The organism is Salmonella sp. SAL03688 (genome assembly GCF_046551895.1).
Taxonomy (GTDB): Bacteria; Pseudomonadota; Gammaproteobacteria; order Enterobacterales; family Enterobacteriaceae; genus Salmonella; species Salmonella enterica.
The window spans coordinates 1-56606 of record NZ_JBGDVI010000016.1; the positions used below are offsets into that span (position 1 = coordinate 1).

Here is a 56606-nt window from a genome sequence, read left to right on the forward strand (position 1 = left end):
CCCAAACCAAGGGGGGATGAGAACCACCGACCGGGGTTCGACACAAAAACGCCGGGAGCGTTTTTGAACAGAGCTTGCTCTGGCCCCGAAGGGGCGAGGCCCAGGGATGGGCTGAGTAGCGGCGCAGCCAGTTGGACAGACCGGGCGCGCAGCGAACGGGCTGCCCCGAAGGGGCGAGCGCAGCGAGTCAATCCCCCCTCACCGCCATATTTGATACAAAATCAATCGCTTACAATGTAAAGTTGGTTTTGTCCTGTATAAAATGCTGCATAAAGAAGCTCGTGTAAACGAGCTTTTTTTGAGTCTAAACTTCTTGTTTTTACTGTGATTTTCCTGATGAAAGGTTTGTTTTTGGACCTTTGGTTTCTATAGGGAAGTTGCTGTAGATTCTATAAAAATCGCCCCACTCCCCTACCTAAAACGCTTTAGAAAAGTTTGCATAAGTATCTCTCGGTAGTAAAAAGCACCGAGTTCCTCTGTCTGATGCTGCTGTTCCTCTGTTGAAGGATTTACTCTACTTTAAGGGCAATAACTTTGTGTTCCCTGCCCCTCGTTAAGGACAACTTTCGGATACTGCTTTGCTGGCAGTGTTAAAGCGAATGGAGTATACCAACTTAACGCAGCATGGCTTCCGTTCTACTTTCCGTGAGTGGGCTGGTGAAACAACGGGCTACCCACGTGAGGTTATTGAACATGCGTTGGCGCACCAGTTGGCAGATAAGGCTGAAGCAGCGTATCAGCGTGGGACGTTATGGCCTAAACGGGTGGCGTTGATGGATGATTGGACGGGGTATAGCACTGCCAACAGCTAAGCTACCTGTACGAAAGCATTATCGTTGATAACAACGTAGAAAGTGTGATGCTAATAGCATTCGCTTTCGAAAATGTGATAAGCAATAATTTCATAATGAACTATTTCTTATACAATTATTATCATGGTTTGCAAATTACATAAACCACTCAAGGAGAGGTTATGCCCGGACTGATAGGCTACTGGAAGCAACTTCCAACCAAAGATGAATATATTAAAAAACACAATATGAGTAAAATATCTTGCTACAGTTGTGGTCACGAGAAATTCAGCGATGTTGGTTTGATACAGGTATGGGATAATCACAGAAGAATTCTTTGTGCTAAGTGTAAGACTACTCTTTTCAGAGAAGAGGATTAGTTTTTTGGCATTGGTAACAGCGGCTTCAGCATCCCTTTTCACACAGCGGGGCGGGCTTTTTTTCGCATTTGACCCGTCGATTACCGGATGATGGCGCAATTTACAAGCGCCTTATCCGCCTACCGCGAGCACAACGCCATCAGGCTAACTATTAGCCGGCATAAAAAAACCGGGCGCTAAGGCCCGGTTTGTACGGCAGTGAAACGAAGATTAATGCGCGGCTTCCGGCTTGTGCTTTTGCGCACTCTGGAAGCCATACGTCAACGCATTTTTCTCTTTATCCAGCGCGACGGTGACCTGTCCGCCGTCAACCAGCGATCCAAACAGCAACTCATTGGCCAGCGGTTTTTTCAGGTTGTCCTGAATCACACGCGCCATTGGTCGTGCGCCCATCGCCCGGTCATAGCCCTTTTCCGCCAGCCAGTCGCGCGCTTCCTGACTGACTTCAAGGGAGACGCCTTTCTGATCCAACTGAGCCTGCAACTCGACGATAAACTTATCGACAACCTGATGAATCACCTCGCCAGACAGATGATCGAACCAAATAATGTTGTCGAGACGGTTACGGAACTCCGGCGTAAACACTTTCTTGATCTCGCCCATCGCATCGGTACTGTTGTCCTGATGAATAAGACCAATAGATTTACGTTCGGTTTCTCGCACGCCGGCGTTGGTGGTCATCACCAGCACCACATTGCGGAAATCCGCCTTACGGCCGTTGTTATCGGTCAGCGTACCGTTATCCATCACCTGCAGCAGCAGGTTAAAGACATCCGGGTGCGCTTTTTCGATCTCATCCAGCAACAGCACCGCATGAGGATGCTTAATCACCGCATCCGTCAGCAGCCCGCCCTGGTCGAAACCGACGTATCCCGGAGGTGCGCCGATCAAACGGCTCACCGTATGACGCTCCATATATTCAGACATATCGAAGCGCAACAGCTCAATACCCAGCGCTTTTGAAAGCTGTACCGTAACTTCAGTTTTCCCTACGCCAGTTGGCCCGGCGAACAAGAATGAGCCGACAGGTTTATGCTCATGGCCCAGACCCGCACGACTCATCTTAATAGCTTCGGTCAGCGCCTCAATCGCGTTATCCTGGCCGAAGACCAGCATTTTCAGACGATCGCCCAGGTTCTTCAGCGTATCGCGATCGCTCTGCGAGACGCTCTTTTCAGGAATTCGCGCAATTCGCGCCACTACGGACTCAATATCCGCCACGTTGACCGTTTTCTTACGTTTGCTCACCGGCATCAGACGCGCCCGAGCGCCCGCTTCGTCAATCACGTCAATGGCTTTATCCGGCAGATGGCGGTCATTGATATATTTTACCGCCAGCTCGACCGCCGCACGCACCGCTTTCGCGGTATAACGCACGTCGTGGTGCGCTTCGTACTTAGGTTTCAAGCCGTTGATAATTTGCACCGTCTCTTCCACCGAAGGCTCGGTAATATCAATTTTCTGGAAACGGCGCGCTAATGCCCGGTCTTTCTCAAAAATATTGCTGAATTCCTGATAGGTCGTTGAGCCGATCACCCGGATCTTGCCGCTGGAAAGCAGCGGTTTAATCAGATTTGCCGCATCCACCTGTCCGCCCGACGCCGCGCCAGCGCCGATAATGGTATGGATTTCATCGATAAACAGGATGCTGTTGGTATCCTGCTCAAGCTGTTTCAGCAACGCCTTAAACCGTTTTTCAAAATCGCCGCGGTATTTGGTGCCCGCCAGCAGCGAACCGATATCCAGCGAGTAAATGGTGCAATCGGCCATCACTTCCGGCACATCGCCCTGCACGATACGCCAGGCCAGCCCTTCGGCAATCGCCGTTTTGCCGACGCCGGATTCCCCTACCAGCAACGGGTTATTTTTACGGCGACGACACAAGACCTGGATCGCGCGTTCCAGTTCTTTTTCACGACCAATCAGCGGATCGATGCCGCCCACGCGAGCAAGTTGGTTAAGATTCGTCGTGAAGTTTTCCATACGTTCCTCCCCGCCAGCTTGTTCGTCGCCAGTTGGCTGATTGCCGAGATCGGAAGATTGGCTCGGTTCGTCTTTTCGCGTCCCGTGAGAAATAAAGTTCACGATATCCAGACGGCTCACTTCATGCTTGCGCAGCAGATAAGCCGCCTGTGATTCCTGTTCGCTAAAGATAGCCACCAGCACATTCGCGCCAGTCACTTCACTACGCCCGGAAGACTGAACGTGGAAGACGGCACGTTGCAGGACACGCTGGAAACTTAACGTCGGCTGCGTATCACGCTCTTCTTCACTGGCAGGCAGTACGGGTGTGGTTTGTTCAATGAAGGCTTCGAGTTCCTGACGGAGCGCCACCAGATCCACGGAGCATGCTTCCAGCGCTTCGCGAGCCGATGGGTTGCTGAGCAGCGCCAGCAACAGATGCTCGACGGTCATAAACTCATGACGGTGCTCGCGCGCTCTGGCGAAAGCCATGTTTAAACTGAGTTCCAGTTCTTGATTGAGCATAGGCACCTCCCCCAATTTTTATACCTGCATTCAGGCTTTTTCCAGCGTACACAGCAACGGATGCTCGTTCTCCCTTGCATACTTGTTCACCATCGCCACTTTGGTTTCCGCCACCTCGGCGGTAAACACGCCGCAGATAGCTTTGCCTTGATAGTGAACTGCAAGCATCAATTGCGTTGCACGTTCTACATCATAAGAAAAGAATTTTTGTAACACGTCAATAACAAACTCCATCGGAGTGTAGTCATCATTGACTAATATCACTTTATACATAGATGGCGGTTTTAGCGCGTCGCGCACGCTATCTTCCACCAACTGGTCAAAATCCAGCCAATCGTTCGTCTTACCCATTGTCAGTCGTCATTATCGGTTACGGTTGTCGGCAGGAAAATCTGCCGCTGACCAGAGTCTATGCACACAATCAATCTACCTCAATTGATAGATAACTAACATCTATCAGTACCATCCGCGACATCTGTCACATTCCCGGCAATAGCGTTAACTGCTTCAAATTTTTGATTCATTTTTACCCGATCCCCCCTGCCTGATGCTTGACGCCTCGCCTGATTTCTCTAAATTGTAATGTCGAGAGTTGGTGAGGTTTTGAACAGCCCCCACTCCGTCACCGGTTCATTCCATCTTACTTATATAAGATTTACGAAGGATGTCGAAGCATGGAAACGGGTACTGTAAAGTGGTTCAACAATGCCAAAGGGTTTGGTTTCATCTGCCCTGAAGGCGGCGGCGAGGATATTTTCGCCCATTATTCCACCATTCAAATGGATGGTTACAGAACGCTTAAAGCCGGACAGTCTGTCCGGTTTGATGTCCACCAGGGGCCAAAAGGCAATCACGCCAGCGTCATCGTGCCCATCGAAGCAGAGGCCGTTGCATAGCTCCTCTGTCTCATTGTGTACATCCAGGAGGCAAAATGCCAGCCCGATCGGCTGGCATTTTTATTTAACGCCAGTGCCTGATAGCAACACCGTTGCATCTTATCAGGCCGACAAATGACGTCAGCAAGATTACTCCCTTGCCAGCGCCTCCACCGGGTCCAGTCGCGCCGCGTTTCTCGCCGGTAGCCAGCCAAACAGTATCCCGGTAAACGTCGAACATAAAAACGCGCTCGCCAGAGCAGTCAGTGAAAAACCGATCTCCCAGCCGGGCAGGAAAAGCTGTAGCATAAATGCGATGAACATCGACAAGCTAATCCCCAGCGCTCCACCAACCAGGCAAACCAGCACCGCTTCAATAAGAAACTGCTGTAGCACATCGCTGGCGCGCGCGCCTACCGCCATACGGATGCCGATTTCACGCGTTCGCTCGGTGACGGAAACCAGCATAATATTCATGACGCCGATGCCGCCGACAACCAGCGAAATGACGGCCACCAGCGTCAGAAATAACTGAAGAGTATAGGTGGTTTTTTCAGCCGTTTTCAGGACGCTGTCCATATTCCAGGTGAAGAAGTCTTTTTTACCGTGGCGTAAGGTGAGCAGGCGGGTAAGCTGCTGTTCAGCCTGATCGCTATCAACGCCATCTTTCACACGAACGGTGATCGAGTTAAGCCATGACTGACCCATTATGCGATCTGACATCGTGCTATAGGGCAACCAAACTTGCAACAGATTGCTATTGCCGTACATGGACGGTTTCTCTTCCGCTACGCCAATAACAATAACCGGCATATTACCCACCAGCACCACTTCCCCTACGACATTCGCTTTATTTGGAAATAGCTGGCGTCGCGTGTTGGCATCCAGCACCACCACCTGCGCGCGATCCTGTTGCTGTACAGCATTGAAGGTGTTCCCCTCCCTAAAGGACATGCCGTAAACGTTAAAATAATCGCCACTGACGCCATTAGCATTTACGGCAATATCAATATTGCCATAGCGAAGACGTAAGCTCTTTGAAACGCTGGGCGTCGCAGAGTTAACCCACGGCTGTTTCTGAATAGCGACCAGATCGTCATATTTCAGCGCCTGTCGATACTGCGGGTTGTCGTCGCCGAAATCTTTGCCTGGATGAATATCAATCGTATTAGTGCCCATAGCGCGGATATCCGCCAGTACCATCTGTTTTGCGGCGTCGCCGACCACCACAATCGACACCACCGACGCAATACCGATAATAATTCCCAGCATGGTCAGTAAAGTACGCATTTTGTTAGCGGCCATCGCTAACCACGCCATCGACAGCGCTTCGCGAAAGCTGCTGGCAAATTGCCGCCAGCCGGGAGCCGTATTAACTACGGCAGCGTCAACGCCCTGTTCGCGTTTCTTTTCCTGCGCGGGCGGATTATGGACAATCTTGCCATCGTGAATTTCAATAATCCGCTCCGCCTGGGCGGCAATCAGCGGATCGTGCGTCACAATGATCACCGTATGTCCGCGATCGCGCAGTTGGCGCAAAATCGCCATCACCTCTTCGCCGGAATGACTATCCAGCGCGCCGGTCGGCTCATCCGCCAGAATCACCTGTCCGCCGTTCATCAGCGCGCGGGCAATACTGACACGCTGCTGCTGTCCGCCAGAAAGCTGTGAAGGTGGGTAATCGACGCGATCGCTTAATCCCAGCCGCAAAAGCAACTCTCTGGCGCGCGCCTGGCGTTTTTTGCGTTCAATGCCGGCGTAGACGGCGGGGATTTCAACATTTTGCGCTGCCGTTAAATGCGACAACAGATGGTAGCGCTGAAAGATAAAGCCAAAATGCTCACGCCGCAGCTGCGCCAGCGCGTCCGGGTCCAGCGTCGAGACGTCCCGCCCCGCCACCCGATAAGTGCCGCTGGTCGGTTTATCCAGGCACCCGAGGATATTCATCAGCGTTGATTTTCCAGAACCGGAAACGCCGACGATCGCCACCATCTCCCCGGCGTGGATTTGCAGGGAGATATCTTTCAACACCGCCACCTGCTCTTCTCCGGAGGGGTAGCTGCGACTCACATTGCGCAGTTCAAGCAATGCCGTCATGGCGTCGCTCCTGGCCTGCTCTCGCCGATGATCACCTCATCGCCTGCTTCCAGACCTTTAACCACTTCCACGTCTGTATCGTTACGCTCGCCAATGATCACTTCGCGCTCACGTTTTTCGCCGTTACGCAACAGCGCCACTTTATAACGATTGCCGCCCACCGGTTCGCCAAGCGCGGCGAGAGGAATAATCAACACATTTTTGACATCCATGAGTTGAATATAAACCTGTGCGGTCATATCAAGACGCAAGATTCTTTTGGGATTCGGCACTTCAAACCGGGCGTAATAAAAAATAGCATCGTTGATCTTTTCCGGCGTCGGCAGAATATCTTTTAAAACGCCTTCATAGCGCGTTTGCGGATCGCCTGCAATGGTGAACCATGCTTTCTGCCCCGCCCGAAGATGGATCACGTCCGCTTCCGAGACCTGCGCTTTTACCAGCATAGTGCTCATATCCGCCAGCGTCAGAATATTGGGCGCCTGCTGAGCTGCAATCACCGTTTGTCCTTGCAGGGTAGTGATTTGCGTCACTTCCCCCGCCATGGGAGCAACAATACGGGTATATTCCAGGTTGGTTTTCGCGGTGTCCAACGAGGCCCGATTACGTTTGATCTGGGCATCTATGGTGCCAATACGCGCCTGTTTAACCGCCATCTCCGTCGCCGCGGTATCCAGATCCTGTTGCGATACCGCCTGAGTCTTAGCTAACTGCTGCTGGCGCGCCAGCGTAACCCGCGCCAGCTTTAACTCAGCGGCTGCCTGCTGACGCTCTGCGTTCAGCTCCATCAGGGTGGCCTCGACCTCTTTTATCTGGTTCTCCGCCTGATCCGGATCAATCACGCCGAGTAGCTGATCTTTTTTAACGTTATCGCCAATGGAGACCAGCAGCGTTTTCAACTGGCCGCTCACCTGCGCGCCGACATCCACTTTACGCAACGCGTCCAGTTTTCCAGTCGCCAGTACACTCTGTTCAAGATCGCCTGGCCGCACGATTAATGTCTGATAAGTTGGCAGCGGCGCATTTAGCATTCGCCAGCCAGCCATCCCCCCCACTAAAAGAATTAAAATAATGACCAGATAACGCTTTTTAAATTTCTTTCCCTTAGCACGCATAGAAACCCTGACGGCAAAATTTCAACCAGAAAGTAAACCGTATCTAAACAAACCTGACACAATAAAGATAGCGTCGGCTGTATTGACGATTGGTTAATGTTTCCTGTGGTTCAATCTCGACAATCTTATGTCGCGGATTACGATCATGACACAGCTTACAGATAATACCTGGTACACTTCAGATTACATCTCTCCTTTACAATTATTTATTCGTCTGACGCGCGGGCAATTACAGCCAGGAAAATTCTGGCGTAAAGCCAGCTTTCGTCGCAAGTTTTTAATCCGCTCATTAGTCATGCCGCGTGCGACCAGCCAATTACTGACTAATCTCACCCAATGGCCGGAGTTAAATACGTTACTTGCTCGTCAGCCGCGTTTGCCTATTCGGCTACATCGTCCTTATATGGCTGTAAATATTAAACGCGATTTCGCCTTAGACGCTCTGTGTTTTCATTATCAACAGATGCGCCAACTTTTATCGCGGGAACAACAAGTTAGCTATTTAAGTCAGTATGGCCTGAATCTTGCTAAATTTGAAACTAAAACCGGCGAGTTGTTTCAACTTGATTTAGTCAGTCTGGTCTCACTGGATAAAGAAGGTGAAAGCACTATTGTTGTTCGCGACGCACAGTTACGTATTCTGGCAGAGATCACATTTACCCTGTGTCGCTTTAACCAACAACGCACACTATTTATCGGCGGATTACAGGGCGCGGCAAACGACGTCCCTCACGAAATTATCCAGCAGGCGACCAAAGCCTGCCATGGTCTTTTTCCCAAACGCATCGTGATGGAGGCTCTCTGTCAGTTTGCGCAAGTCTTTCAGGCAGAAAAGATTATAGCTGTGAGTAACGATGCGCACGTTTACCGTAGCTGGCGATACATGGATAAAAAGACGCAAATGCATGCCGACTATGACGCGTTTTGGGAATCGTTAGGCGGTGAAAGAATTAAAGGGAATTACTATACGCTACCGCTGGCGATCGCCCGAAAAAGCGAAGCGGAGATCGCCAGTAAAAAACGGGCCGAGTATCGCCGCCGCTATGCGTTACTCGATAGCGTCGTCGAACAGGTTCCGGCCACATTCAAACGTTAATCCGCCCGGCCCCGCGCCAGCCAAACCACGCGCGAGAACATCTTTCTGAACAGCGGCGGCACGGCGTCAATTCCCCGCCGCCCGGCTTCCATCGCGACTTCAATCGCCAAATCCGGCTTTGACGAGCGGTGGATAGCTTTAGTGATAATTTTCCGGGTATTCATCGGCACATTAGGCGGAAGCTGCGCAACCCGGTGAAAAACATCGGCAAAGCCCTGACGATACATAAAATGTTCCATATCCAGCGCAGGCAGCGCCGTGAGATGTTCGCGTTCTTCTTCCCGATCGTTATTAAGCAGACTGCGGACCGTCGCGGCATATTTTTTCCCCGCTTCGTCGCCATCCACCAGGACATGCCACTCGATTCCCATACGGCGGGCGAACTTCACCAGCGGTTTCAGGCCAGACTGAGCAAACTCAATGACTTTAATGCCCTCCGCATCAAAATGATGACCACACTGACGCGCCAGCTCATTAATAACCCAGGTTTCCGTCTCGCCTTCCACCAGTAGCCAACAACGCGCAAACAGCGACGATGCGCGATTAAAGCGGATATGAAAGGCGATGCGCCGTCCATCTTCCGCGCTTAACCCGCCCGGGCCCAGACGCCAGGCGGCGACGCGGGAAGATTCGCGCACCAGCCGTACGACATGCTCCACCGGCGTTAGCGAGAGCAATTCGCCTGAGTTGGTTGTCGCTATCCGCTGTAGCGGTAACAGATTGAGCAATTGCCAGGCGACTGAAAGCATAATGGGATGTAAACGGGTTTCCGGATCTTCCACCAGCAGTAATGGTCGCGCGTCTTTATGTAACCGCAGCGTCCCTTTCGCCTGTAACAGCGTGGAGAAAAGCCCCAGCAGGATCACCCGATGCGACCGGCTGCCCGGTTTGTCGATCATCCGATTAATAATATCCAGATAGCGCCAGCTACGCTGCTCATTTTGCGAACGCCGTCGCATGAGTCGGTGACGCGCCTGTCCTGCGCCCTGCTCTGAGAAATAGTGTTCAAGCAGTTGCACCATCGCGGACAGTCCCTGACGAATCTGCCCGTCGGTTAAATTTTGCGGCCGGGTCGCCAGCTCACGCGCCAGAAAATCCAGCTGTCGGGCCGTGACTTCAACATCCGGCACATTGGGCACCGTACCGTTGCGAATACGTCGCATAAAGCGCGCATCGCGCAAACGTAGCACTGGCATCAGACGAACCAGGTGGCGCACCTGATCGTTAATATTTTCCACCGGCAATGGCTGCCCATCGCTATTGAGAAAACTGCGCAGCGTCATCACGCTACCATCGGCGCCGCATTCGCCCTCTAGCCGATAAAAAATACGGTGAAAATCATCCTCGCAAGGCGACCAGCATGCTTCCAGCGCTCGATAACGACGTACCCGATGCCGCCCTGGCTGCGTTTCGCGAAAAGTCAGAATAATATGCAGGTGATGCTCGCGTCCTTTTATGTCGCCAGGCGGGAACCAGAAATCCTCACGGACAAAATGGTAAAGATCGAGTTCCGGCGACAATAACAGAGTCAGCGCATCCAGCAGGCTGGATTTTCCCCAGGCGTTCTCCCCAATCAGCACGTTGTTTTGCTCCAGCATCAACGACAGTCGGTTGATACCGCGAAATCCTACTATTTCAACGCGTTCGAGAATCATGCTTCCTCCAGAAAAACGTCATCACTCCATAAAATTCACCGCAGTATAACGGCAAATGCGTCCGCCTGGCGTGATATTCCCCCCCTTTGCCTGGGGCAAATGTCTGATAAATGTACGGCTGACGGTGTCGCTTTACTGATAGTCTGGAATTCGGTAGTGTCATGTACGCTATTCAAACAATAAAAAAGGGCCCGGCTGTTCATGTTTTCAGGACTTTTAATCATTCTGGTTCCACTGATTGTGGGCTATCTCATTCCACTGCGACATAAAGCCGCATTACAACTCATTAACCGGCTACTGAGCTGGATCGTGTATCTTATTCTCTTTTTTATGGGAATAAGCCTGGCGTTTTTGGATAACCTCGCCAGTAATCTGGTGGCGATTTTTCATTATTCCGCCGTCAGTATTACGATTATTTTATTGTGTAATATCGCCGCCTTATTGTGGCTGGAACGTATCCTCCCGTGGCGTCACCATCATCAGCAGGAAAAACTGCCTTCGCGTATTGCCATGGCGCTGGAGTCGCTACAACTGTGCGGCGTAGTGGTATTGGGGTTTGTTATCGGCCTGAGCGGACTCTCTGTTTTACAGCACGCCACCGAAGCCAGTGAATATACGCTGATCTTTTTATTGTTCCTGGTGGGGATTCAGCTACGAAATAGCGGCATGACCTTAAAGCAAATTGTGCTTAACCGCCGGGGAATGATGGTCGCGGTCGTTGTCGTGGCAAGCTCATTACTGGGCGGCGTGATTAATGCGTTTATCCTGGACTTACCGCTAAAAACCGCCCTGGCGATGGCGTCAGGTTTCGGCTGGTACTCTCTTTCCGGTATTTTGCTGACGGAGTCGTTTGGACCGGTTATCGGCAGCGCGGCATTTTTTAACGATCTGGCCCGCGAGCTCTTAGCCATTATGCTTATTCCCGGTCTGGTTCGCCGCAGCCGTTCAACGGCGTTGGGCCTGTGCGGAGCGACTTCAATGGACTTTACGTTGCCGGTATTACAGCGCTCCGGCGGCGTAGAGATTGTTCCGGCGGCTATCGTACATGGCTTTATCCTCAGCCTGCTGGTCCCCCTCTTAATGGCGTTCTTCTCGGCCTGATACCTCTTTGGTGGTAGGCATCTGCCGCCAAAATTGCGCTAAATCAATCTCCTTGCACATTATGGCAGAAATCCCTTTTATCCCTTTGTTCACAGGCATAACCTTAAACATGTATATTAAATATAACTTTAAAAGGTGTGACCATGTTTTGTGTGCAATGTGAACAAACCATCCGTACACCAGCCGGAAACGGCTGCTCCTACGCGCAGGGAATGTGCGGTAAAACAGCTGAAACGTCCGATCTGCAGGATCTGCTGATTGCGGCTTTGCAAGGTTTGTCTGCCTGGGCAGTGAAGGCCCGTGAATATGGCATCATTAATCACGACGTTGATAACTTTGCGCCGCGCGCGTTTTTCTCCACGCTGACCAACGTTAACTTCGACTCTCCACGTATCGTCGGCTACGCCCGTGAAGCGATTGCCTTGCGTGAAGCGTTGAAAGCGCAGTGCCTGAGCGTGGATGCCAATGCGCATTGCGACAATCCGATGGCCGATCTGCAACTGGTCAGCGACGATCTGGGCGACCTGCAACGTCAGGCGGCGGAATTTACCCCGAATAAAGACAAAGCCGCCATTGGCGAGAACATCCTCGGCCTGCGTCTGCTGTGCCTGTACGGTCTGAAAGGCGCGGCGGCGTATATGGAACACGCGCACGTTCTCGGTCAATACGACAACGACATTTACGCGCAGTACCACAAAATCATGGCCTGGCTGGGCACCTGGCCTGCTGACATGAACGCGCTGCTGGAGTGCGCAATGGAAATCGGCCAGATGAACTTCAAAGTGATGAGCATTCTGGATGCCGGTGAAACCACCAAATACGGTCACCCAACGCCGACTCAGGTCAACGTCAAAGCGACTGAAGGCAAGTGCATTCTGATCTCCGGTCACGATCTGAAAGATCTCTACAACCTGCTGGAGCAGACCGAAGGCACCGGCGTTAACGTCTACACTCACGGTGAAATGCTGCCCGCACATGGCTATCCGGAACTGCGTAAATTCAAGCATCTGGTCGGTAACTACGGCAGCGGCTGGCAGAATCAGCAGGTCGAGTTCGCCCGCTTCCCTGGCCCAATCGTGATGACTTCTAACTGCATTATCGACCCGACCGTGGGCAGCTATGACGACCGTATCTGGACCCGTAGCATCGTCGGCTGGCCGGGCGTTAGCCATCTTGAAGGCGATGACTTCGGGCCGGTCATTGCCCAGGCGCAGCAAATGGCGGGCTTCCCGTATAGCGAAATTCCGCATCTCATCACCGTCGGTTTTGGCCGTCAGACCCTGCTCGGCGCTGCCGATACGCTCATCGATCTGGTCAGTCGTGAAAAACTGCGCCACATCTTCCTGGTCGGCGGCTGTGACGGCGCGCGCGGCGAGCGTAACTACTTTACCGATTTCGCCACCAGCGTACCGGATGACTGCCTGATCCTGACCCTGGCCTGCGGTAAATACCGTTTCAACAAACTGGAGTTCGGCGACATCGAAGGGCTGCCGCGTCTGGTCGATGCCGGTCAGTGTAACGATGCTTACTCCGCGATTATCCTGGCGGTGACGCTGGCGGAAAAACTGGGCTGCGGCGTCAACGATCTGCCGCTGTCGCTGGTGCTCTCCTGGTTTGAGCAGAAAGCGATCGTGATTCTGCTGACGCTGCTGTCATTAGGCGTGAAAAATATTGTCACCGGGCCGACCGCACCGGGCTTCTTCACGCCGGATCTGCTGGCTATCCTCAACGAGAAGTTCGGTCTGCGTTCCGTGACCACCGTTGAAGAAGACATGAAGCAATTGCTGAGCGCGTAAGGAGGTCAATGATGACGATGCCAACCTCACAATGTCCCTGGCGAATGCAGGTGCATCACATCCGTCAGGAGACGCCGGACGTATGGACAATTGCGCTATTATGCCATGACTACTACCCTTACCGCGCCGGGCAGTATGCGCTGGTGAGCGTGCGTAATTCAGCGGAAACGCTGCGCGCCTACACCCTTTCGTCTACGCCGGGCGTCAGTGAATATATCACGCTGACCGTTCGTCGGATTGAAGATGGCACGGGTTCACAGTGGTTGACCCATGACATCAAGCGCGGCGATTACATCTGGCTGTCTGATGCAATGGGCGATTTTACCTGTGACGATAAAACAGAAGATAAGTTTCTGCTGCTCGCCGCCGGTTGTGGCGTAACGCCAATCATGTCGATGCGTCGCTGGCTGGCAAAATACCGCCCGCAGGCCGATGTGCAGGTCATCTTTAACGTCCGTTCGCCGGATGATGTGATTTTTGCCGACGAGTGGCGACAGTATCCGGTCACGCTAGTGGCGGAAAATCATGCCACGGAAGGTTTTGTCGCGGGCCGTCTGACCACGGAATTGTTACAGCGCGTACCGGATTTGGCATCGCGCACCATCATGACCTGCGGCCCGGCGCCCTATATGGATTTCGTCGAACAGGGAGTGAAAGCGCTTGGCGTAACGCGCTTCTTTAAAGAGAAGTTCTTCACGCCGGTGGCGGAAACGGCAACCAGCGGCCTGAAATTCACCAAGCTACAGCCAGCGCAGGAATTTTATGCCCCGATCGGTACGACGCTGTTGGAGGCGCTGGAGAGTAATAAAGTACCGGTTGCCGCTGCCTGTCGGGCAGGTGTTTGCGGCTGCTGTAAAACCAAAGTCGTTTCCGGCGACTATACGGTGAGTAGCACCATGACGCTGAGCGAGGCGGAGATTGCCGAAGGTTACGTACTGGCCTGCTCCTGCCATCCGCAGGGCGATCTTGTTCTCGCATAATCGGTAAACGTTCCATCATAGGCCCGGTAAGCGTCAGCGCTACCGGGCGATTTGCCGCTCGCTTCATCCTTTCGCCCCTCTCTTCGCCAAAGAAAAACGTCATCGTCATCTTCAACTAAACTTGTAACCGTTATCACATTTAAGGAGATGGAGAACCATGAAACAAACCGTTGCTGCTTTTATCGCCAAAACGCTGGAACAGGCTGGCGTAAAACAAATCTGGGGCGTCACTGGCGATTCCCTGAACGGCCTGAGCGATAGTCTTAATCGTATGGGAACCATTGAATGGATGCCAACCCGCCATGAAGAGGTCGCCGCTTTCGCCGCCGGCGCACAAGCGCAGCTTACCGGCGAGCTGGCAGTGTGCGCCGGTTCATGTGGACCGGGCAACCTGCACCTGATCAATGGCCTGTTTGATTGCCACCGTAACCACGTCCCTGTTCTGGCGATCGCCGCCCATATTCCGTCCAGTGAAATCGGCAGCGGTTATTTCCAGGAGACCCACCCGCAGGAGTTGTTCCGTGAATGCAGCCACTATTGCGAGTTGGTTTCCAGCCCGGAGCAGATCCCGCAGGTACTCGCCATCGCTATGCGCAAAGCGGTGTTAAATCGCGGCGTCTCCGTGGTCGTACTGCCGGGTGACGTGGCGCTGAAACCCGCGCCTGAAAACGCCGTCACCCATTGGTACCATGCCCCGCTCCCCGTCGTCACGCCGGCGGAGGAAGAGCTGAAAAAACTGGCGCAACTGCTGCGCTACTCCAGCAATATCGCATTGATGTGCGGTAGCGGCTGCGCGGGCGCGCATGAGGAGTTGGTCGCGTTGGCGGCAAAACTAAAAGCGCCAATCGTTCATGCCCTGCGCGGCAAAGAGCACGTTGAGTACGATAACCCTTATGATGTGGGAATGACCGGCCTGATTGGCTTCTCTTCTGGCTTCCACACCATGATGAACGCCGATACGCTGATCCTGCTCGGCACCCAGTTCCCCTACCGCGCCTTTTATCCGAGCGATGCCAAAATCATTCAGATTGACATCAACCCGGGCAGTATTGGCGCGCACAGCAAAGTCGACATGGCGCTGGTGGGCGATATTAAAGCCACGCTTCGCGCCCTGCTGCCGCTGGTGGAAGAAAAAAGCAATCGTAAATTCCTCGATAAAGCTCTGGAGCACTATCGGGACGCCCGTAAGGGACTTGATGACTTAGCCAAACTCAGCGACAAAGCCATCCATCCACAATATCTGGCGCAACAAATTAGCCATTTCGCCGCTGACGACGCTATTTTTACCTGCGATGTCGGCACGCCGACCGTCTGGGCGGCCCGCTATCTAAAAATGAACGGCAAGCGCCGCCTGCTGGGTTCGTTTAACCACGGGTCAATGGCCAACGCCATGCCACAGGCGCTCGGCGCTCAGGCCACCGCGCCGGGTCGGCAGGTTATCGCGATGTGCGGTGATGGCGGCTTCAGTATGCTGATGGGCGATTTTCTCTCGGTGGTACAGATGAAGCTGCCGATAAAAATCGTCGTCTTTAATAACAGCGTGCTGGGCTTTGTGGCGATGGAAATGAAAGCCGGCGGCTACCTTACCGACGGTACCGAACTGCACGACACCAATTTCGCGCGTATCGCCGAAGCCTGCGGTATTACCGGTATTCGCGTGGAAAAAGCCGCAGACGTGGACGGAGCGCTACAGCGCGCGTTTTCCATCGACGGCCCGGTACTGGTTGACGTGGTCGTGGCAAAAGAAGAGCTGGCGATCCCGCCGCAGATCAAACTGGAACAAGCGAAAGGCTTTAGCCTGTACATGCTGCGCGCCATTATTAGCGGCCGCGGCGATGAAGTGATCGAACTGGCGAAAACAAACTGGCTAAGGTAAAACAGTGCACATCACCTTTTAAAATCCAGGGATGTGCCATGATTGATTTACGCAGTGATACCGTTACCCGACCGGGCCGCGCCATGCTCGAGGCGATGATGACCGCCCCGGTCGGGGACGACGTATACGGCGATGACCCTACTGTTAACGCCCTTCAGCGCTACGCCGCCGACCTTTCCGGTAAAGAAGCGGCGCTTTTTTTACCCACCGGCACCCAGGCCAATCTGGTCGCGCTGCTTAGCCATTGTGAACGCGGCGAAGAGTATATCGTTGGCCAGGGCGCGCATAATTATCTCTATGAAGCTGGCGGCGCTGCGGTGCTCGGCAGCATTCAGCCGCAGCCCATCGACGCCGCCGCGGACGGTACGCTGCCGCTGGAGAACGTGGCGGCGAAGATTAAAGCGGATGACATCCACTTCGCGCGCACGCGCTTGCTCAGTCTGGAAAATACACATAACGGGAAAGTGCTGCCGCGCGCGTATCTGAAAGACGCCTGGACATTTACCCGCGAACGTGGACTGGCGCTGCACGTTGACGGCGCCCGAATTTTTAACGCGGTGGTTGCCTACGGCTGTGAGTTAAAAGAAATTACGCAGTATTGCGACTCTTTTACCATCTGCCTGTCAAAAGGTCTCGGAACGCCGGTCGGTTCGCTGCTGGTAGGCAACCGCGATTACATTAAACGCGCGACGCGCTGGCGTAAAATGGTCGGCGGCGGAATGCGTCAGGCCGGGATTCTGGCAGCGGCCGGACTGTATGCGCTGAAGCATAACGTGGCGCGTCTGCAAGAGGATCATGACAACGCCGCCTGGTTGGCGCAGCAGCTTCGCGAAGCGGGCGCGGAGGTCATGCGCCACGAAACGAATATGCTGTTTGTTCGCGTTGGCGAAGCACAGGCCGCCGCGCTTGGCGACTATTTACGGGAACGGAATATCCTGATTAACGCCGCGCCGATTGTGCGTCTGGTGACGCATCTGGATGTCTCTCGCGAACAGCTTGCCGACGTCGTCGCCCACTGGCGCGCCTTTTTAGCCCGCTAAGGAGAGCAACGTGGCGCAACGCATTCTGGTTCTCGGCGCCAGCGGCTATATCGGCCAGCACCTGGTCTTTGCGCTAAGTCAGCAAGGGCATCAGGTGCGGGCGGCGGCGCGGCGCGTGGAACGTCTGGAAAAACAGCGCCTCGCCAACGTCAGTTGTCATAAGGTCGATCTGCACTGGCCGGAAAATTTACCTGCGCTGCTTCGCGACGTTGATACCGTTTACTATCTGGTACACGGCATGGGCGAAGGCGGCGATTTTATCGCCCATGAACGTCAGGCGGCGCTCAACGTGCGCGATGCGCTGCGCCAGACGCCGGTTAAACAACTTATTTTCCTCAGTTCACTGCAGGCACCGACGCATGAGCAATCCGATCACCTGCGCGCCCGCCAGCTTACGGCTGACACGCTGCGCGACGCAGGCGTGCCGGTGACGGAATTACGCGCCGGGATCATCGTCGGCGCAGGCTCCGCCGCCTTCGAAGTCATGCGTGACATGGTTTACAACCTGCCAATACTCACGCCGCCGCGCTGGGTGCGTTCGCGCACCACGCCCATCGCTCTGGAAAATTTACTCTACTACCTGGTCGGCTTGCTGGACCACCCTGCGCACAAGCATCGTATTCTGGAAGCCGCCGGGCCGCAGGTATTAAGCTATCAGCAGCAGTTTGAACGTTTTATGGCCGTCAGCGGTAAACGGCGTCCGCTGATCCCGGTGCCTTTTCCGACCCGCTGGATTTCGGTCTGGTTTTTAAACGTCATTACCTCCGTGCCGCCGACTACCGCAAAAGCCTTAATCCAGGGGTTAAGGCACGATTTGCTGGCCGATGACGCCGCGTTAAAAAAGTTGATCCCCCAAACGCTTATCACCTTTGACGACGCCGTTCGCCGCACGCTGAAAGAAGAAGAAAAACTGGTGAACTCCAGCGACTGGGGCTACGACACGCTGGCCTTCGCCCGCTGGCGTCCCGAATACGGCTATTTTCCAAAGCAGGCGGGCTTTACCGCGCAGACCCCGGCCAGCCTATCGGCGCTATGGCAGGTCGTAAATCGGCTGGGTGGCAAAGAGGGCTATTTTTTCGGCAATATTTTGTGGCAGACGCGCGCCGCGATGGACCGTCTGGTGGGGCATAAACTGGCGAAAGGCCGCCCGTCGCATACTTTGCTCAAGCCTGGCGATACGGTAGATAGCTGGAAAGTGATCATTGTCGAACCAGAAAAACAGCTCACACTCTTGTTTGGCATGAAAGCTCCGGGCCTGGGGCGGCTTAGCTTCACGCTGCACGATAAAGGCCGCTACCGCGAAATTGACGTGCGCGCCTGGTGGCATCCACACGGAATGCCGGGCCTGATTTACTGGCTACTGATGATCCCGGCGCACCTGTTTATTTTCCGGGGAATGGCAAGGCGTATTGCCCGACTTGCAGAACAAATCACAGAAAAATGAGAAAAAGTTGCTGTATTCTTTCGTGTTTCCCATTGCATACCGACGTAATTCACGGAAGAATGCGCACGATGGTTTATTAAACACAGTGGATTGATATGAAGGTACTGGTTACCGGCGCCACCAGCGGCTTAGGTCGAAACGCGGTTGAATTTTTGCGCAATAAAGGCATCAGCGTCAGAGCGACGGGTCGCAATGAAGCGATGGGCAAGCTGCTTGAAAAAATGGGCGCGGAATTCGTCCATGCGGATTTAACCGAACTGGTCTCCTCGCAGGCTAAAGTGATGCTCGCCGGGATCGACACGTTGTGGCACTGCTCCAGCTTTACCTCGCCCTGGGGAACCCAACAAGCTTTCGATCTGGCGAATGTTCGCGCCACCCGCCGCCTGGGAGAATGGGCGGTCGCCTGGGGCGTGCGCAATTTTATTCATATCTCCTCTCCCTCACTCTATTTTGATTACCACCATCACCGTGATATCAAAGAGGATTTCCGTCCGCATCGGTTTGCCAATGAGTTCGCCCGCAGTAAAGCCGCCGGCGAAGAGGTGATTAATCTGCTGGCGCAGGCCAATCCGCAAACACGTTTTACGGTGTTACGTCCGCAAAGCCTGTTTGGCCCGCACGATAAAGTATTTATCCCACGTCTGGCGCATATGATGCACCATTACGGTAGCGTCTTATTACCGCACGGGGGCAGCGCGCTGGTCGATATGACCTACTATGAAAATGCGATCCACGCCATGTGGCTGGCCAGCCAGCCGGGCTGCGATCATCTGCCTTCTGGCCGCGCTTATAACATCACTAACGGCGAAAACCGCACCTTACGCAGCATCGTACAAAAGTTAATTGATGAACTGACTATCGACTGCCGCATTCGCTCTGTGCCTTACCCGATGCTGGATATGATCGCCCGCAGTATGGAGCGCTTCGGCAAAAAATCCGCCAAAGAGCCCCCGCTAACGCATTACGGCGTGTCAAAACTGAATTTTGATTTTACGCTCGATACGACTCGCGCGCAGGACGAGCTGGGCTACCAGCCCATCGTCACGCTGGACGAAGGCATTGAGCGCACCGCCGCCTGGCTGCGCGATCACGGAAATTTACCGCGTTAATCCTGGCCGTACTTCTCCAGTAATGCTTCGGCAATCGCCTGCGTTTCGGCATCTGCGATACCGCTCCATTGCGCCGGACGGAAGTGCATCTGGAACGCCATAATCACCCGCTGCTGCTCGCGCGCCGTCATATCGGCTTTGACTTCATAGCCATAACGCGAGAGTAACGCAAGCACCGTTGCGGTATCGACTGGCGTATACGGCGCGCGTCCAGCCAGATAAAACGCCACACGCTGGGCGTCAGGCCAGGCGCCAATCCCCTGCGCCGCCAGCTCGCGCCACGGGAAGCGCGGGCCGGGATCGTCTTTACGCTGCGGCGCGATATCCGCATGGGCCACCACATTCTGCGGTTTGATGTCATAGCGCGCGATAATGTCCTTCGCTAACGGAATCAATGCCTGAATTTGCGCGGATTCAAACGGCGCGAAAGATTTCACCCCGCCGGACATTCGCCAGCCGCGATTTTCCAGCTCAATGCCAATAGACGTATCATTGAGACGCGTGGCGCCTCGCCAGAAACTGACGCCCGCATGCCAGGCCTGATCCTGTTCCGGCACCAGTTGCCAGATGCGCGGTTTACCGCCATATAATGGCGGGGTTGCGGGAATCAGGTAATGCGAACTGACGTTGCGACCCGTTAACGTCGCCAGCGAAACGTCAAAGTTTTCCGCCGTATAGTGAATCACCAGGACTTTAATGCGCGGATAGGCCGCCTGCGCCCGATGTCGGGTATCAAGCTGATATCCCTCTTTATCGATAATTCCTTTTTCGCTCGCGCAGCCTGTTAACAGCAACGCGAGACCCACCAGCCACAGTAGCGCTCTCATCGGCGCGTTTTCACCGCCGTTCCGCTGACGCTGACCATCAGCATACTGCCATCCTTGCCGACAGTTTCGTAATCAATATCGATGCCTACCACCGCATCGGCGCCCAACGCTTTAGCCTGCTCGCCAAGTTCCTGGAAAGCGATTTCACGCGCTTTACGCAGCTCTTTCTCATACGCGCCGGAACGTCCGCCGACGATATCCCGAATGCCGGCGAAAAAATCGCGGAAAATATTGGCGCCTAAAATGGCTTCGCCCGTCACCACACCGCAATACTCCACGATGCTTTGTCCTTCCAGCGTTGGGGTTGTTGAAAACTGCATAGTGAATCTCCCGGGTTAGCTAAGCACACGATCTCAAACGCATTATCAAGCTGATACGCTATCATTGAAAGGATATAATTGATTATCGTAGATCGGTTTTTGCTCGATCGCCTATAAGGAAATCATCATGCGCTATTCTAAACTCTCTTTGCTCATCCCGTGCGCGCTTCTGCTTAGCGCCTGTACGACCGTCACTCCCGCCTACAAAGATAATGGCCCGCGTATCGGCGCGTGTGTGGAAGGCGGCCCGGACAGCGTGGCTCAACAATTTTACGACTACCGTATTCAACACCACAGCAATGATATCGCCGCGCTTCGCCCCTACTTGAGTGATAACCTGGCGAAATTGTTGACCGACGCCAGCCGCGATACGGAGCACCGCCAGTTGATGAGCGGCGATCTGTTCTCCAGCCGCGCTACGCTGCCGGATAGCGCCAACGTCGCCAGCGCATCAACCATTCCGAACCGAGATGCGCGCAACATTCCTCTGCGGGTAGCGTTAAAACAGGGCGATCAAAGCTGGCAGGATGAAGTGCTTATGATTCACGAAGGCTCATGCTGGGTGATTGACGACGTTCGCTATCTGGGCGGAGATGTCCATGCCCCTGCCGGTACGCTGCGCCAGTCGATAGAAAACCGTTAACAGACAGTATTCCCTCGCTTTTGCACCCATAACCCCGTAAATTGTCTGGCATTCTGCCCGGGATGCCGACAATTCTTCTTACCTACTATTCCTCCTGCTATTTTGTGCTATGTTTAGGGAAGAATGTGGGATATATTTAACTTTTAACGCATAAATATTGCATAACTATTCTGCGAAAGGTACTATCTGCGGCTTCAATAGCTATCAGACTGCCTGTATACGAGTGTCAATGAGTATTCAATTAAACGGCATTAATTGCTTTTACGGCGCGCATCAGGCGCTGTTCGATATCACGCTGGATTGCCCCGAAGGCGAAACGCTGGTGTTGCTTGGCCCAAGCGGGGCGGGTAAAAGTTCGCTGCTGCGTGTACTCAATCTGCTTGAGATGCCGCGTTCCGGCACTCTGACTATCGCCGGGAACCATTTTGACTTTACGAAAACGCCGTCCGATAAGGCGATTCGTGAGCTACGTCAAAATGTCGGAATGGTCTTTCAGCAATATAATCTTTGGCCGCATCTCACCGTTGCGCAGAATCTGATTGAAGCGCCCTGCCGCGTACTGGGTCTGACAAAAGATCAGGCGCTGGCGCGCGCAGAAAAGCTGCTGGAGCGTCTACGTCTGAAGCCCTATAGCGATCGTTATCCGTTGCACCTTTCCGGCGGTCAGCAGCAGCGCGTCGCGATTGCCCGCGCGCTGATGATGGAGCCGCAGGTGCTGCTGTTTGATGAACCGACCGCCGCGCTGGACCCGGAAATTACCGCTCAAATCGTCAGCATTATTCATGAGCTGGCGGAAACGAACATTACTCAGGTGATCGTTACGCATGAAGTCGAAGTGGCGCGTAAGACCGCCAGTCGTGTGATTTATATGGAAAATGGTCACATCGTCGAGCACGGTGATGCGGGTTGCTTTGCCCACCCTCAGACCGAAGCGTTCAAAAACTATCTCTCTCACTAAGATTCGGGACAATGACAATGAAAAAAGTTCTGATTGCCGCGCTAATTGCAGGCTTTAGCCTTTCCGCTACAGCAGCCCAGACCATTCGTTTTGCGACCGAAGCGTCCTATCCGCCGTTCGAATCGATGGATGCTAATAACAAGATTGTCGGCTTTGACGTCGACCTGGCCAACGCGCTATGTAAAGAGATCGACGCCTCCTGTACCTTTACCAATCAGGCGTTCGACAGCCTGATCCCCAGCCTGAAATTCCGCCGCTTCGACGCTGTAATGGCGGGAATGGATATCACGCCGGAACGTGAAAAGCAGGTGCTGTTTACCACGCCATATTACGACAACTCCGCGCTGTTCGTGGGTCAGCAGGGCAAATACACCAGCGTCGATCAACTGAAAGGCAAGAAAGTCGGCGTACAGAACGGTACGACGCACCAGAAATTCATCATGGATAAGCATCCGGAAATCACCACCGTACCGTATGACAGCTATCAGAACGCGAAGCTGGATCTACAAAATGGCCGTATCGACGCTGTTTTCGGCGACACGGCGGTAGTGACCGAATGGCTGAAAGCCAATCCTAAGCTGGCGCCGGTCGGCGATAAAGTCACCGATAAAGATTATTTCGGCACCGGCCTGGGTATCGCGGTACGTCAGGGCAACACCGAGCTGCAGCAGAAATTCAATACTGCGCTGGAAAAAGTGAAGAAAGATGGGACTTACGAGACCATCTATAACAAATGGTTCCAGAAGTAATCTTTGATGAACGAATTTTTTCCTTTAGCAAGCGCCGCCGGGATGACCGTCGGCCTTGCCGTCTGTGCGCTGATCATTGGCCTCGCGTTAGCCATGTTCTTTGCCGTCTGGGAGTCCGTAAAATGGCGCCCGATTGCCTGGATAGGCTCCGCGCTAGTCACTATTTTGCGCGGCCTGCCGGAAATTCTGGTGGTGCTGTTTATCTATTTCGGCTCCTCGCAACTCCTGCTTACGCTGTCTGACGGGTTTACCCTCCATCTCGGCTTTACGCAGATCCCGGTGCAAATGGAGATTGAGAACTTTGACGTCAGTCCGTTCCTGTGCGGCGTGATTGCGTTGTCCCTGCTGTATGCGGCCTATGCGTCGCAGACGCTACGCGGCGCGCTGAAAGCCGTTCCGTCTGGTCAGTGGGAGTCGGGTCAGGCACTGGGATTATCAAAGACGGCGATTTTTTTCCGTCTGGTGATGCCGCAGATGTGGCGTCACGCCCTGCCAGGGCTGGGTAATCAGTGGCTGGTGTTGCTAAAAGATACGGCTCTGGTCAGCCTTATCAGCGTTAACGATCTGATGTTGCAGACCAAAAGTATTGCCACACGCACCCAGGAACCGTTTAACTGGTACATTATTGCGGCGGCTATTTACCTGGTCATTACGCTGATCAGTCAGTACATTCTCAAACGCATAGACCTGCGCGCGACACGTTTTGAGCGGAGGCCGGACTAATGCTTGAGTACTTACCTGAACTGCTAAAAGGGCTACACACCAGCCTGACGCTGACCGTGGCTTCTATTGCCGTCGCTTTGGTGCTGGCGTTAGTTTTTACCATTATCCTGACGCTAAAAACGCCGTTCGTGGTGTGGCTGGTGCGCGGCTATATCACGTTGTTTACCGGTACGCCGTTGTTGGTGCAAATTTTCCTAATCTACTACGGACCCGGTCAATTCCCGACCCTGCAAGAGTATCCACTACTCTGGCATCTACTGTCTGAACCGTGGCTGTGCGCACTGATCGCGTTGTCGCTAAACAGCGCCGCTTATACCACGCAGCTATTTTATGGCGCGATTCGCGCGATTCCGGAAGGTCAGTGGCAGTCCTGTGGCGCGCTGGGGATGAGTAAGAAAGATACTCTGGCGATTTTGTTGCCCTATGCGTTTAAACGCGCCCTCTCCTCCTATTCTAATGAGGTGGTACTGGTCTTCAAAAGTACCTCGCTGGCCTATACCATCACCTTGATGGAAGTCATGGGGTACAGTCAGTTGCTCTATGGTCGTACCTACGATGTGGTGGTATTTGGCGCGGCAGGCGTAATTTACCTGGTCGTCAACGGTCTATTGACGCTGATGATGCGTTTGATTGAGCGTAAAGCTCTGGCGTTTGAGCGGCGCAATTAACCAGGCAGGATAAGGCATTCTCGCCGCCGTTCGACAATGATCAGATGGCGCTGCGCTTATCAAACCTACGATGCATAATTTTGAATAAATCCGACGGACAAGTGGTTAACCTGTCCGTCTTTTTTTATCCATTTTAAAATATTTACTCATTTTTATTGCATACAAATTCAATTGATGGCATTGTAAATCTATGCCGCAGACACGGCGCATAATCATAAGATTACGGGAGTGACATCATGAAAAAGTTAGTTCTGGCTGCATTACTCGCCTCTTTCGCCACTGGCAGCATCGCCGCTGAAAAAATCAATTTCGGGGTTTCCGCCACCTATCCCCCGTTTGAATCCCTGGATGCGAGTAATAAAATTGTGGGCTTCGATATCGATCTGGCAACCGCATTATGCAAGCAAATGCAGGCAGAATGTACTTTTACCAATCATGCTTTCGATAGTCTTATCCCGGCGCTGAAATTCAGAAAATATGATGCCGTCATTTCCGGAATGGACATTACCCCGGAGCGCAGTAAGCAGGTCGCCTTTAGCAATCCCTATTATGCAAACTCCGCGCTGGTGATTGCCAAAAAAGACACCTATAAAACCTTTACCGATCTAAAAGGTAAGCGTATCGGTATGGAAAATGGCACCACGCATCAAAAATATCTCCAGGATAAACATCCGGAGGTCAAAACCGTGGCCTACGACAGCTACCAGAATGCGATTATCGACCTGAAAAATGGCCGTATTGACGGCGTCTTTGGCGATACCGCAGTGGTCAATGAGTGGCTGAAAACGAATCCGCAACTGGGTCCGGCAACAGAGAAAGTGACCGATCCGCAATACTTCGGTACCGGACTTGGCATCGCGGTGCGCCCGGACAATAAGGCGTTGCTGGAAAAACTGAATAATGCGCTGGCCGCCATTAAAGCGGACGGCACTTATCAGAAAATCAGCGATCAGTGGTTCCCGCAGTAAAACGTATGTGATTAGCCCACCGTGTTGCGAAATGGCAGTATAAATACCTTATTCAGCCCACGGGCCGCCATCGGAAACTATCCTGGCCTGATAAGCGCAGCGCCATTGAGCATTCTACAGTTTGTCATCAGTCTCAAAGGCCTGCATCAACAGGCGATTCGGACTAATACTTGCCGGGTGACGCTAACGCGTACCCGGCTTACAACATTGTTACGTTTTTAGATAACATCCAGACCCAGACGGCGATACTGCTCCGCCGGAGCATCATTTTCTTTCATCAAACGGATAAGTAAGTTGATCATCCTTGCTTCGATGGCCTCATCATGAATAGGATGTTGCTGCTGCGGATCGTCTCTGAGATCAAACAAGAGATGACCAAAGCTATTCACACCTTTATATTTTTCCCTGGCCGGAATACGTAATACCTGAAGCCCTTTAGTAAAGTTAAACGGAGGTGCCAGAGATAATTTTCCCAGTTCATCCACATCATAACGCGCATTCATCTTGATCGGCATTAACGTGTAGTTCGCAATGTCATGCTCACGCCCCGGCTGCGCGGCCCGCATATAAACATAGCGTCCGTCGGTAACATTAACATGTCCGCTAAACACGCCAAACAGCGCGCCTTCCCTGACGGGTTCATCACTGGCAATGACTTTCGCCAGCGGTTGGCCCTGCATATCTGCGGGAATAGGTTGCTGAAAATAATTCAGTAGCGTTGGCGCCCAGTCAATCATCTGCACCAGCGACTGCCGTCGCGCTCCGCATACCGCGCTGCGCGGGTCCCAGATAAACAGCGGGTTATTCGCCACCTCGTTATAATAGGGCATTTGATTTTTAGCCCACCAACCGTGCTCCCCCAGCAAGAAGCCGTGATCGGTACCGACAATCAGCATCGTATCGCGCCAGAGATCGTGTTCATCCATCAGATCAAGGATACGTCCCAGATTGCGGTCGCACATGGAAACCAGGGCCCGATAACGACAGCGAATATGCGCTATCGCCTCCTCGCTTTCACTGACTTTGCCGCGCGGCCAGTCATAATGCGGGCCTTGCCACTCATCGTCATAGAGCGATAAATATTCCTCGGTGGTATAAAACGGCTCATGCGGATCAAACGTCTCAACCTGCAATAACCAGTTATCTTCGGCATGATTTTTATGGATAAAATCGCCCCCGGCGTCAAAAACTTTCGTCTGGGGAAAATCGGCTTCCTGCTGGATGTATTCGCGGTTCGCCCAGTCATGACGCCATAGCCCGGAAACGCCGCCTCCGGTTTGTTTTTGTGGAACGCGCAGTACTTCCGGAATGGGCGGCTCGCCAACACTTGCCTTCCAGTGATCGCCCTCCTGACCGCGTACTACGTCCCAGGAGCTATAGCGGTTATGGTAGTTACCGCCGCCGTCTTCCCAGTAATGCAGATGATCGCTGATAAGATGGGTGTAGATCCCCGCTTTTTTCAATAATTCCGGCATGGAATCATCAAAGGGTTCCAGCGGCCCCCACTCACGATGCAGAAAGTTATAGCGCCCGGTGTGCAGTTCCCGACGCGCTGGCATACAGGGCATACTGCCGACATAACTATTGTCAAAGGTGGCGGCATGTGCCGCCAGGCGTTGAAAGTTAGGCGCTTTCGTTAGCAAATCACCATAGGGCGGCAAATAGTTTTTATTCAGACTGTCAAACAGCAGAATAATCGCTTTCATGACTCACCCTCATTTGTTGAGCAGGTGCGGAAAATTTTTCTCTACCACATCGTAAATCTGTTTACCTATTGATTCGCCATCCATGATATTTTCAATGGGAATGAGATATTGTCCGTGTTTAGGATCGAGGCTAACAACATCAAGCAATTTTTTCGAAATCGCATAAATATCTGCCCAGTCGGTAAATCCACCGACCTCTCCCGCTGCCGTATGCTCCATATCAAAAGAGAAGTCATATTTTGCTAACGCTTTTTTAACCACAGTCTGTAACATTACGCTACTGCCTACACCATAACCGCATACGAATAAAATATTTACAGAATCTTTCATAATAAAATCCTTTATATAAACCGAATCAATTAAATGGAATAAGGACCAAGATGGAACGTTGAAGCAATAAATTTCAGTAATTCACAAATTGCAGGCCACAGAGTCGCCCAGTCAAATATTCCCGTCCAGCCCACGCCTTCTTTTGCCAGCCCGGTTAAAGGAATGGCCCATACCGTACCGAAAGTCTGAATAATCCCTAACAGGAAAGTACAAATAATAACGGAACGATATCCCCCCATTCGGTTGGCTAATACGCCGATGGGACCGCCGGAAAAGAAGAGCGGAACAAAACCAGGCAATACCATAATAGGGCTATGGATGAGCAGCAGAATGCCCATGGAAAAAATCGTGCCGAAGGTACAAAAGACGAATCCCAGCGTAGCCGCGTTCGGCGAAAAAGGTAATAAAGCAGCAACATCCACAGCCGGTATAGCGTTAGGAATAAAGCGATCCTGCCATCCTTTAAACGAACCGTTAATTTCGCCTACCATCATCCGCACGCCCTGCAGCAAGATGACCATATACATAGAGAATTGCAGGCCCAGATTGATGATATAGATATACCAGGGTTTGCCTTTCGCCATTAACTGTACGTTATCGATCCCTGTCGCCAATAGAAAACCGCCAACGAAGAGCGTCATCACAATGGCGATTGCCGTCACGTTGTGGTTAAAAATGGCTAACCAACCGGGAAGTTTCAGGTTTTCGGCGTCATGCTTTTCCGGATCGCCGAATTTATGCGCGAATTTCGAGAAAAACCACAGTCCCAGCATCTGGTTATGCGCAATGGTAAAACCGGCGTTATTGGTCACTTTGGCGATGGGTTTAACAATAAGCGTAGTTGAAAACGCCCAAAAGACCCCGGTCAATACCCCGGCAATCACAATGGATTGTACCCAACCGAACCCCAGCCAGAAGACGATTAACCACAGTACTGCCTGTGAATGAGAGACCCCGGTATTACCGGTAAGAAATATACCTTTTGCGCCGGTATAACGGCCAAATAAAACTAATAACAGGTTAGTAAAAAACGCCAGTACAAAAACGTATCCTACATAGCCGAAATTATCGCCCAGCGCTATTTGCGTCGCGGCTTTCATGGCATATGAATCCATTAAGTATCCATGCACGCCATAAGCCTTGCTGACTGCCTCTGCAACCGGTTTAAAAGTGGCTGAAAATTGAAAGCCGCCAAATAACACCATCATCAAACCGACCATCGCGCTGATCATACCGGTGATAATTTTTATAGGCGTCTTTTTATCCAGCGCATAGCCAACACCGACTAATATCCCAATTAATATTGCCGGTTCAGTTAAAAACGTTTGAATAACATCTATAAATTTGGCAAACATCGTCTGAACGCCCTCCATAAGCGTGCCTATTCGTTGTCATGATTGACCCCTTTACTGACGTTACGTATTGCTTCGCTGATGCTATTGAAAGTTACCCGATAAACCACCTTGTCTAATTTTGCCTTACACGCACTGTAATAATCAAAATTAGTCATTAAAAGATTTAAAGTGATTATTTGTGATTTGATTTGCAAAAATAGAGTAATATATAACCATGATCGATCGGAGTTTTTTATCGATCGATCATGGTTATTATTATTTATGGATAATTAGATAGTTAATATAGATATTTTGTATGTCTGGCTTTTGGCGCTACAGCCTGCAAAGCAGTGTTAACACTTCATAATGCGCGGTATGCGGGAACATATCGAAAAGCTGAACACGTTGAATACGGTAGTTCGGCAGATGACGAATATCCTGCGCCATCGTCTGCGCGTTACAGCTCGAATAAATGATAAAACGCGGCGCCATTTGTGCAAGGTAATCGCACAACGGCTTGCCAATGCCGCGGCGGGGAGGATTCACCAATACCAGGTCGGGCGTTTCGCCTTGGGCGGTGGCGAATTGAGTGGAATCCAGCGCCTGGAAATGAAGGCGGGTCAATCCCAGCTCGGCAGCGGATTGCTTCGCGCAGGCAATCGCCTCCGGCGCGATCTCAATACCGGTTAATTGCATCTGCGGCGTCGCGCAGTGCAGGCCGAATCCGCCCACTCCGCAAAAAAGATCCCACATATGGCGTACCGGCAGTTGCCCTACCCAGTCACGCGCCGTCGCATATAATCGGCTGGCGATCGTAGGGTTGGTCTGAAAGAAACTTTGCGGACGAATCCACAGCGGCACATCGTTAAAACGTTCCGCCAGCGCCTGCTGATCCGTCAGGTAGATTTCCGTCTCCCCTTCCATAATCGCCATATGTACCGGCTGGATATTTGCGGTGATCACTCTGAGCTGCGGCAGTTGCGCACGCAGCCACGGTAACGCCGCGCGCAGTTGCGTAAGTTTGGTTTCTGAACGCAACACGAAGCGTAGCATCATACCGCCATCGAACTGACTTTCCGTCAGCAACAGGTATTTCAGTTCGCCGCGTTTTCGCGCCACGTTATAAGGCGTGAGTCCGGCACGGGCAATAAAAGGTTTTAGCGCGCTGAATACGGGGGCAAAGGAGGCGGGATACAGCGGGCAGCCGCAAAGATCGACCGGCGTACCGTCGCGATGCAGCATCCCGAAGAGCGGTTTTTCTACACTACCGCTCACGACCATTTTCGCTTTGTTGCGGAAATGCTGTTCCGGGCCTCCAGTCGGCGCGCACCACTGTTCAACAGGCAGCCCGGCGAGTAAACGATGTAAATCGGCTGTTTTTGCGGAAAGTTGTTCGTTAACCGACTGCGTAATCCATTGACAGGAACGGCAGCGACCCGCGTCATAGAGTGCGCACTGCATACCAAAAAACCTTCATATTATCCGGGGCGACGATTATACACATTATTGCAGCCGGAAGAACCGACGGCTGGGAGCGGGAATAAACAGCAGAAACAGAATTAAAAGATCGGGGAGTTTTTGCATGACCAGGGAATGCAGGATATCACGCTTCGATTCTCCCGCGATGCTAAACAACTCCGGATACCCGTAGCCTAACGACGCCGCCCACAGATATCCGCTCACAATAATTTGTGTCGCCAGGTACACCCAGCGCGCCCAGCTACGGCCTTTCACCAGCGAAAACGCACAATAAATTTCAACAAAGACCAGCACTAAGCTGGCCAGAAAGACAAGGGTTAAGCTCCACGTCTGCACGCTGCGATGAATAAACTCGCCCATCCCGCGTATGCCGAGGGTATTCATAATCATCAGCACATCGAGACCGCGAATCAAAATAATCGCCATAGCCGCAACCTGCACCAGCGTAGGCACATTTAAACGGGCATGTGATGAGGTTGATTGCTTTATAAATCCCAATGAATGTCTTCCCTGAAAATGATGCCGCGACCCGCGCGGCAACGCATTGCCATAGTGGAAGATTTTAGTGGCTTCAGCCGCGTCTTGCACGCTGGATATCGCGAATCCGCTGTTTTTCCGCTCGCGCCATCAGGTACCAGGCAATAAATCCGACGATTCCTACCACGCCGAGGATTAACGTCGCCAGCGCGTTGATTTCCGGGTTCACGCCCATGCGCACGCTGGAGAAAACCAGCATCGGTAGCGTGGTGGCGCCGGGACCGGAAACGAAGCTGGCAATCACCAGATCGTCAAGGGAAAGCGTAAAGGCCAACAGCCAGCCCGAGATCACCGCGGGCATGATCATCGGTAACGTAATGACAAAAAAGACCTTCAACGGCGCCGCGCCAAGATCCATCGCCGCCTCTTCAATCGAACGATCCAGTTCGCGTAATCGCGAAGCGATCACCACTGCCACGTAGGCGGTACAGAACGTGACGTGCGCCAACCAGATGGTCAGCATCCCGCGATCGGAGGGCCAGCCGATAGCATGACCGAGCGCGACAAACAGCAACAGCAGCGACAGCCCGGTAATCACATCCGGCATCACCAGCGGCGCGGTGATCATAAACGCAAAGCCGTTTGCGCCGCGAAATCGTCCAAATCGCACCATCACCACCGCGGCGATAGTACCGAGCACCGCCGCCATCGTCGCCGCGCAGGCGGCAATTGTCAGGCTTAGTCCCACTGCGCTCATCATGGCGGTATCCCGAAAGAGCTCGCCATACCAGCGCGTCGACCATCCCGCCCACACCGTCACCAGCTTCGAACTGTTAAACGAGTAAATCACCAACATTAACATCGGCGCATAGAGAAAAGTAAACCCCAGCACCAGAATCAGAATGCGCCAGGGCGAGCGAACGACCGGTAAGTTATTCATCCATGCTCCCCCACACTTTTTTGCTGATGTTTATGGAACCACATGATCGGCACGATCAGCAGCAGCAACATAATAATGGCGACCGCAGAAGCCACCGGCCAGTCGCGGTTATTGAAAAACTCCTGCCACAGGACGCGACCAATCATGATACTGTCCGGCCCGCCAAGCAGTTCCGGGATCACAAACTCGCCCACCGCCGGGATAAAAACCAGCATCGAGCCGGCGATGATTCCGCCTTTGGTGAGCGGGACAATGATGCTAAAAAATGTTTTCAGCGGTCGGGCGCCGAGATCCAGCGACGCTTCCACCAGCGAATAATCAATACGCGTTAATGCGGTATAAATGGGCAGAACCATAAACGGCAGATACGCATAAACAATGCCGATATAGACGGCCAGGTTAGTGTGCAGGATCGTCAGCGGCTGATCGATAACCCCTAGCCACAGCAACACATTGTTCAGCACACCGTTGTTTTTCAAAATGCCCATCCAGGCATAGACGCGTATTAAAAAAGACGTCCACGAGGGCAGGATCACCAACAGCAGCAGGATATTGCGCGTGGAGGGCTTGCTGTGCGCCACCGCCCACGCCAGCGGGTAGCCCAGCAGCAGGCAGCAGATTGTGGAAATACCGGCAATTTGTAACGATTGCAGATAGGCTTCGAAATAAAGCGGATCGTCGGTCAGTTGCAAAAAATTACCGAGATTGAGCGTAATCGACAACTGACCGTCAGCCCATTCCAGCAGATCGGTATACGGCGGGATCGCCCGCGCCATTTCCGCCAGGCTTATCTTAAAGACGATAAGAAACGGCAATAAAAACAGCAGAATGAGCCAGATATAAGGCAAAGCAATAACCAGCTTACGCCCATGTTTCATTTGCATTCGCGCCAACCATAGCGCCGCGCCGCCAGGTTTACTAATGCGTGCCGGAGGTTCAAGTGTGCTCATGTTTCCCCCTTATACTGTCAGGACCACGCAGCTATCCGCTTCCCAGCACAAACGCACTTCATCGCCCCAGGTCGGTAACCCTTTCCGGTAACGGTGCGCATTCTGCAGTTGAGCGCTGATCATCTGCCCGCTTTTTAGCCGCACATGATAAATAGACAGATCGCCGAGATACGCAATATGCGCCACTTCGCCGACGGCGAAATTATAGCCATCGGCAGGCGGCGACTCACACAGCATGATTTTTTCCGGACGTAGCGCCACATATACCGGCACATTATCAACGACAGAGGCATCTGCATCGACTTTTAACGGATGAACCAAACCAGGTGCGTCAATGACCAGACCGTCCTCTTCACGCGCTTTCAGTAAGCCCTCAAAAACATTTACCGATCCGATAAATTCGGCGCTGTAGCGGGTCGTCGGATGCTCGTAAATCTCCTCCGGTTCGCCAATTTGCACAAATTTTCCACGGTTCATGATGGCAATGCGCCCCGCCATCGTCATCGCTTCTTCCTGATCGTGCGTCACCATGACGCAGGTCACGCCGACGCGCTCAAGGATATCCACCACTTCAAGCTGCATCCGGTCGCGTAATTTTTTATCCAGCGCGCCCATCGGTTCATCCAACAAGAGCAGCTTAGGACGTTTCGCCAGGCTGCGCGCCAGGGCCACGCGCTGACGCTGACCGCCGGAAAGCTGATGCGGCTTACGTTTCGCAAACTCCTGCATGTGCACCAGACCCAGCATCTCATTGACGCGGCTGGTAATCTCCGCCTTTGGCAGTTTGTCCTGCTTCAGACCAAAAGCGATGTTCTGCTCTACCGTCATATGCGGAAACAACGCATAGGACTGAAACATCATATTAATCGGACGCTGATACGGCGGAACATGCGCCAGATCGACGCCGTCGAGCATAATTTGCCCGCTGCTCGGAGGTTCAAAACCTGCCAGCATCCGTAGCAGAGTCGATTTTCCACAACCTGACGCGCCCAGCAGGGCAAAAATCTCGCCTTTATAGATAGTCAGACTGACATCATCGACAGCATGTTGCCCGTCGAATGACTTCGTCAGGTTGCGAATTTCCAGAAGCGGCGTCAGCGCTTTACGGGTTTTCACCTGCGGGCGGTGGGGGACATCATTCACAAGGCGCTCTCCGGCATAACACAATCAAACGATACAAACGGTGGAATGCCCGATAGCGCACGCTTATCAGGCCATACCGTTAATAAATTACTTACCGCTTTTCACCTTCGTCCATGCGCGGGTGCGGACGCGATCAATCTTCGGCTCCTGCACTTTCAGGGTAAACAACTTGGCCCGCACATCCGCCGGCGGATAAATTCCCGGGTTATCGCGCACCTGCTGGCTGACCAGCGCCGTCGCCTCTTTATTCGCATTGGCGTAGAAAACGTGATCGGAAATATGGGCAATCACATCAGGGCGCAGCAGATAATTAAGGAACTGGTAGGCCTCGTCTTTATTTTTGGCGTCAGCCGGCATGGCAAACACATCAAAAAACGCCATTGCCCCCTCTTTGGGGATCGAGAAAGAGATATTGACGCCATTTTTCGCCTCTTTCGCCCGGTTAGCGGCCTGCCAGACATCGCCCGCCCAGCCGATGGCTACACAGGTATCGCCATTAGCCAGATCGTTAATGTATTGCGAGGAGTGGAAATAGCGAATGTTTGGCCGTAGCTTCAACAACAGATCGGTTGCCGGGCCGGTGTAGTCATCCGCTTTGCTGCTATTCGGATCTTTACCCAGATAGTTCAGCACGGTGGCAAAAATTTCTTCAGGCGCATCAAGGAAAGAGACGCCGCAGCTTTTTAGCTTCTCCAGATTTTCCGGCTTGAGGACTAAATCCCAGCTATTCACTGGCGCATCATCCCCCAGCACCGCTTTCACTTTATCAACGTTATAGCCAATGCCCGTCGTGGCCCACATATAGGGCATGGCGTATTTGTTGTCAGGATCGTGCTTCGCTACCAGTTTCAACAGTTCAGGATCGAGGTTTTTCCAGCCGGGAAGTTTGCTTTTATCCAGCGGCTGAAAAACGCCCGCGGTGAGCTGGCGCTCAAGAAAACTGGCCGATGGCACCACCAGATCGAACCCGGTGCTGCCTGCCATTAACTTGCCTTCCAGCACTTCGTTAGAGTCAAAGACATCATAGATAACGTTAATCCCGGTCTCTTTTTCAAAGTTCGCCACCGTGTCCGGCGCGATATAATCTGACCAGTTATAAATGTGCAGCGTTTTTTGTTCGGCAGCGAGCGTGCCGACAGAGACGACCATCAGAGCACCCGCAACCAGACCCGATAGCCATTTTTTCTTTAAGGCGGTCATCATCGCTTTCCTTCTGAAATCCGTTAACAAATGAACCCATTAGGCGTGGTTTAAAACATGCCTGAAATGTGCATACCTTTTCATTTGATACAAATGAAGAAGAGAGGTCGCCCTCCCTGCCATCAAGCTCGCTATAGAAGCTTCGCAAGAATAACTTTAGCTAAGGTTTGAGGCTATAGCCCAGATTAAAAAACGCCTTTTATCAATTTTTTATGCAGGTTTTGTCTATGTGATAAAGCGAAATGGTCAGAAAGGAGGTGAATAATTCTTTAAATAAAGGTTAATAGCAGCATAAAAAAGTGTAAACAGCAGCCGCGCTGGCAGCGACTGCCTGATTATCGGAAGGGATTAGTGAAGAAAATGGTCAACTGCGCTGGTTTTTTGCGCGTCTTCTTCCGCGTTAAACAGAAGCTGATGCGCCCCGGCCTCAAGGATCACCATAGAAATCTGCTCTTCACTTTGGCGAACAAACCATTCGAACTGTTCGTAGGTGACGCCTTGCATAACGGATAAAGACTGGCACACAACCAGTTTTGGCAGATTATCATCCTGCATATCGAGAAAGGCTTTTACCGTCAACGAACTGGCGTTGATAGCAGAGAGATCGGCCGCCAGCGGCAGCAACGCGGAAGGCCTGACCTCCGCCATCGCGGAAAAAAGAACGGTGTTGTCCACCAAATCGATTTTAGCATCGTAGACGCCGTCAAAATTCTGCATATGCGGCAAATGCAGCGCCTGGCAGGTATCACATTCGAAGAAATTCATGCCCAGGTCGTCGAGCCATTGACGCAACGTATCCAGAGTGGGAACGACCAGTGATATCATAATAATGTGCTACCTCTTACGATGACGATGAAAAAATTACCGGCACAGCTTACGCAAAAAGCGTGCTTCGTACTACGGCGGAATCCACGATTGCGATTAGCCGCCGATTTTAAGGCAAAATTCAGGCGTAGCGTGACGTTCTATCCACTGAATCATTCGCCCCGCGATATCCACGCCCGTAGTCTTTTCGATACCTTCCAGTCCCGGCGAGGCATTCACCTCCATCACCAGCGGCCCGCGCGCGGCGCGTAAAATATCGACACCCGCCACATCCAGCCCCAGCGTCTGTGCGGCTTTGATGGCGATATCCCGTTCACGGGGCGTGATCGTCGCGATGCTGGCCACCCCGCCACGATGAAGATTGGAGCGAAAATCACCGGCTTTCGCGCACCGCTCAATCGCCGCCACAACCTCATTGCCGACGACCAGACAACGAATATCGCATCCTTTAGCTTCGGCAATGTATTCCTGAACCAGGATATGGGCATTCAGCCCCCGAAACGCATCAATAACGCTTTCAGCAGCCTGACGCGTCTCCGCCAATACCACGCCGATCCCTTGCGTGCCTTCTACCAGCTTCACGACCAGCGGCGCCCCGCCAACCATCTTAATAAGATCGCTGGTATCATCCGGCGAATGGGCGATCCCGGTAATGGGGAGATCGATCCCCTGGCGCGCCAGAAGTTGTAGCGATCGCAGCTTATCGCGCGCGCGGGTAATGGCGACGGATTCATTCAGCGGATAGCTACCCAATAGCTCAAACTGACGTAGCGCAGCGGTACCATAAAAGGTAATGGCCGAACCAATACGGGGAATAACGGCGTCAAAATGGGGCAGACGACGCCCCTTGTAATGGATCGACGACGCTGCCGGATTAATATTCATATAGCAGGAAAGAGGATCGAGTATCTCGACCAGATGGCCGCGCCGCATCGCCGCTTCGCGCAGACGTTTGCAAGAATAGAGCGTTCCATCCCTGGACAATATGGCAATTTTCACCCTGCACCTCGCTGAAAACCCTGAAAAGCCCGCGTATCATACACTGGCCCGCAGGTTTTAGCGCGTCGCCCAGCCCTGTTTATGCAAATATTCAAGGATAAATGGGCGATTTTCTTTAATCAGGGTGCGACGGATATGATCGCTCCAGGTATCGCGTCGCGTATTACTGCCGCGGGTCAGATAATACTCAGCCAACTGCTCGTCATAGCGCGCCAGCAGCTTTTCATCAAGCGGTTGATACTGGTTCTCATGAACCACAAGCTCGGCAGGCAGGCGCGGTTTCAGATCCGGATTATCCGCAGGCCATCCCAAACACAGGCCAAAGAGCGGCAATACATGCTTCGGCAATTTTAACAGTTCTGTAACAGACTCAATATTGTTACGAATGCCGCCGATATATACGCCGCCTAACCCCAGTGATTCCGCCGCCGTCAGCGCATTTTGCCCCATCATCGCCGTATCGACGACACCGAGCAGCAGTTGTTCGGCAAGCCCCAACTGCGCGTCAGGGCAGATCTGCAAATGACGATTAAAATCGGCGCAAAATACCCAGAACTCAGCGGCCTGCGCCACATGCTTTTGCCCGCCCGTCAGGGGCACTAACGCCTCGCGCAGCGCCCGATCGGTAATACGGATAATAGAGCTGCACTGTAAAAAACTGGAACTGGACGTGCTGCGCGCGGCGGCAATAATGGCCTCTCGCTGCGCGTCAGTCACGGGTTCATCGGTGAAATGGCGAATAGAACGATGGCCACAAAGAAGTTCAATGGTCGGATTCATTATGCTTTTCTCTATCTGAACGGGAAGAAATGTCGGGTGGACGTTTCATCAACTGCGGCGCCAGTAACTGCGCAATACGCCACATCATCGCCACCGCGGCGGGGAGGATCAACACGACGCCGAGGAAAACCATCAATACGCCAGCCAGCGGCGTATTGAACGGCGCGGGCAGCGTAAGGTAATGATTAAGCGATAGCAGAGCAAGCGCCAGCAAAATCATACCGAGGTATTCCAGTATCAGTACGCTTTTGGGTAACACGCCAATCGTGCGCATATCAAGCCTCCCGGTTAACTGACGCACAGTGTAGAACGTTCTGGTCCGGCGTGCTTAACAGATATAGCCCTGGGTTATCAAAGGAACAGGCGTAACCTGCTTTTCATCTGCCGTAAATAGCGGCATGATAACACCTGTTCGCCGTCTGGCTTTATGTTCGAGGAGAGATATGTTTACTGTTATTTTTGGCCGCCCAGGGTGCCCTTATTGCGTGCGTGCAAAAGAGTTGGCGGAAAAACTGAGCAAAGAACGCGACGATTTCAACTACCGCTATATTGATATCCATGCTGAAGGCATTACTAAAGCGGATTTGGAAAAAACCGTAGGTAAACCTGTAGAAACCGTACCGCAGATTTTTGTCGATCAAAAACATATCGGCGGCTGTACGGATTTTGAAGCATGGGCAAAAGAAAATCTGAATCTTTTCGCCTGATTGCTCTGGCAACGCCCTCTGCCGGAGGGCGCTATCGGCGTTTTTTTCGCCGGTGGCTAAACAGGCTGCTAATAAACAAATAGCAGAGCGCGCCTAACGCACACCAGAATACGGCGCTAAATAACCACGCCAGTTCTTGCCAAAACGATCGGGTAGGCATAAATACCACGCGCATTAACACCAGGCAAAACGGCGCCGCCAGCATCGCCCCGATCAGCGGTCGGATCACCTCGCGCCGGTGAGAACAAAAACTGGCCACCGCGCCAGGCAACGTAAAAAATAACAGTCCAATCTCAGGATGCCCTGCCGCGCGAAAAGCGCCTTGTACATGCATAGTTAATGAAAGACACACCACAATAAAGAGTACAAAGCAGCAGACAACGCTTGCCCACCCGTGTTTATGTTTCAATCGTTCCTCCTGACACTCTCTATCGAACACGCTTTCCGCCGTGAGGCATCCAGTCAGATAAAGTCATGTGGCATTCCATGCCAAAAACACACCTGCACGATTCTTATAGCCGTTAGTACGCAATAAGATTAAACTAGCAGGATATATTGTTGTGTTGTTTTTATTTGGATGCTGTATGCAATACGATTGCACCCTTAATTCATGATAAAAACAGTAGCGTAAATTACCATTTCTTTCAACAGCTTACTCGTAAACAAGAAGTTAGTCTCCGTGAATATAAACGTCGCAGATTTGTTAAATGGGAATTACATCCTGTTATTATTTGTGGTCCTGGCTCTTGGCCTGTGTCTTGGCAAGTTACGTCTGGGTTCAGTCCAACTTGGTAATTCCATTGGCGTTTTAGTGGTCTCTCTATTATTAGGGCAGCAACACTTTAGTATTAACACCGACGCGCTAAATCTGGGATTTATGCTGTTTATTTTTTGTGTCGGCGTCGAGGCTGGCCCCAACTTTTTTTCGATTTTTTTTCGCGACGGTAAAAATTATCTGATGCTTGCCCTGGTCATGGTCGGTAGCGCTCTGCTAATCGCCTTAGGCCTTGGTAAGCTATTCGGCTGGGATATCGGCCTGACGGCCGGTATGCTGGCCGGCTCAATGACTTCCACGCCCGTGCTGGTTGGCGCAGGCGATACTCTGCGACATTCCGGCATCGCCAGCACCCAACTCTCCTCCGCTCTTGATAATCTGAGCCTGGGCTATGCCCTGACCTATCTGATTGGGTTGGTCAGTCTGATCGTGGGCGCGCGCTACTTGCCTAAACTACAGCATCAGGATTTGCAAACCAGCGCCCAGCAAATTGCTCGCGAGCGCGGTCTGGATACCGATGCTAATCGCAAAGTTTATTTGCCGGTTATCCGCGCCTATCGGGTTGGTCCGGAACTGGTGGCCTGGACTGACGGCAAAAACCTGCGCGAGCTGGGTATTTACCGCCAGACAGGTTGCTATATCGAACGTATTCGCCGTAACGGTATTCTGGCGAATCCGGATGGCGATGCGGTGCTGCAAATGGGCGATGAGATTGCGCTGGTCGGCTATCCGGACGCGCACGCCAGGCTCGATCCCAGCTTCCGTAATGGTAAGGAAGTGTTTGATCGCGATCTGCTTGATATGCGCATCGTGACGGAAGAAATTGTGGTGAAAAACCACAATGCGGTCGGTCGCCGCCTCGCTCAGCTCAAGCTGACCGATCATGGCTGCTTCCTTAACCGCATCATCCGCAGCCAGATCGAAATGCCTATCGACGATAACGTCGTGCTGAATAAAGGCGACGTGTTACAGGTGAGCGGCGACGCCAGACGCGTAAAAACCATCGCCGATCGCATTGGTTTTATTTCAATCCATAGTCAGGTGACGGACCTGCTCGCCTTCTGCGCTTTTTTTATCATCGGGTTAATGATCGGGATGATTACCTTCCAGTTCAGCAATTTTAGTTTCGGCATCGGCAACGCGGCCGGATTGCTGTTCGCCGGGATCATGCTCGGTTTCCTGCGCGCTAACCATCCTACCTTTGGTTATATTCCGCAGGGCGCGCTTAACATGGTGAAAGAATTCGGCTTGATGGTGTTTATGGCAGGCGTTGGTTTAAGCGCCGGCAGCGGTATCAGCAACGGTCTGGGCGCGGTCGGCGGACAAATGCTGATCGCCGGGCTTGTCGTCAGCCTGGTACCGGTGGTGATCTGCTTCTTGTTTGGCGCTTATGTGCTGCGCATGAACCGGGCGCTGCTGTTCGGCGCCATGATGGGCGCGCGTACCTGCGCCCCGGCGATGGAAATCATTAGCGATACGGCGCGCAGTAATATTCCAGCGCTGGGTTATGCGGGGACTTACGCCATCGCCAACGTTCTGCTAACGCTGGCGGGGACGCTTATTGTCATCATCTGGCCGGGGTTAGGATAAAACTGAAGTTTGCCTTTAAGTGAAAAAATTTTGCCAATAGGTCGAACTTTTCGTTAAAGCATCAGTCATACCTATTGCCACTGCTTTTCTTTGATGTCCCCATTTTGTGGAGCCCATCAACCCCGCCATTTCGGTTCAAGGTTGGTGGGTTTTTTGTTGCCTGACGCAGAGTGACACGACATTGACTCTCCGGCGATTCGCTTTACCATCTGTAAAATCGCTTCACGCACCAGCGGCGTTCGATCCGTTACAAAATGCAGCATCATCCCCTCGATAAACGCATCCAGCGCGCGGGCGGTCTGTGCGTCAAACCACTGCGCCAGCGTATTCTGGCTACGCTGCATCCAATTTTGCATGACTGTTTTTAACGCTGGCTTATCGCTGGCATAGGCATATAACTGATACATTAACGCCATATTATCCGGCGTCGTAACCTGCGAGCCGTAAATCATTTCCGTTATCGCCTGGCACGCCCCCTCCGCATCCGTCACCTGCGCAAAAAAATCCTGGTATTGACGCGACATGTTCTCGGTGAAAAGTGTAAAAGCTTCACTCAATAACGCATCCATACCGGCAAAATAGTAGGTCATCGAGCCAAGCGGCACCTGAGCGATAGCGGCGATTTTCCGGTGCGTCACGGCATGAACGCCATAGGTCTTTACCGCTTCCAGTGTGGCCTGAATTATTTTTTCCCGTCGCTTAGGATCATTGGCGCGTCTTACGGCATTTTCTTTCATGATGAGTTCCACATCTCATTCAGGATGCAGGCGATAGTAGCCTGCCGCTTACGCTGAAAAAACAGACAGTAAAAACTGTCTGCACAACGAAGTATGACGACGATATGTACAAATGTACACAAGCTTGCTAATGTTTACCTCTCGCTTCTATTTTCTGGCCTGACGCTATGACCGTCCTCTCCTCACGTAACGCCTTAAAACGCCGTACCTGGGCGCTGTTTATGTTCTTCTTTTTACCCGGACTGCTGATGGCCTCCTGGGCAACCCGAACGCCTGCTATTCGGGATATTCTTTCCGTCTCTACCGCGGAAATGGGGGCGGTCTTATTCGGGCTTTCTATCGGTTCAATGAGCGGTATTCTTTGTTCCGCCTGGCTGGTGAAACGATTTGGCACCCGGAAGGTTATTCGCACGACGATGACCTGCGCAGTAGGCGGGATGGTTATTCTTAGCGTCGCGCTGTGGTGCGCCTCGCCGCTGATTTTTGCCCTTGGATTAGCCGTTTTCGGCGCCAGTTTTGGCGCCGCCGAAGTGGCGATTAATGTCGAAGGCGCGGCGGTCGAACGCGAGCTGAATAAAACCGTTCTGCCGATGATGCATGGTTTTTACAGTTTCGGCACGCTGGCGGGCGCTGGTGTCGGCATGGCGTTAACCGCATTAAGCGTCCCGGCTAACATCCATATCATCCTCGCGGCTGCCGTGGCGATCGCGCCCATTTTTATCGCCATTCGGGCGATCCCTGACGGTACGGGTAAAAACGCATCGGAAGATGCTCACCTTCAGGAAAAAGGATTACCTTTTTATCGGGACATCCAGCTTTTGCTTATTGGCGTGGTGGTGCTGGCAATGGCATTCGCCGAAGGCTCTGCGAATGACTGGCTGCCGCTACTGATGGTAGACGGACACGGTTTTAGCCCAACCTCCGGCTCTCTGATCTACGCCGGTTTCACGCTTGGTATGACCGTTGGCCGCTTTACCGGCGGCTGGTTTATTGACCGCTATAGCCGGGTGACGGTTGTTCGCGCCAGCGCGTTAATGGGAGCGCTGGGCATTGGCCTGATTATTTTTGTCGATAGCGACTGGGTTGCCGGCGTCTCGGTCATTCTTTGGGGCTTGGGCGCTTCGCTCGGCTTCCCGCTGACCATTTCCGCCGCCAGCGATACCGGTCCCGACGCGCCGACGCGCGTGAGCGTTGTCGCCACGACCGGCTATCTGGCGTTTTTGGTCGGGCCGCCGCTGTTGGGCTATCTGGGAGAGCATTATGGATTACGCAGCGCCATGATGGTTGTGCTGGCGCTGGTTATTCTGGCGGCGCTGGTGGCGAAGGCCGTCGCCAAACCTGTATCGACTCCGCAACCGGTGATGGAGCATAACGCATGAGTATCAAATTAATCGCCGTCGACATGGACGGCACTTTTCTGAGCGATCAAAAAACCTATAACCGTGACCGGTTTATGGCGCAGTACCAACAAATGAAGCGGCAAGGCATTCGCTTTGTCGTGGCCAGCGGCAACCAGTATTACCAGTTAATCTCGTTCTTTCCGGAAATTGCGCACGAAATCGCTTTTGTCGCGGAAAACGGCGGTTGGGTGGTCAGCGAAGGAGAGGATATTTTTAACGGCGAGCTGACAAAAGCCGACTTCCAGACGGTTGTCGAACACCTGCTCACACGCGCCGATGTGGAGATTATCGCCTGTGGAAAAAACAGCGCCTATACGCTGAAACGGTACAACGATGCGTTAAAAGCCGTTGCGGCAATGTATTATCATCGTCTGGAGTTTGTGGATAATTTTAACAACATCAACGATGTTTTTTTCAAATTCGGCCTTAATATTACCGATGAACGGATACCGGAAGTACAGGCGGCGCTGCACGACGCCATTGGCGATATCATGGTCCCCGTTCATACCGGCTATGGCAGTATTGATTTAATTATTCCCGGCGTGCATAAAGCCAACGGCCTGCATCTGTTACAGCAGCGCTGGGGCATTCATGATAGTGAAGTGGTGGTATTCGGCGACGGCGGCAACGATATTGAGATGCTGCGTCAGGCCGGGTTTAGTTTTGCCATGTCGCACGCCAGCGAGGCGGTCGCGGCGGCGGCGAAATACCGCGCCGGATCGAACAACCAGGAAGGCGTGCTGGATATTATCGACAGCGTATTAAACAACGAGCCGCCGTTCAACGTCTAGCGGATGCCTCTCTATGCCTGATAACAGAAAGCTTATCAGGCGTAGCCGCTCTCTCAGACTGTTTGCAAATTCCCCGTCCGCTTATCTTTTAAGAAGACCAGCATCAGCAGTAGCCAAAGAATACCGTTTGCCAGATTAAACAGGCTAAATAACCCATTGCCGCCGCTTAACCAGGCGTGTTTACTGACTTCAATGCCAACGGTAAAAATCAGCATTTGTAGCATTCCCATCGCCGCCGAGACCGTTCCTTTACTCATATCGCTGGAAAAGAGCGTCAGACGCACCAGTCCGGCATTCGCCAGCCCAATGCCAAAAGCGTATACGCTTAATCCCGCCGTCATCCATAAATAAGCATGGGATGAAACCACCGTCGCCGCCGCGGCGATGATCAGCCCCGCGACGATAGGCCAGCCGCCCATCACGATCAGCGAGCGAACCGTACGTCGGGAGGTTAAACGCGCCAACACCAGATTACCGGCAATGAGCGCGCCAAAAACGGGCACCTGCAGCAGACCATATTCATAGCTGCTGAGCTGTTCGCCGCTAATGATGATAATCGGCGACTGCGCAATCCAGGCCAACAGCGGCAGGCTGACAAATCCCAGCGCTAACGCCCCTGCGACGAACCGCCGGTTTTTTATCACCAGCCGATAGTCACGGCCCAGCGCCTTAAATGACAACGTTTCGCCCCGCCGCGTGGCGGTCTCCGGCATTGCGCGCTGTAGCCCGAAAAAGGCGATAGCGGCCAGTGCGGCAAATAAAATAAACATCCCCTCCCACGGCAGAACATGCACCCATGCCGCCCCAACCAGTGGTCCCAGTAGCGGCGCGATTAACGCCACGTTCGCCATCAGCGCGGTAATTTTTATACACACCGCTTCCTCAAAGGATTCCTGAATAGCGGCATACCCTACAGCGCCGATAAAACACAGGCTAATCCCTTGCAAAAAACGCAGGAAGGTAAATTGTTCGATGTTTTTCGCCAGTAACGTCGCCAGGCAGGTGACAATAAACCACACGACGCCCGCCAGCATCACGGGACGACGGCCAATCCGGTCAGACAACGGGCCAAGCAGCCACTGTAAGAACATACCGCCCGCCAGATAAGCGGTCATGGATGTCGGAACCCAGTCCAGGCCCGCCTGATACTGCTCAACCACCGCCAGCATACCCGGCTGGATCATGTCGTTGCCAATATAAGTAGAAAACTCGTACAGCACCAGACAGAGAGGAAAAAGCAGCGCCTGACGTCCCAGCCTGCCGCCTGATTGTAAACGATTCTGCATACCATCTCTTCGCCAATAAAAACCGCGCAGAGTGTAATGAAAGTCGGGGAACTGAGATAGCGAATTATGAGGCTGCAAGGGAAATAGCGCACATTTTTACAGAAAGCCGCTTAGCGCTTGCGTACTTTAAGGTTAATTTAAGTTTGCGCCGTTATCATCGACATTATTTTATGCCATTGTCTTAAATCTCTTCATGTTGCCGCCAAATAAGACAATACTGCTTTTCCTCTCTGTTACGCTGCATTTATGCTCAGTTTGCACGGGGATGAGCTGGCTATCCCTTTTGATTTCATTGCTCCGAGCCTGGATGTTATGCTGGAAAACCTTAACAACTCGCTGTTTTATTTTATTAACGCCACGCCTGATTCCGCGCAGTGGACAATTTCGCTCGCTATCTTTATCGCCAAAGATGTCATCAACATCGTCCCGCTCTTAGCCGTGGTACTCTGGCTGTGGGGTCCCCGCGATCGGGTCTGCGCCCAGCGCCAGCTGATCGTTAAAATCGGCATCGCGCTGATTATCAGTCTGGCGGTCTCCTGGACAATGGGACACCTTTTCCCGCACGACCGTCCGTTTGTCGATCATATCGGCTATAACTTCCTGCATCATGCCGCCGATGACTCTTTCCCCAGCGATCACGGTACGGTGATTTTTACCTTTGCGCTGGCGTTTTTGTTCTGGCACCGCCTCTGGTCAGGCATCGTGATGATGGCGATAGCCATTACCATCGCCTGGTCGCGCGTCTATCTCGGCGTACACTGGCCGTTAGATATGATTGGCGCGCTGCTGGTAGCGATGCTTGGCTGCCTGAGCGCGCAACTGATCTGGCAGTGGTACGGCGCGCCGCTCTACCAGGCGCTGCAACGTTGTTACCGTTTCTGTTTCGCATTGCCCATTCGAAAAGGCTGGGTACGTGACTAAATAGCGAAAAAAAGAGTAATATTAAGCGCTCTGTATGGTGCGGAGCGCTTATTTAACTCTCCAGGGGAACTATGGAAACGCGACGCGACGAGCGTATTGGTCAATTGCTGCAGGCCTTAAAACGCAGCGATAAACTTCATCTTAAAGAAGCCGCGACCCTGTTGGGCGTCTCTGAAATGACCATTCGTCGCGACCTGAACCATAAAAGCGCGCCTGTCGTGTTGCTGGGCGGCTATATCGTACTGGAGCCCCGCAGCGCCAGTCATTATCTGTTAAGCGATCAAAAATCTCGTCTGGTGGAAGAAAAACGCCGAGCCGCTCAGTTGGCTGCGGGCCTGGTACAAGCGCATCAGACGGTATTTATTGACTGTGGCACCACCACGCCGTGGATCATTGAAGCCATTGATAATGACCTTCCCTTTACGGCGGTGTGCTATTCACTTAATACCTTCCTGGCGCTGCAGGACAAACCCCATTGCCGCGCCATCCTCAGCGGCGGGGAGTTTCACGCCAGCAACGCCATTTTCAAACCGCTTGATTTCCATGAAACGTTAAACAATATTTGTCCGGATATCGCGTTTTATTCCGCCGCCGGCGTTCATACCAGTAAAGGCGCTACCTGCTTTAATCTGGAAGAGCTGCCGGTAAAACATTGGGCCATGACAATGGCACAGAGCCATGTACTGGTGGTGGATCACAGTAAATTCGGCAAGGTACGTCCGGCGCGGATGGGGGAATTATCACGCTTTGATACGATTATCAGCGACCGCCGTCCCGATGAGGCCTTTGTGGCCTACGCTAAAGCGCAACAAATTACTCTGATGTATTAACCGCAGGTTTGCCGGATGCGACGCGCACCCGGCAACGGAGTTATTTTACGAGAACCAACTGCCAAACCACTGATGGAGTTTCATCAGCACAAAATCCCACATCCGGCTGAAAAATCCCCCCTCCTCGACGTTTTCCATCACCATTAACGGGCGTTGCTCAATGGATTTTCCGTTAAGCTGGAAATCGATGGTGCCGACAACCTGCCCTTTCTTCAACGGCGCCGTGAGCTGTGGTTCGTTCAACGTAAAGCTGGCCTTCAGGTTTTTAAGCTGCCCACGCGGAATCGTCACAGACCCCGCATCGCCCGCCCCCAAATTGACCTCACGCTTATCGCCAAACCAGACCCGTTGCGTCACGAATGTCGCGTCAGGTTTAATCGGCGTGACCGTTTCAAAGAAACGGAAACCCCAGGTCAACAGTTTTTCTGACTCATTAAAACGAATACGGTCCGTTTTCGCCCCCAGCACGACAGAGATCAGGCGCATATCGCCCTGGGTGGCGGAGGCGACAAGGTTATACCCAGCGCCTGCCGTTGTCCCCGTTTTCATGCCGTCGACATGCAGATTGGTGCTCCACAACAGGCGGTTGCGGTTTGGTTGACGAATATTATTAAAAGTAAATTCTTTCTCTTTATGAATGGCGTATTCGTCAGGCACATCGTGAATCAAGGCCTTGCCGAGCAACGCCATATCGCGAGCGGTACTGAACTGCCCTGGCGCATCAAGACCGTGTACCGTCTGGAAGGTTGTATTCGTTAATCCCAGTCGTTTCGCATAGGCGTTCATCAGGCCGATAAAGGACTCCTGGCTTCCGGCGACGTAGTCGGCAAGCGCGATACAGGCATCATTACCTGACTGAATGATGATGCCTTTATTAAGATCCGCAACAGACACCTGATCGCCTGGCTTCAGAAACATCACCGACGACCCACGTAGCGCCGGGTTCCCCGTCGCCCAGGCATCTTTGCCCACCGTTACCATATCGGTCAACTTGATTTTCCCTGCCTTCAGCGCCTGGCCCACCACGTAGCTGGTCATAATTTTTGTCAAACTGGCAGGGTCAAGTTTCTCATCGGCGTTGCCTTCCGCCAGTACTTTACCGCTGGCGTAATCCATTAAGATCCAGGCTCGCGCATCAACGCCCGGCGGCGCGATCGTTTGTTCCTCTGCCTTTACAGGCGAAGCGAAAAGGAATAAGAGAACCGAACCTGCCGCGAGGCTACGAAGGGAAGAAGCGTATTGCGTCATAGTACCACCCGAGTATCCATTCCAAAAACACACGTCACACCACCGTGTAATAAGTGCGGTGAGTAATAACGCACTCACGACGTTAAAGAAACCGTAACTTGGTAAAGTTTTTAAAGTTTATGCAATAACATCCCGTTACGCTTCCTTCATAACGATTTTTTTACAGACCATTGTGTAAATGTTAGGTTTATCTCACGGTAGGCCGATTACTGTCATCATCCTGATAAAACGGAAGGGGTTAATATGATTACGCTGTGGGGCCGGAACAACTCGACTAATGTTAAAAAAGTGTTGTGGACGCTTGAAGAGCTGGAACTGCCATACGATCAAATTCTGGCAGGCGGAAAATTCGGCGTTAACCAGGATGCCGACTATCTGGCGATGAATCCCAATGGGCTGGTGCCGCTGCTTAAAGATGATGAAACCGACCTGTTATTGTGGGAATCCAATGCCATTGTCCGCTATCTGGCGGCGCAATACGGCCAGAATCGGCTATGGGTTGATAATCCGGCGCGGCGTGCGGAGGGCGAAAAATGGATGGACTGGGCGAATCAAACGTTAAGCCCGGCGCACCGCGTGATCCTGATGGGACTGGTCAGAACCCCGCCGGAAAAACGCGACCAGGCGGCAATTGAAGCTGGTATCGAAAAGTGTGACAGCCTGTTTGCGCTTCTTGATGATGCGCTGGCCCACCAGCCGTGGTTTTCCGGGGATAACTTTGGCACCGGCGATATCGCTATTGCGCCTTTCGTCTATAACCTGCTGAACGTGGGTCTGAAATGGACGCCGCGCCCGAATCTGGAACGCTGGTATCAGCAGCTTACCGAGCGCCCTGCTTTTCGCAAAGTGGTGATGATCCCGGTGACCTAACGCGTGGCTGCAGGACTTACCTTGAGTAACTGCCCGTCGGACTCATCGGTTAACACATATAAGTAGCCGTCAGGTCCGACACGCACATCCCGAATACGCTGCTTTCTGTCACCCAGAATACGGCCTTCTTCCGTCACCGTATTGCCATCGACGCGCATCACAATGACCTCTTTATCTTTTAGCGCGCCGATAAACAGTTTGTGCCGCCACGGCGCAAAAACGTCGCTGGCATAAAAAGCCATCCCGCTGATCGCCGGAGAATCCTTCCAGTAGTAAACCGGTTGCTCCGTTCCCTCGACAATTTCACCTTTGGCTTCCGGCACTTTCAGACCACTATAGTTGACGCCCCATGTGGCCAGCGGCCAGCCATAATTTTTGCCTTTTTCCGGGATGTTAATTTCATCGCCGCCGCGCGGACCGTGTTCATGCAGCCATAGCGCGCCGCTCCAGGGATTGACTGCCAGTCCCTGCGGATTACGAATACCGGCATTATACATGGCAAGATCAACAACCTGCCCTTTCATGCCGGGCTGACAGGCGCGGTATTCATAGTCGACCTGAAAGCTGCGGCAACATGCCTGACAGCGGTAATGCTGGTGCCCTGCACTCCCCGGACCATACTTTTTAACGGATGCCGTTTGCGCGCAAAACGGGCATTTCACATCGACTTTAGCCATCATAAATCCTGCGATAAAAGTCGGTATTCGAAACGATAATCACCGATTGAATACATGATCGTTTTCTGGGGATTTCACTGCATGTCATGATGGTTTACTCCTGCGATGAATAAGAGAACGGCGTTTAACCGTAAAATCAACATGCAGCGGGTCGAGAATAAAGATTATTAACGGAGTGATACCGACTTGAATCCGCCGAGTACTTTTTAGAGTATGTTCCATTCTTCGCGCCGGAATCCCTGAGTAATAGCCTGTCTGATCTAAAATGGAGATCGGAAAAATATGACACAAGCTGTTGCATAACATGGATAAAATGGGTAGTCATGCTAGCGAGATAAGACAATGAATGTATTCATTACTGATGCTGGTCGCTTATCGTGGTTACAGTGTGATCCTTTTTGCTCCGCTGGTAGCACTTGGCGCAGTTCTGTTCACCCATCCAGTGACGGTCGCCCCGGTTTTCAGTGATATATTTATGGATAAGTTGATCGGTTTTGTAAAACTTTATTTTCCTGTCTTTCTGCTGGGTGCAGTATTTGGCAAGCTGATTGAATTTGCTGGTTTTTACTACTCAATTGTCAGTGCTGTGACCTGTATGGTGGGCCAGAACAAAGCCATGCCGATGATTATTCTTGTATGCGCTTTATTGACCTATGGAGGCGTATCATTGTTTGTGGTGGCGTTTGCCAATCTGTTCTTTACTTGGCTGATTCCACATATTTACGGTGATCAGTTTATGATAAATCTGCCGGGGCTGAAAAAACCGCTGTAAACGGGTTAACCTGATGACCACGGGGAGCAGGTATTAGCATCTACGTTACAACGGTTCCGACAATATGTCTGACCTGACCCCCTGTCAGCGGTCACCAGCGTCCTACCAGATCCGCCCCGGATCATGGTAGGGCGGTGACACCGTCAGCCTACATTTTGTAGTTATCTCGACGTGACAGGAATTCGGATAGGCCGAAATACTCAGTCTGACTGAGCCTATAAAAAAGCAGCACACTGTATTATACGTTAATTATGAGCCACAACGATGCACTTTGATATAAAAGATTTAAAATTATTCCTTGCTATCAGTGAAGAAGGGAGCTTAACACGTGGAGCGGAAAAAACTTACATGTCTGCCGCATCTGGTAGCGTGCGTATACGTAATCTTGAACAGAGTATCAATCTGAGATTGCTGTATCGTAGTAGCAAGGGGATAACGTTATCCTCTGCTGGTGAAATATTTAAACACCACGCCAGCCTTATTGTGAATCAAATGGAAATGTTACGTAGCGATATGCAGGAGCATGTTAAAGGCATCAAAGGACATGTCAGAATATTTTCCAGTATAACTGCTATTGCAGAGTATCTCCCCCCATTGTTGAGCCATTTCCTTACACTATATAACGATGTGAATATTGATCTCAGGGAGTATCCAAGTCCGGAAATTGTACGTTCTGTTATTGAGGGGAAAACTGATCTCGGAATTGTTGCTGGTAATATTACAACAGATAATCTTGAAATACTGCCGTTCCGTACTGATAGGCTAGTGCTTATCACCGCGACAGACCATCCCTTTGCTGACAGAAAAAGCGTGACCTTTCATGAGTTAATTCAATATGAACAAATCAGCCTGCCTGAAGGGACAGGAATGTTTGAATTTATCCGAAAAAAGGCAGAACTAGTACCATCTAAACTGAAAATTAGAATACAGGTCGGCAACTTTGAAACATTTTGCCGTATGGTTGAAGCAAAAGTGGGCATTGGTATAATGCCTCACTCTGCTGCATCCCGTTTGCGTCAGTTGCATGAATTTTCGATTATTGATCTTGATGAATTTTGGTCATTAAGAAAATTACAAATCTGCGCCAGAAGCTTTGACAAATTACCCGGCTTCACACAAAAACTGGTTACTATGCTCACAGCTCAGACTGAGTGATAGCGTTACATCCCTGTATAATTTGGTCCGTTGCCACCTTCAGGCGTAGTCCAGGTTATATTTTGTTTAGGATCTTTAATGTCACAAACTTTACAGTGAATACAGTTCTGTGAATTTATTTGCAGACGCATATTTTGTGTTTCACTATCCTGTAAAAATTCATATACTCCGGCAGGGCAATATCGTTCTTCGGGGCCACCATAAATATCCAGATTAATTGATATAGGGATATTCTGATCACTGATTTTCAAATGTACTGGCTGGTCGTCATCATGCCAGGTGTTACTGAGATAGACGGATGACAAAATATCAAACGTCAGTTTACCGTCAGGTTTGTCGTACAGTTTTTTCTGGCTTTTGTTGGCCGGTTGCAGAGTGATATTGTCCGGTCGGTTATTTTTTACACGCCAGGGGATTTTTTTTATACCCATTCGGGGAAGCAGCCAATGCTCAATGCCAGTCATGATAAAACCTATCACACGCCCTTTTTTAAACCAGGGTTTGAAATTACTACCATTTTCCAGTTCCTGCCAAAGCCAGCTCTGTCGCAGTAATGTTTGATATTCTGTCAGTATGTCGTTTTTCCTGTTGTCCAGCAAAGCATTAAATATAGCGTCAGCCGCTATCATACCACTTTTGATAGCTGTATGGATGCCCTTGATTCTACTTGCATTGAGCGTACCGGCATTACAACCAATCAGCAGACCACCAGGTAAACAGGGATCAGGCATAGACGCAATCCCGCCGTTATTGATTGCTCTTGCGCCATAACCAATACGCTTACCCCGGTCAATGTATTTGCGTATAGAAGGGTGTGTTTTCAGGCGCTGCATTTCCTGAAAAGGGCTTAACCAGGGATTTGAATAATCAAGTCCCACAACCAAACCTAGTGCAATTTTATTATCATTAAGATGATAGAGAAACCCACCCCCGAACGACTCTTTATCCAGAGGCCAACCTGTGGTGTGAATTACAAGCCCCGGATGGGACTGGTCTGATGGAACCTCCCACAACTCTTTTATGCCTATGCTAAAACTCTGGGGTGCTTTGCCTGTATCAAGATGAAATTTTTTGATCAGTTCTTTAGCCAGACTACCGCGGGCCCCTTCGGCAAAAATTGTATATTTTGCCAGAATTTCTATTCCACTCTGGAACCCCTCTTTCTTGCTGCCATCCCGATGACGTCCCATATCACCAGTTACTACACCGATAATGTTAGTATCCTGATCATACAGTATCTCAGTTGCCGAAAAGCCTGCATAAATATCCACGCCTGACGTTTCTGCCTGACCGGCGAGCCATTTAATGAGATTACCGAGGCTTACGATAAAGTTTCCATGGTTGCGAAAATTATCAGGAATCAATGCATCCGGCAAATTAATACATTTTTCATTCGTCAGTAACAGTAATTTATCCTGAGTAACAGGCTGTTTAATGGGTGCGCCTCTTTCCTGCCAATCAGGAATTAGTTCATTCAGCGCTCGGGGATCCATGACTGCCCCACTGAGAATATGAGAACCAGGCTCAGCTCCTTTATCAAGGACGATAATGGACAGTTCTTTTCCTGCGTCATTTGCCTGTAATTTAAGTTTAAGAGCTGCAGATAATCCGGCGGGTCCTGCTCCCACAATAAGAACATCACATTCTATTGTCTCACGTGATTGCTGGGTATTAGAAAGTGTATCGTTCATTATTAACCCCTTAATTTTTCAGCACCGTAGGAACAGCTATATTATGTAAATAAAATTGCATTCATATTGTAACCAATGAAATAAATATCATAGTGATAAAACAGATGAAATGGTATAGGAATGTTCAACCTTAGAAAAAGGTGCCTATAAGACTATATAGCCAGTTATCAACTATAAAAAAAATGTCGGTGATGATGAAGCATTCCATAACATTTATATTTATCTTTCTCCCTCAGATGAAAAAGAATATACACAAATCATTTTTAAGCCGTTCATCATAATTGCAGGAAAAGTCCCTATTTTCTTGGCATTCTATTATAGTTACCCGCGAGAAATAATCAGCCAACTGTCGGGTACAGAAGGGAGCGGCAATGACATGTTCAATCGAGACTATAATGACTCCGGACAGAGGTAACTGTTTCATAATATTTTTCCAATTGATTTGACATCAGAATGAACGTGGCATCTCCAGCACATGCTCAGCGATATAGCTCAGGATCAGGTTGGTAGATATGGGAGCAACCTGATATAAACGTGTTTCTCTAAACTTTCGTTCGATATCATACTCACAGGCAAAACCATATCCACCATGAAATTGCAGGCAGGCATTGGCTGCTTCCCAGCTGGCTTTCGCAGCAAGGTATTTCGCCATATTAGCCTGTGCTCCACAATCAAGATGCTGATCAAAAAGCTCGCACGCTTTAAAACGCATCAGATTAGCCGCTTCCACTGCAATAAATGCTTCTGCAATAGGAAACTGCACCCCCTGGTTCTGACCAATGGGACGACCAAAAACCTCACGCTCGCAGGTATAGCGGGTAACACGATCCATAAACCAATATCCATCGCCTATACATTCTGCCGCAATCAAGGTACGCTCTGCATTTAAACCATCAAGTATGTAATGAAAACCCATACCCTCTTCACCAATAAGATTTTCTTCGGGAATTTCCAGGTTGTCAAAAAAGAGCTCGTTGGTTTCATGATTGACCATATTGGGAATAGGTCGTACTGTCATTCCATTTTTCATAGCTTCTTTAATATCAACCATGAAAATAGACATCCCTTCGGATTTACGTTTTACATTTGCAAGCGGAGTAGTTCGAACCAGAAGAATCATCCAGTCTGAATGTTGAACACGTGAAATCCAGACTTTTTGTCCGTTTATCACATACCGGTCTTCTCTTTTTACAGCTGTAGTTTTAATTCTGGTGGTATCTGTACCTGCTGTGGGTTCTGTGACGCCCATCGACTGCAGGCGCCATTCACCAGTAGCTATCCGTGGCAGCCAGAATTCTTTCTGTTTATCGGATCCATGACGTAACAACGTATTCATGTTATACATCTGACCATGGCAGGCTCCAGAGTTTCCACCCGATCTATTGATCTCTTCCATGATAATAGATGCTTCAGTTAAACCAAGGCCTGACCCTCCAAATTCCTCCGGGATGAGCGCAGCCAGCCAACCAGCTTTGGTTAGTTTATTAACAAACTCTTCAGGATAGGCTTTTGCTTCATCTATCTTACGGTGATATTTATCATCAAATTCACTACATAATGAACGAACCGCATCACGAATATCCTGATATTTATCCTTTTCAATACTTTTCATAATTTTTTCCTCAATAAACCAGCGCCAACAGGGGGTAGAAAATGACCTTTTATCGGATGACCATCAGCAGATAGATCTGACTGGCGGTCGACAGGAAGAAAATAGAGCCAGTGCCATAATTCTGGCAGAACGCCCCCCTCTTTAAAGATTTTGATGTCTTTATCCAGAGTGGCGGCCAGCAGCTTAGCGGGACCGGGGTTAAGATAATCGGTGTTGCGCAGAATGCCAGGCTGCCAAATTTGAATATCAGTATATTGCATAAAAGTTACCTTTAAGGAGGAAAAAATATGATTTATAATTTATCGATAAGTTCAGGTACAGCTTTGAAAATATCAGCTACCAAACCATAATCCGCAATAGAAAAGATAGGAGCGTCAGGATCCTTATTAATAGCGACAATGACGCCTGACTCTTTCATCCCGGCAAGATGTTGTATGGCGCCAGAAATTCCCAGAGCAATATAAAGTTGAGGCGCAACGATTTTTCCGGTCTGGCCAATCTGATAATCATTTGGTGCATAACCAGCATCTACAGCAGCCCGGCTTGCCCCCACGGCAGCGCCTAATTTATCTGCCAGGTTATCAACAAGTTCTTTGAATGCCTGTGCACTTCCTACTCCTCGTCCACCTGATACTACAACTCTGGCGGATTGTAAGTCTGGACGGTTACTTTTATTAACATGTTGGCTAATAAATTTTACCTGATCTGAACCAAGAACAACCTCTGTAAATTCAATGGGGGCTTTTCCCTCATCTTCCGCAACCGCAGCCGCAGCCGCAAATGAGGTAGGACGAACAGTTATCACTTTATATTCATCATCACTGTGTACTGTGGCAATAGCGTTACCCGCATAGATTGGACGTTCAAAGGTATGTTGATCAATGACACGCGTAATATCACTAATCTGAGATACATCAAGTTTTGCTGCTAAGCGTGGCGCACAGTTTTTTCCAAAAGAGCTTGCAGGAAAAAGAATGGACTGATAATGATTTTTCCCACTATTCAAAAAATAGCTGATCTGTTTTTCCACATTCTCTGCCAGAAGGTGTTCGAATAGTGGGCTGTCAGCAACAAATACAGTGGATATCCCCTGAATATGACTGGCTTTAACTGCAATACTTTCTATACCATATCCTAACATAAGTATATCTATATCACTATTAATGGCTTTTGCCGCAGTGATAGTACTGAGTGTTGAAGGTAAAAGAGTATTGCCGTTATGTTCAGCAATAACTAAAGAAGCCATATTTTTCTCCTTAAATTACTTTTTCTTCGTTTTTTAATTTATCTAGCAGCGTGTTAATATCTGGAACGATTATGCCTGCTTTCCTTCTTGCTGGCTCATCAACTTTGATAATAGTCAATCTGGATGACGGGTTAATACCAAGTGAATCGAAATCTATCTCCTTAACAGGTTTCTTTTTGGCTTTAATAACATTCGGCAAACTGATATTCCTCGGTGTATTCAGACGTAGATCTGTAGTGAGTACTGCAGGCAGGGATAAATTTAACGTTTCTAATCCTCCATCAACCTCACGAACAGCAGTTAATGAATTATCAGAAATAGTAATTTCACTAACATTAGTGGCTTGGGGAAGATCGAGTAATGCTGCCAGCATTTGGCCTACCTGATTACAATCATCGTCAATAGCTTGCTTGCCTAATAATATAATATCGGGTTTT

At 51.3% G+C, this 56606-nt stretch carries 56 protein-coding genes and 2 pseudogenes (1 of these 58 running past the window's edge); 26 read left to right on the forward strand and 32 right to left on the reverse strand.

Annotation, left to right across the window (positions count from 1 at the left end; genetic code table 11):
• Positions 1-455 precede the first annotated feature (455 nt).
• Positions 456-812, forward strand: a pseudogene (locus tag ACLJR2_RS16005) (tyrosine-type recombinase/integrase); the annotation flags it as partial.
• Between the two features lie 161 nt (positions 813-973).
• Positions 974-1171, forward strand: coding sequence for a hypothetical protein (locus ACLJR2_RS16010; RefSeq protein WP_001117984.1), 198 nt, complete (start codon positions 974-976; stop codon positions 1169-1171).
• A 210-nt stretch (positions 1172-1381) separates the two neighbouring features.
• Here ACLJR2_RS16010 and clpA read toward each other — a convergent pair whose 3' ends face one another.
• From clpA to ACLJR2_RS16025, 3 genes are all read right to left on the reverse strand, one after another.
• Positions 1382-3658 (reverse strand): ATP-dependent Clp protease ATP-binding subunit ClpA, encoded by a 2277-nt coding sequence (gene clpA, locus ACLJR2_RS16015; protein WP_000934064.1) that lies wholly within the window; start codon positions 3656-3658, stop codon positions 1382-1384.
• 30 nt (positions 3659-3688) lie between these two features.
• Positions 3689-4009 carry an ATP-dependent Clp protease adapter ClpS gene (gene clpS, locus ACLJR2_RS16020; RefSeq protein ID WP_000520789.1) on the reverse strand — a complete coding sequence of 107 codons (321 nt, stop codon included), beginning with the start codon at positions 4007-4009 and terminating at the stop codon, positions 3689-3691.
• A gap of 95 nt (positions 4010-4104) precedes the next feature.
• Positions 4105-4182, reverse strand: coding sequence for a hypothetical protein (locus tag ACLJR2_RS16025; protein ID WP_212742690.1), 78 nt, complete (start codon positions 4180-4182; stop codon positions 4105-4107).
• Between the two features lie 150 nt (positions 4183-4332).
• On the opposite strand from ACLJR2_RS16025, the gene cspD reads away from it, so the two are divergent.
• Positions 4333-4554 (forward strand): cold shock-like protein CspD, encoded by a 222-nt coding sequence (cspD, locus tag ACLJR2_RS16030; RefSeq protein ID WP_000447499.1) that lies wholly within the window; start codon positions 4333-4335, stop codon positions 4552-4554.
• 129 nt (positions 4555-4683) lie between these two features.
• On the opposite strand, the gene macB is transcribed toward cspD, so the two are convergent.
• Positions 4684-6630: a macrolide ABC transporter ATP-binding protein/permease MacB gene (gene macB / locus ACLJR2_RS16035; RefSeq protein ID WP_000125895.1), complete on the reverse strand. Its 1947-nt coding sequence runs from the start codon at positions 6628-6630 to the stop codon at positions 4684-4686.
• Complete coding sequence (macA, locus tag ACLJR2_RS16040) at positions 6627-7745, reverse strand: macrolide transporter subunit MacA (protein ID WP_001201754.1); 1119 nt, start codon at positions 7743-7745, stop codon at positions 6627-6629. Before macA ends, macB begins: the two co-directional genes overlap by 4 nt.
• Before the next feature lie 145 nt (positions 7746-7890).
• On the opposite strand from macA, the gene ACLJR2_RS16045 reads away from it, so the two are divergent.
• Positions 7891-8841: a VirK/YbjX family protein gene (locus ACLJR2_RS16045; RefSeq protein ID WP_001519667.1), complete on the forward strand. Its 951-nt coding sequence runs from the start codon at positions 7891-7893 to the stop codon at positions 8839-8841.
• Here ACLJR2_RS16045 and ACLJR2_RS16050 read toward each other — a convergent pair.
• Positions 8838-10496: an ATP-dependent endonuclease gene (locus ACLJR2_RS16050; RefSeq protein ID WP_000599770.1), complete on the reverse strand. Its 1659-nt coding sequence runs from the start codon at positions 10494-10496 to the stop codon at positions 8838-8840. The two genes, ACLJR2_RS16045 and ACLJR2_RS16050, sit on opposite strands and share 4 nt — an antisense overlap.
• Positions 10497-10697: 201 nt before the next feature.
• Between ACLJR2_RS16050 and ACLJR2_RS16055 the strand changes: the two genes are divergently transcribed.
• From ACLJR2_RS16055 to ACLJR2_RS16085, 7 genes are all read left to right on the forward strand, one after another.
• Positions 10698-11597 (forward strand): lysine exporter LysO family protein, encoded by a 900-nt coding sequence (locus ACLJR2_RS16055; protein WP_000491118.1) that lies wholly within the window; start codon positions 10698-10700, stop codon positions 11595-11597.
• A gap of 143 nt (positions 11598-11740) precedes the next feature.
• Positions 11741-13393: a hydroxylamine reductase gene (gene hcp, locus ACLJR2_RS16060; RefSeq protein WP_000458776.1), complete on the forward strand. Its 1653-nt coding sequence runs from the start codon at positions 11741-11743 to the stop codon at positions 13391-13393.
• An 11-nt stretch (positions 13394-13404) separates the two neighbouring features.
• A complete protein-coding gene (hcr, locus tag ACLJR2_RS16065; RefSeq protein WP_000178698.1) occupies positions 13405-14373 on the forward strand; it encodes an NADH oxidoreductase in 969 nt (322 codons plus the stop codon).
• Positions 14374-14530: 157 nt separating this feature from the next.
• Positions 14531-16249, forward strand: coding sequence for a ubiquinone-dependent pyruvate dehydrogenase (poxB, locus tag ACLJR2_RS16070; protein ID WP_000815313.1), 1719 nt, complete (start codon positions 14531-14533; stop codon positions 16247-16249).
• 38 nt (positions 16250-16287) lie between these two features.
• The gene (ltaE, locus tag ACLJR2_RS16075) at positions 16288-17289 is read left to right on the forward strand and encodes a low-specificity L-threonine aldolase (protein WP_000566346.1); all 1002 of its coding nucleotides are present in this window, start codon (positions 16288-16290) and stop codon (positions 17287-17289) included.
• 10 nt (positions 17290-17299) lie between these two features.
• Positions 17300-18733 carry an SDR family oxidoreductase gene (locus tag ACLJR2_RS16080; RefSeq protein ID WP_000079019.1) on the forward strand — a complete coding sequence of 478 codons (1434 nt, stop codon included), beginning with the start codon at positions 17300-17302 and terminating at the stop codon, positions 18731-18733.
• Between the two features lie 95 nt (positions 18734-18828).
• Positions 18829-19842, forward strand: coding sequence for an NAD-dependent epimerase/dehydratase family protein (locus tag ACLJR2_RS16085; RefSeq protein ID WP_000866904.1), 1014 nt, complete (start codon positions 18829-18831; stop codon positions 19840-19842).
• Here the strand turns inward: ACLJR2_RS16085 and ACLJR2_RS16090 are convergent.
• Positions 19839-20669, reverse strand: coding sequence for an N-acetylmuramoyl-L-alanine amidase (locus ACLJR2_RS16090; protein ID WP_001202294.1), 831 nt, complete (start codon positions 20667-20669; stop codon positions 19839-19841). The genes ACLJR2_RS16085 and ACLJR2_RS16090 overlap by 4 nt on opposite strands.
• Complete coding sequence (locus ACLJR2_RS16095) at positions 20666-20989, reverse strand: heavy metal-binding domain-containing protein (RefSeq protein ID WP_001160725.1); 324 nt, start codon at positions 20987-20989, stop codon at positions 20666-20668. Before ACLJR2_RS16095 ends, ACLJR2_RS16090 begins: the two co-directional genes overlap by 4 nt.
• Before the next feature lie 127 nt (positions 20990-21116).
• Between ACLJR2_RS16095 and ACLJR2_RS16100 the strand changes: the two genes are divergently transcribed.
• The 6 genes from ACLJR2_RS16100 to artJ all read left to right on the forward strand — a co-directional run bounded on the left by ACLJR2_RS16100 (position 21117) and on the right by artJ (position 25698).
• On the forward strand, positions 21117-21632 hold the full coding sequence (locus ACLJR2_RS16100) for a lipoprotein (RefSeq protein ID WP_001270724.1): 516 nt from the start codon (positions 21117-21119) through the stop codon (positions 21630-21632).
• Positions 21633-21861: 229 nt separating this feature from the next.
• On the forward strand, positions 21862-22590 hold the full coding sequence (gene artP, locus ACLJR2_RS16105; RefSeq protein ID WP_000027181.1) for an arginine ABC transporter ATP-binding protein ArtP: 729 nt from the start codon (positions 21862-21864) through the stop codon (positions 22588-22590).
• Between the two features lie 17 nt (positions 22591-22607).
• The gene (gene artI / locus ACLJR2_RS16110) at positions 22608-23339 is read left to right on the forward strand and encodes an arginine ABC transporter substrate-binding protein ArtI (protein WP_000756586.1); all 732 of its coding nucleotides are present in this window, start codon (positions 22608-22610) and stop codon (positions 23337-23339) included.
• A 6-nt stretch (positions 23340-23345) separates the two neighbouring features.
• Positions 23346-24062 (forward strand): arginine ABC transporter permease ArtQ, encoded by a 717-nt coding sequence (gene artQ, locus ACLJR2_RS16115; protein WP_001001677.1) that lies wholly within the window; start codon positions 23346-23348, stop codon positions 24060-24062.
• Entirely contained in the window at positions 24062-24730 is a 669-nt protein-coding gene (gene artM, locus ACLJR2_RS16120) for an arginine ABC transporter permease ArtM (protein WP_000895396.1), read from the forward strand. Before artQ ends, artM begins: the two co-directional genes overlap by 1 nt.
• Positions 24731-24966: 236 nt before the next feature.
• A complete protein-coding gene (gene artJ, locus ACLJR2_RS16125) occupies positions 24967-25698 on the forward strand; it encodes an arginine ABC transporter substrate-binding protein ArtJ (RefSeq protein ID WP_000737538.1) in 732 nt (243 codons plus the stop codon).
• 218 nt (positions 25699-25916) lie between these two features.
• Here artJ and ACLJR2_RS16130 read toward each other — a convergent pair whose 3' ends face one another.
• The 13 genes from ACLJR2_RS16130 to ACLJR2_RS16190 all read right to left on the reverse strand — a co-directional run bounded on the left by ACLJR2_RS16130 (position 25917) and on the right by ACLJR2_RS16190 (position 38135).
• Positions 25917-27404: a sulfatase gene (locus tag ACLJR2_RS16130; protein ID WP_000644032.1), complete on the reverse strand. Its 1488-nt coding sequence runs from the start codon at positions 27402-27404 to the stop codon at positions 25917-25919.
• A gap of 9 nt (positions 27405-27413) precedes the next feature.
• Complete coding sequence (locus ACLJR2_RS16135; protein WP_000655399.1) at positions 27414-27734, reverse strand: PTS sugar transporter subunit IIB; 321 nt, start codon at positions 27732-27734, stop codon at positions 27414-27416.
• Positions 27735-27763: 29 nt separating this feature from the next.
• A complete protein-coding gene (locus ACLJR2_RS16140; RefSeq protein ID WP_000399323.1) occupies positions 27764-29107 on the reverse strand; it encodes a PTS sugar transporter subunit IIC in 1344 nt (447 codons plus the stop codon).
• Between the two features lie 294 nt (positions 29108-29401).
• A complete protein-coding gene (gene rlmC / locus ACLJR2_RS16145; protein WP_001149791.1) occupies positions 29402-30529 on the reverse strand; it encodes a 23S rRNA (uracil(747)-C(5))-methyltransferase RlmC in 1128 nt (375 codons plus the stop codon).
• A 42-nt stretch (positions 30530-30571) separates the two neighbouring features.
• Positions 30572-31045, reverse strand: coding sequence for a YbjO family protein (locus ACLJR2_RS16150; protein ID WP_000505788.1), 474 nt, complete (start codon positions 31043-31045; stop codon positions 30572-30574).
• Between the two features lie 73 nt (positions 31046-31118).
• A complete protein-coding gene (potI, locus tag ACLJR2_RS16155) occupies positions 31119-31964 on the reverse strand; it encodes a putrescine ABC transporter permease PotI (protein WP_001061623.1) in 846 nt (281 codons plus the stop codon).
• Positions 31961-32914 carry a putrescine ABC transporter permease PotH gene (gene potH, locus ACLJR2_RS16160; protein WP_000105453.1) on the reverse strand — a complete coding sequence of 318 codons (954 nt, stop codon included), beginning with the start codon at positions 32912-32914 and terminating at the stop codon, positions 31961-31963. The genes potI and potH overlap by 4 nt, the downstream gene beginning before the upstream one ends.
• 9 nt (positions 32915-32923) lie before the next feature.
• Positions 32924-34057 carry a putrescine ABC transporter ATP-binding subunit PotG gene (potG, locus tag ACLJR2_RS16165; protein ID WP_001000698.1) on the reverse strand — a complete coding sequence of 378 codons (1134 nt, stop codon included), beginning with the start codon at positions 34055-34057 and terminating at the stop codon, positions 32924-32926.
• 87 nt (positions 34058-34144) lie between these two features.
• A complete protein-coding gene (gene potF, locus ACLJR2_RS16170; protein ID WP_000125769.1) occupies positions 34145-35257 on the reverse strand; it encodes a spermidine/putrescine ABC transporter substrate-binding protein PotF in 1113 nt (370 codons plus the stop codon).
• Between the two features lie 348 nt (positions 35258-35605).
• Positions 35606-36082 carry a YbjN domain-containing protein gene (locus tag ACLJR2_RS16175; RefSeq protein ID WP_000624814.1) on the reverse strand — a complete coding sequence of 159 codons (477 nt, stop codon included), beginning with the start codon at positions 36080-36082 and terminating at the stop codon, positions 35606-35608.
• 96 nt (positions 36083-36178) lie between these two features.
• The gene (gene rimK, locus ACLJR2_RS16180) at positions 36179-37081 is read right to left on the reverse strand and encodes a 30S ribosomal protein S6--L-glutamate ligase (protein WP_000684361.1); all 903 of its coding nucleotides are present in this window, start codon (positions 37079-37081) and stop codon (positions 36179-36181) included.
• Between the two features lie 57 nt (positions 37082-37138).
• Positions 37139-37861, reverse strand: a complete 723-nt coding sequence (gene nfsA / locus ACLJR2_RS16185; protein WP_001070125.1) for a nitroreductase NfsA — start codon at positions 37859-37861, stop codon at positions 37139-37141.
• Positions 37845-38135 (reverse strand): YbjC family protein, encoded by a 291-nt coding sequence (locus ACLJR2_RS16190; protein WP_001259137.1) that lies wholly within the window; start codon positions 38133-38135, stop codon positions 37845-37847. The genes nfsA and ACLJR2_RS16190 overlap by 17 nt, the downstream gene beginning before the upstream one ends.
• 169 nt (positions 38136-38304) lie before the next feature.
• Here ACLJR2_RS16190 and ACLJR2_RS16195 point away from each other — a divergent pair, with 169 nt between their 5' ends.
• Entirely contained in the window at positions 38305-38568 is a 264-nt protein-coding gene (locus tag ACLJR2_RS16195; protein ID WP_000495513.1) for a GrxA family glutaredoxin, read from the forward strand.
• A 31-nt stretch (positions 38569-38599) separates the two neighbouring features.
• Here the strand turns inward: ACLJR2_RS16195 and ACLJR2_RS16200 are convergent, their stop codons facing one another.
• Positions 38600-38977, reverse strand: a complete 378-nt coding sequence (locus ACLJR2_RS16200; protein WP_000680850.1) for an inner membrane protein YbjM — start codon at positions 38975-38977, stop codon at positions 38600-38602.
• 270 nt (positions 38978-39247) lie between these two features.
• Here ACLJR2_RS16200 and ACLJR2_RS16205 point away from each other — a divergent pair, with 270 nt between their 5' ends.
• The gene (locus ACLJR2_RS16205) at positions 39248-40933 is read left to right on the forward strand and encodes an aspartate:alanine antiporter (protein ID WP_001024850.1); all 1686 of its coding nucleotides are present in this window, start codon (positions 39248-39250) and stop codon (positions 40931-40933) included.
• Positions 40934-41049: 116 nt separating this feature from the next.
• Here ACLJR2_RS16205 and ACLJR2_RS16210 read toward each other — a convergent pair whose 3' ends face one another.
• Positions 41050-41670, reverse strand: a complete 621-nt coding sequence (locus ACLJR2_RS16210) for a TetR/AcrR family transcriptional regulator (protein WP_000661878.1) — start codon at positions 41668-41670, stop codon at positions 41050-41052.
• A 167-nt stretch (positions 41671-41837) separates the two neighbouring features.
• Between ACLJR2_RS16210 and ACLJR2_RS16215 the strand changes: the two genes are divergently transcribed.
• Both ACLJR2_RS16215 and ACLJR2_RS16220 read left to right on the forward strand, forming a co-directional pair.
• Entirely contained in the window at positions 41838-43049 is a 1212-nt protein-coding gene (locus ACLJR2_RS16215; protein ID WP_000217418.1) for an MFS transporter, read from the forward strand.
• Positions 43046-43861, forward strand: a complete 816-nt coding sequence (locus ACLJR2_RS16220) for a Cof-type HAD-IIB family hydrolase (protein ID WP_000023550.1) — start codon at positions 43046-43048, stop codon at positions 43859-43861. Before ACLJR2_RS16215 ends, ACLJR2_RS16220 begins: the two co-directional genes overlap by 4 nt.
• Before the next feature lie 53 nt (positions 43862-43914).
• Here the strand turns inward: ACLJR2_RS16220 and ACLJR2_RS16225 are convergent, their stop codons facing one another.
• Complete coding sequence (locus ACLJR2_RS16225) at positions 43915-45147, reverse strand: MFS transporter (protein WP_001181284.1); 1233 nt, start codon at positions 45145-45147, stop codon at positions 43915-43917.
• A 312-nt stretch (positions 45148-45459) separates the two neighbouring features.
• Between ACLJR2_RS16225 and ybjG the strand changes: the two genes are divergently transcribed.
• Both ybjG and deoR read left to right on the forward strand, forming a co-directional pair.
• Complete coding sequence (gene ybjG, locus ACLJR2_RS16230; protein ID WP_001531378.1) at positions 45460-46068, forward strand: undecaprenyl-diphosphate phosphatase; 609 nt, start codon at positions 45460-45462, stop codon at positions 46066-46068.
• A 71-nt stretch (positions 46069-46139) separates the two neighbouring features.
• Positions 46140-46898 (forward strand): DNA-binding transcriptional repressor DeoR, encoded by a 759-nt coding sequence (gene deoR, locus ACLJR2_RS16235; protein ID WP_000450106.1) that lies wholly within the window; start codon positions 46140-46142, stop codon positions 46896-46898.
• Between the two features lie 45 nt (positions 46899-46943).
• On the opposite strand, the gene dacC is transcribed toward deoR, so the two are convergent.
• Entirely contained in the window at positions 46944-48146 is a 1203-nt protein-coding gene (gene dacC, locus ACLJR2_RS16240) for a serine-type D-Ala-D-Ala carboxypeptidase (protein ID WP_000195712.1), read from the reverse strand.
• A 243-nt stretch (positions 48147-48389) separates the two neighbouring features.
• Between dacC and ACLJR2_RS16245 the strand changes: the two genes are divergently transcribed.
• Positions 48390-49016 (forward strand): glutathione S-transferase family protein, encoded by a 627-nt coding sequence (locus tag ACLJR2_RS16245; protein ID WP_000631907.1) that lies wholly within the window; start codon positions 48390-48392, stop codon positions 49014-49016.
• On the opposite strand, the gene ACLJR2_RS16250 is transcribed toward ACLJR2_RS16245, so the two are convergent.
• Positions 49013-49540, reverse strand: a complete 528-nt coding sequence (locus ACLJR2_RS16250; protein WP_077945325.1) for a PQQ-dependent sugar dehydrogenase — start codon at positions 49538-49540, stop codon at positions 49013-49015. The genes ACLJR2_RS16245 and ACLJR2_RS16250 overlap by 4 nt on opposite strands.
• Before the next feature lie 60 nt (positions 49541-49600).
• Positions 49601-49696, reverse strand: a pseudogene (locus ACLJR2_RS16255) (IS1 family transposase); the annotation flags it as partial.
• Positions 49697-50039: 343 nt separating this feature from the next.
• Between ACLJR2_RS16255 and ACLJR2_RS16260 the strand changes: the two are divergent.
• Positions 50040-50465, forward strand: a complete 426-nt coding sequence (locus ACLJR2_RS16260; RefSeq protein WP_000287108.1) for a GntP family permease — start codon at positions 50040-50042, stop codon at positions 50463-50465.
• Positions 50466-50729: 264 nt separating this feature from the next.
• Positions 50730-51620 carry a LysR family transcriptional regulator gene (locus ACLJR2_RS16265; RefSeq protein ID WP_000545330.1) on the forward strand — a complete coding sequence of 297 codons (891 nt, stop codon included), beginning with the start codon at positions 50730-50732 and terminating at the stop codon, positions 51618-51620.
• Positions 51621-51625: 5 nt separating this feature from the next.
• On the opposite strand, the gene ACLJR2_RS16270 is transcribed toward ACLJR2_RS16265, so the two are convergent.
• From ACLJR2_RS16270 to ACLJR2_RS16290, 5 genes are all read right to left on the reverse strand, one after another.
• Positions 51626-53311 carry an electron transfer flavoprotein-ubiquinone oxidoreductase gene (locus ACLJR2_RS16270; protein WP_001000306.1) on the reverse strand — a complete coding sequence of 562 codons (1686 nt, stop codon included), beginning with the start codon at positions 53309-53311 and terminating at the stop codon, positions 51626-51628.
• Between the two features lie 448 nt (positions 53312-53759).
• The gene (locus tag ACLJR2_RS16275; RefSeq protein ID WP_000835387.1) at positions 53760-54923 is read right to left on the reverse strand and encodes an acyl-CoA dehydrogenase family protein; all 1164 of its coding nucleotides are present in this window, start codon (positions 54921-54923) and stop codon (positions 53760-53762) included.
• Positions 54920-55183: a hypothetical protein gene (locus tag ACLJR2_RS16280; protein ID WP_001528824.1), complete on the reverse strand. Its 264-nt coding sequence runs from the start codon at positions 55181-55183 to the stop codon at positions 54920-54922. Before ACLJR2_RS16280 ends, ACLJR2_RS16275 begins: the two co-directional genes overlap by 4 nt.
• 32 nt (positions 55184-55215) lie before the next feature.
• On the reverse strand, positions 55216-56169 hold the full coding sequence (locus ACLJR2_RS16285) for an electron transfer flavoprotein subunit alpha/FixB family protein (protein WP_000157772.1): 954 nt from the start codon (positions 56167-56169) through the stop codon (positions 55216-55218).
• 10 nt (positions 56170-56179) lie between these two features.
• Positions 56180-56606: the 3' portion of an electron transfer flavoprotein subunit beta/FixA family protein gene (locus tag ACLJR2_RS16290; RefSeq protein ID WP_001523061.1), read on the reverse strand. Its footprint extends 323 nt past the window's final position; the window shows 427 of its 750 coding nt (coding positions 324-750); its start codon lies beyond the right edge, outside the window; the stop codon is at positions 56180-56182.

What these genes read in the sequence shown, in the direction of transcription:
- ACLJR2_RS16010 (WP_001117984.1), top strand. Translation starts at nt 974, where the DNA reads ATGCCCGGACTGATAGGCTACTGGAAGCAACTTCCAACCAAAGATGAA.
- clpA (WP_000934064.1), bottom strand. Translation starts at nt 3,658, where the DNA reads ATGCTCAATCAAGAACTGGAACTCAGTTTAAACATGGCTTTCGCCAGA.
- clpS (WP_000520789.1), bottom strand. Translation starts at nt 4,009, where the DNA reads ATGGGTAAGACGAACGATTGGCTGGATTTTGACCAGTTGGTGGAAGAT.
- ACLJR2_RS16025 (WP_212742690.1), bottom strand. Translation starts at nt 4,182, where the DNA reads ATGAATCAAAAATTTGAAGCAGTTAACGCTATTGCCGGGAATGTGACA.
- cspD (WP_000447499.1), top strand. Translation starts at nt 4,333, where the DNA reads ATGGAAACGGGTACTGTAAAGTGGTTCAACAATGCCAAAGGGTTTGGT.
- macB (WP_000125895.1), bottom strand. Translation starts at nt 6,630, where the DNA reads ATGACGGCATTGCTTGAACTGCGCAATGTGAGTCGCAGCTACCCCTCC.
- macA (WP_001201754.1), bottom strand. Translation starts at nt 7,745, where the DNA reads ATGCGTGCTAAGGGAAAGAAATTTAAAAAGCGTTATCTGGTCATTATT.
- ACLJR2_RS16045 (WP_001519667.1), top strand. Translation starts at nt 7,891, where the DNA reads ATGACACAGCTTACAGATAATACCTGGTACACTTCAGATTACATCTCT.
- ACLJR2_RS16050 (WP_000599770.1), bottom strand. Translation starts at nt 10,496, where the DNA reads ATGATTCTCGAACGCGTTGAAATAGTAGGATTTCGCGGTATCAACCGA.
- ACLJR2_RS16055 (WP_000491118.1), top strand. Translation starts at nt 10,698, where the DNA reads ATGTTTTCAGGACTTTTAATCATTCTGGTTCCACTGATTGTGGGCTAT.
- hcp (WP_000458776.1), top strand. Translation starts at nt 11,741, where the DNA reads ATGTTTTGTGTGCAATGTGAACAAACCATCCGTACACCAGCCGGAAAC.
- hcr (WP_000178698.1), top strand. Translation starts at nt 13,405, where the DNA reads ATGACGATGCCAACCTCACAATGTCCCTGGCGAATGCAGGTGCATCAC.
- poxB (WP_000815313.1), top strand. Translation starts at nt 14,531, where the DNA reads ATGAAACAAACCGTTGCTGCTTTTATCGCCAAAACGCTGGAACAGGCT.
- ltaE (WP_000566346.1), top strand. Translation starts at nt 16,288, where the DNA reads ATGATTGATTTACGCAGTGATACCGTTACCCGACCGGGCCGCGCCATG.
- ACLJR2_RS16085 (WP_000866904.1), top strand. Translation starts at nt 18,829, where the DNA reads ATGAAGGTACTGGTTACCGGCGCCACCAGCGGCTTAGGTCGAAACGCG.
- ACLJR2_RS16090 (WP_001202294.1), bottom strand. Translation starts at nt 20,669, where the DNA reads ATGAGAGCGCTACTGTGGCTGGTGGGTCTCGCGTTGCTGTTAACAGGC.
- ACLJR2_RS16095 (WP_001160725.1), bottom strand. Translation starts at nt 20,989, where the DNA reads ATGCAGTTTTCAACAACCCCAACGCTGGAAGGACAAAGCATCGTGGAG.
- ACLJR2_RS16100 (WP_001270724.1), top strand. Translation starts at nt 21,117, where the DNA reads ATGCGCTATTCTAAACTCTCTTTGCTCATCCCGTGCGCGCTTCTGCTT.
- artP (WP_000027181.1), top strand. Translation starts at nt 21,862, where the DNA reads ATGAGTATTCAATTAAACGGCATTAATTGCTTTTACGGCGCGCATCAG.
- artI (WP_000756586.1), top strand. Translation starts at nt 22,608, where the DNA reads ATGAAAAAAGTTCTGATTGCCGCGCTAATTGCAGGCTTTAGCCTTTCC.
- artQ (WP_001001677.1), top strand. Translation starts at nt 23,346, where the DNA reads ATGAACGAATTTTTTCCTTTAGCAAGCGCCGCCGGGATGACCGTCGGC.
- artM (WP_000895396.1), top strand. Translation starts at nt 24,062, where the DNA reads ATGCTTGAGTACTTACCTGAACTGCTAAAAGGGCTACACACCAGCCTG.
- artJ (WP_000737538.1), top strand. Translation starts at nt 24,967, where the DNA reads ATGAAAAAGTTAGTTCTGGCTGCATTACTCGCCTCTTTCGCCACTGGC.
- ACLJR2_RS16130 (WP_000644032.1), bottom strand. Translation starts at nt 27,404, where the DNA reads ATGAAAGCGATTATTCTGCTGTTTGACAGTCTGAATAAAAACTATTTG.
- ACLJR2_RS16135 (WP_000655399.1), bottom strand. Translation starts at nt 27,734, where the DNA reads ATGAAAGATTCTGTAAATATTTTATTCGTATGCGGTTATGGTGTAGGC.
- ACLJR2_RS16140 (WP_000399323.1), bottom strand. Translation starts at nt 29,107, where the DNA reads ATGGAGGGCGTTCAGACGATGTTTGCCAAATTTATAGATGTTATTCAA.
- rlmC (WP_001149791.1), bottom strand. Translation starts at nt 30,529, where the DNA reads ATGCAGTGCGCACTCTATGACGCGGGTCGCTGCCGTTCCTGTCAATGG.
- potI (WP_001061623.1), bottom strand. Translation starts at nt 31,964, where the DNA reads ATGAATAACTTACCGGTCGTTCGCTCGCCCTGGCGCATTCTGATTCTG.
- potH (WP_000105453.1), bottom strand. Translation starts at nt 32,914, where the DNA reads ATGAGCACACTTGAACCTCCGGCACGCATTAGTAAACCTGGCGGCGCG.
- potF (WP_000125769.1), bottom strand. Translation starts at nt 35,257, where the DNA reads ATGACCGCCTTAAAGAAAAAATGGCTATCGGGTCTGGTTGCGGGTGCT.
- ACLJR2_RS16175 (WP_000624814.1), bottom strand. Translation starts at nt 36,082, where the DNA reads ATGATATCACTGGTCGTTCCCACTCTGGATACGTTGCGTCAATGGCTC.
- nfsA (WP_001070125.1), bottom strand. Translation starts at nt 37,861, where the DNA reads ATGAATCCGACCATTGAACTTCTTTGTGGCCATCGTTCTATTCGCCAT.
- ACLJR2_RS16190 (WP_001259137.1), bottom strand. Translation starts at nt 38,135, where the DNA reads ATGCGCACGATTGGCGTGTTACCCAAAAGCGTACTGATACTGGAATAC.
- ACLJR2_RS16195 (WP_000495513.1), top strand. Translation starts at nt 38,305, where the DNA reads ATGTTTACTGTTATTTTTGGCCGCCCAGGGTGCCCTTATTGCGTGCGT.
- ACLJR2_RS16210 (WP_000661878.1), bottom strand. Translation starts at nt 41,670, where the DNA reads ATGAAAGAAAATGCCGTAAGACGCGCCAATGATCCTAAGCGACGGGAA.
- ACLJR2_RS16215 (WP_000217418.1), top strand. Translation starts at nt 41,838, where the DNA reads ATGACCGTCCTCTCCTCACGTAACGCCTTAAAACGCCGTACCTGGGCG.
- ACLJR2_RS16220 (WP_000023550.1), top strand. Translation starts at nt 43,046, where the DNA reads ATGAGTATCAAATTAATCGCCGTCGACATGGACGGCACTTTTCTGAGC.
- ACLJR2_RS16225 (WP_001181284.1), bottom strand. Translation starts at nt 45,147, where the DNA reads ATGCAGAATCGTTTACAATCAGGCGGCAGGCTGGGACGTCAGGCGCTG.
- ybjG (WP_001531378.1), top strand. Translation starts at nt 45,460, where the DNA reads ATGCTGGAAAACCTTAACAACTCGCTGTTTTATTTTATTAACGCCACG.
- deoR (WP_000450106.1), top strand. Translation starts at nt 46,140, where the DNA reads ATGGAAACGCGACGCGACGAGCGTATTGGTCAATTGCTGCAGGCCTTA.
- dacC (WP_000195712.1), bottom strand. Translation starts at nt 48,146, where the DNA reads ATGACGCAATACGCTTCTTCCCTTCGTAGCCTCGCGGCAGGTTCGGTT.
- ACLJR2_RS16245 (WP_000631907.1), top strand. Translation starts at nt 48,390, where the DNA reads ATGATTACGCTGTGGGGCCGGAACAACTCGACTAATGTTAAAAAAGTG.
- ACLJR2_RS16250 (WP_077945325.1), bottom strand. Translation starts at nt 49,540, where the DNA reads ATGAAAGGGCAGGTTGTTGATCTTGCCATGTATAATGCCGGTATTCGT.
- ACLJR2_RS16260 (WP_000287108.1), top strand. Translation starts at nt 50,040, where the DNA reads ATGTATTCATTACTGATGCTGGTCGCTTATCGTGGTTACAGTGTGATC.
- ACLJR2_RS16265 (WP_000545330.1), top strand. Translation starts at nt 50,730, where the DNA reads ATGCACTTTGATATAAAAGATTTAAAATTATTCCTTGCTATCAGTGAA.
- ACLJR2_RS16270 (WP_001000306.1), bottom strand. Translation starts at nt 53,311, where the DNA reads ATGAACGATACACTTTCTAATACCCAGCAATCACGTGAGACAATAGAA.
- ACLJR2_RS16275 (WP_000835387.1), bottom strand. Translation starts at nt 54,923, where the DNA reads ATGAAAAGTATTGAAAAGGATAAATATCAGGATATTCGTGATGCGGTT.
- ACLJR2_RS16280 (WP_001528824.1), bottom strand. Translation starts at nt 55,183, where the DNA reads ATGCAATATACTGATATTCAAATTTGGCAGCCTGGCATTCTGCGCAAC.
- ACLJR2_RS16285 (WP_000157772.1), bottom strand. Translation starts at nt 56,169, where the DNA reads ATGGCTTCTTTAGTTATTGCTGAACATAACGGCAATACTCTTTTACCT.